Origin of the sequence: Blastococcus sp. VKM Ac-2987 (genome assembly GCF_026967805.1) — a bacterium.
Taxonomy (GTDB): Bacteria; Actinomycetota; Actinomycetes; order Mycobacteriales; family Geodermatophilaceae; genus Blastococcus.
The window spans coordinates 1-57100 of record NZ_JAPVBG010000005.1 but is presented as its reverse complement, the minus strand read 5'-3'; the positions used below and the strand labels follow the sequence as shown (position 1 = coordinate 57100).

General features: G+C 75.2%; 54 protein-coding genes (1 of these 54 cut by a window edge). 14 read left to right on the top strand and 40 right to left on the bottom strand.

From position 1 onward, the window contains the following. Window positions 1-2179, bottom strand: the 5' portion of a protein-coding gene (locus O2W17_RS21820) for an ExeM/NucH family extracellular endonuclease (RefSeq protein ID WP_269194590.1). Its footprint begins 449 nt before the window's first position; the window shows 2179 of its 2628 coding nt (coding positions 1-2179); it begins with the start codon at window positions 2177-2179; its stop codon lies beyond the left edge, outside the window. Window positions 2180-2374: 195 nt separating this feature from the next. Between O2W17_RS21820 and O2W17_RS21815 the strand changes: the two genes are divergently transcribed. From O2W17_RS21815 to O2W17_RS21795, 5 genes are all read left to right on the top strand, one after another. Then, window positions 2375-4177: a bifunctional metallophosphatase/5'-nucleotidase gene (locus tag O2W17_RS21815; RefSeq protein ID WP_269194589.1), complete on the top strand. Its 1803-nt coding sequence runs from the start codon at window positions 2375-2377 to the stop codon at window positions 4175-4177. Window positions 4178-4290: 113 nt separating this feature from the next. Next, window positions 4291-4641, top strand: coding sequence for a hypothetical protein (locus tag O2W17_RS21810; protein ID WP_269194588.1), 351 nt, complete (start codon window positions 4291-4293; stop codon window positions 4639-4641). Window positions 4642-4720: 79 nt separating this feature from the next. Beyond that, window positions 4721-4918 (top strand): hypothetical protein, encoded by a 198-nt coding sequence (locus tag O2W17_RS21805; RefSeq protein ID WP_269194587.1) that lies wholly within the window; start codon window positions 4721-4723, stop codon window positions 4916-4918. Window positions 4919-4993: 75 nt separating this feature from the next. After that, entirely contained in the window at window positions 4994-5434 is a 441-nt protein-coding gene (locus tag O2W17_RS21800) for a hypothetical protein (protein WP_269194586.1), read from the top strand. Next, window positions 5422-6243 carry a DUF998 domain-containing protein gene (locus tag O2W17_RS21795; RefSeq protein ID WP_269194585.1) on the top strand — a complete coding sequence of 274 codons (822 nt, stop codon included), beginning with the start codon at window positions 5422-5424 and terminating at the stop codon, window positions 6241-6243. The genes O2W17_RS21800 and O2W17_RS21795 overlap by 13 nt, the downstream gene beginning before the upstream one ends. 15 nt (window positions 6244-6258) lie before the next feature. Here O2W17_RS21795 and O2W17_RS21790 read toward each other — a convergent pair whose 3' ends face one another. The 3 genes from O2W17_RS21790 to O2W17_RS21780 form a co-directional block, all read right to left on the bottom strand. After that, window positions 6259-7284 (bottom strand): Acg family FMN-binding oxidoreductase, encoded by a 1026-nt coding sequence (locus tag O2W17_RS21790; protein WP_269194584.1) that lies wholly within the window; start codon window positions 7282-7284, stop codon window positions 6259-6261. Window positions 7285-7413: 129 nt separating this feature from the next. Next, complete coding sequence (locus tag O2W17_RS21785) at window positions 7414-8355, bottom strand: DMT family transporter (protein WP_269194583.1); 942 nt, start codon at window positions 8353-8355, stop codon at window positions 7414-7416. Between the two features lie 119 nt (window positions 8356-8474). Further along, window positions 8475-9221 carry an SDR family oxidoreductase gene (locus tag O2W17_RS21780; RefSeq protein ID WP_269194582.1) on the bottom strand — a complete coding sequence of 249 codons (747 nt, stop codon included), beginning with the start codon at window positions 9219-9221 and terminating at the stop codon, window positions 8475-8477. 219 nt (window positions 9222-9440) lie between these two features. Here O2W17_RS21780 and O2W17_RS21775 point away from each other — a divergent pair, with 219 nt between their 5' ends. Next, window positions 9441-9665 (top strand): YgaP family membrane protein, encoded by a 225-nt coding sequence (locus tag O2W17_RS21775; RefSeq protein WP_269194581.1) that lies wholly within the window; start codon window positions 9441-9443, stop codon window positions 9663-9665. Between the two features lie 74 nt (window positions 9666-9739). Further along, window positions 9740-11338, top strand: coding sequence for a UDP-N-acetylglucosamine 1-carboxyvinyltransferase (locus O2W17_RS21770; protein WP_269194580.1), 1599 nt, complete (start codon window positions 9740-9742; stop codon window positions 11336-11338). Window positions 11339-11439: 101 nt separating this feature from the next. Here O2W17_RS21770 and O2W17_RS21765 read toward each other — a convergent pair whose 3' ends face one another. Together O2W17_RS21765 and O2W17_RS21760 are read right to left on the bottom strand one after the other, a co-directional pair. Then, entirely contained in the window at window positions 11440-12198 is a 759-nt protein-coding gene (locus tag O2W17_RS21765; RefSeq protein WP_269194579.1) for an SDR family NAD(P)-dependent oxidoreductase, read from the bottom strand. A 100-nt stretch (window positions 12199-12298) separates the two neighbouring features. Further along, window positions 12299-14110, bottom strand: coding sequence for a PucR family transcriptional regulator (locus O2W17_RS21760; protein ID WP_269194578.1), 1812 nt, complete (start codon window positions 14108-14110; stop codon window positions 12299-12301). 394 nt (window positions 14111-14504) lie between these two features. On the opposite strand from O2W17_RS21760, the gene O2W17_RS21755 reads away from it, so the two are divergent. Further along, window positions 14505-15497, top strand: a complete 993-nt coding sequence (locus O2W17_RS21755; RefSeq protein ID WP_269194577.1) for a DUF2877 domain-containing protein — start codon at window positions 14505-14507, stop codon at window positions 15495-15497. A gap of 13 nt (window positions 15498-15510) precedes the next feature. Here the strand turns inward: O2W17_RS21755 and O2W17_RS21750 are convergent, their stop codons facing one another. The 8 genes from O2W17_RS21750 to rpe form a co-directional block, all read right to left on the bottom strand. Further along, window positions 15511-15987, bottom strand: coding sequence for an SSI family serine proteinase inhibitor (locus tag O2W17_RS21750; RefSeq protein ID WP_269194576.1), 477 nt, complete (start codon window positions 15985-15987; stop codon window positions 15511-15513). A 51-nt stretch (window positions 15988-16038) separates the two neighbouring features. Continuing rightward, complete coding sequence (gene hisG / locus O2W17_RS21745; protein WP_269194575.1) at window positions 16039-16905, bottom strand: ATP phosphoribosyltransferase; 867 nt, start codon at window positions 16903-16905, stop codon at window positions 16039-16041. Window positions 16906-16998: 93 nt separating this feature from the next. Next, window positions 16999-17262 carry a phosphoribosyl-ATP diphosphatase gene (locus tag O2W17_RS21740; protein WP_269194574.1) on the bottom strand — a complete coding sequence of 88 codons (264 nt, stop codon included), beginning with the start codon at window positions 17260-17262 and terminating at the stop codon, window positions 16999-17001. After that, window positions 17259-17786 (bottom strand): 6,7-dimethyl-8-ribityllumazine synthase, encoded by a 528-nt coding sequence (gene ribH, locus O2W17_RS21735; RefSeq protein WP_269194573.1) that lies wholly within the window; start codon window positions 17784-17786, stop codon window positions 17259-17261. The genes O2W17_RS21740 and ribH overlap by 4 nt, the downstream gene beginning before the upstream one ends. After that, a complete protein-coding gene (locus tag O2W17_RS21730) occupies window positions 17783-19099 on the bottom strand; it encodes a bifunctional 3,4-dihydroxy-2-butanone-4-phosphate synthase/GTP cyclohydrolase II (protein WP_269194572.1) in 1317 nt (438 codons plus the stop codon). The genes ribH and O2W17_RS21730 overlap by 4 nt, the downstream gene beginning before the upstream one ends. After that, a complete protein-coding gene (locus O2W17_RS21725) occupies window positions 19096-19719 on the bottom strand; it encodes a riboflavin synthase (RefSeq protein ID WP_269194571.1) in 624 nt (207 codons plus the stop codon). The genes O2W17_RS21730 and O2W17_RS21725 overlap by 4 nt, the downstream gene beginning before the upstream one ends. Then, window positions 19720-20796, bottom strand: a complete 1077-nt coding sequence (ribD, locus tag O2W17_RS21720; protein WP_269194570.1) for a bifunctional diaminohydroxyphosphoribosylaminopyrimidine deaminase/5-amino-6-(5-phosphoribosylamino)uracil reductase RibD — start codon at window positions 20794-20796, stop codon at window positions 19720-19722. It abuts the gene before it with no gap. Then, window positions 20793-21464, bottom strand: a complete 672-nt coding sequence (gene rpe, locus O2W17_RS21715) for a ribulose-phosphate 3-epimerase (RefSeq protein WP_269194569.1) — start codon at window positions 21462-21464, stop codon at window positions 20793-20795. Before rpe ends, ribD begins: the two co-directional genes overlap by 4 nt. 109 nt (window positions 21465-21573) lie before the next feature. Here rpe and O2W17_RS21710 point away from each other — a divergent pair, with 109 nt between their 5' ends. The 3 genes from O2W17_RS21710 to O2W17_RS21700 all read left to right on the top strand — a co-directional run bounded on the left by O2W17_RS21710 (window position 21574) and on the right by O2W17_RS21700 (window position 25781). After that, window positions 21574-22200: a universal stress protein gene (locus O2W17_RS21710; RefSeq protein ID WP_269194568.1), complete on the top strand. Its 627-nt coding sequence runs from the start codon at window positions 21574-21576 to the stop codon at window positions 22198-22200. A 75-nt stretch (window positions 22201-22275) separates the two neighbouring features. Continuing rightward, entirely contained in the window at window positions 22276-23754 is a 1479-nt protein-coding gene (locus O2W17_RS21705; protein ID WP_269194567.1) for an aldehyde dehydrogenase family protein, read from the top strand. Between the two features lie 203 nt (window positions 23755-23957). After that, entirely contained in the window at window positions 23958-25781 is a 1824-nt protein-coding gene (locus tag O2W17_RS21700; RefSeq protein ID WP_269194566.1) for an HNH endonuclease signature motif containing protein, read from the top strand. 130 nt (window positions 25782-25911) lie between these two features. On the opposite strand, the gene O2W17_RS21695 is transcribed toward O2W17_RS21700, so the two are convergent. The 18 genes from O2W17_RS21695 to pyrR all read right to left on the bottom strand — a co-directional run bounded on the left by O2W17_RS21695 (window position 25912) and on the right by pyrR (window position 46109). Continuing rightward, window positions 25912-26412, bottom strand: coding sequence for a hypothetical protein (locus O2W17_RS21695; RefSeq protein WP_269194565.1), 501 nt, complete (start codon window positions 26410-26412; stop codon window positions 25912-25914). 25 nt (window positions 26413-26437) lie between these two features. After that, window positions 26438-27823 (bottom strand): RsmB/NOP family class I SAM-dependent RNA methyltransferase, encoded by a 1386-nt coding sequence (locus O2W17_RS21690; RefSeq protein ID WP_269194564.1) that lies wholly within the window; start codon window positions 27821-27823, stop codon window positions 26438-26440. Continuing rightward, window positions 27820-28800: a methionyl-tRNA formyltransferase gene (gene fmt, locus O2W17_RS21685; RefSeq protein WP_269194563.1), complete on the bottom strand. Its 981-nt coding sequence runs from the start codon at window positions 28798-28800 to the stop codon at window positions 27820-27822. Before fmt ends, O2W17_RS21690 begins: the two co-directional genes overlap by 4 nt. After that, on the bottom strand, window positions 28749-29282 hold the full coding sequence (gene def / locus O2W17_RS21680) for a peptide deformylase (RefSeq protein WP_269194562.1): 534 nt from the start codon (window positions 29280-29282) through the stop codon (window positions 28749-28751). The genes fmt and def overlap by 52 nt, the downstream gene beginning before the upstream one ends. Continuing rightward, on the bottom strand, window positions 29279-30004 hold the full coding sequence (locus O2W17_RS21675; RefSeq protein WP_269194561.1) for an aspartate/glutamate racemase family protein: 726 nt from the start codon (window positions 30002-30004) through the stop codon (window positions 29279-29281). Before O2W17_RS21675 ends, def begins: the two co-directional genes overlap by 4 nt. 18 nt (window positions 30005-30022) lie before the next feature. Continuing rightward, window positions 30023-31984, bottom strand: a complete 1962-nt coding sequence (locus O2W17_RS21670) for a primosomal protein N' (RefSeq protein ID WP_269194560.1) — start codon at window positions 31982-31984, stop codon at window positions 30023-30025. Between the two features lie 89 nt (window positions 31985-32073). After that, a complete protein-coding gene (gene metK / locus O2W17_RS21665) occupies window positions 32074-33270 on the bottom strand; it encodes a methionine adenosyltransferase (RefSeq protein WP_269194559.1) in 1197 nt (398 codons plus the stop codon). Between the two features lie 111 nt (window positions 33271-33381). Next, the gene (gene coaBC, locus O2W17_RS21660) at window positions 33382-34608 is read right to left on the bottom strand and encodes a bifunctional phosphopantothenoylcysteine decarboxylase/phosphopantothenate--cysteine ligase CoaBC (protein ID WP_269194558.1); all 1227 of its coding nucleotides are present in this window, start codon (window positions 34606-34608) and stop codon (window positions 33382-33384) included. 101 nt (window positions 34609-34709) lie between these two features. Further along, entirely contained in the window at window positions 34710-34973 is a 264-nt protein-coding gene (rpoZ, locus tag O2W17_RS21655; protein ID WP_014376157.1) for a DNA-directed RNA polymerase subunit omega, read from the bottom strand. Between the two features lie 76 nt (window positions 34974-35049). After that, window positions 35050-35637 (bottom strand): guanylate kinase, encoded by a 588-nt coding sequence (gene gmk / locus O2W17_RS21650; RefSeq protein WP_269194557.1) that lies wholly within the window; start codon window positions 35635-35637, stop codon window positions 35050-35052. Window positions 35638-35679: 42 nt separating this feature from the next. Continuing rightward, window positions 35680-36036, bottom strand: a complete 357-nt coding sequence (gene mihF / locus O2W17_RS21645) for an integration host factor, actinobacterial type (RefSeq protein WP_269194556.1) — start codon at window positions 36034-36036, stop codon at window positions 35680-35682. Window positions 36037-36407: 371 nt separating this feature from the next. Then, complete coding sequence (gene pyrF / locus O2W17_RS21640; protein WP_269194555.1) at window positions 36408-37289, bottom strand: orotidine-5'-phosphate decarboxylase; 882 nt, start codon at window positions 37287-37289, stop codon at window positions 36408-36410. Then, window positions 37286-38662 carry a dihydroorotate oxidase gene (locus O2W17_RS21635; protein WP_269194554.1) on the bottom strand — a complete coding sequence of 459 codons (1377 nt, stop codon included), beginning with the start codon at window positions 38660-38662 and terminating at the stop codon, window positions 37286-37288. The genes pyrF and O2W17_RS21635 overlap by 4 nt, the downstream gene beginning before the upstream one ends. A gap of 5 nt (window positions 38663-38667) precedes the next feature. Then, the gene (gene carB, locus O2W17_RS21630; protein WP_269194553.1) at window positions 38668-42024 is read right to left on the bottom strand and encodes a carbamoyl-phosphate synthase large subunit; all 3357 of its coding nucleotides are present in this window, start codon (window positions 42022-42024) and stop codon (window positions 38668-38670) included. Next, a complete protein-coding gene (gene carA, locus O2W17_RS21625) occupies window positions 42024-43199 on the bottom strand; it encodes a glutamine-hydrolyzing carbamoyl-phosphate synthase small subunit (RefSeq protein WP_269194552.1) in 1176 nt (391 codons plus the stop codon). The genes carB and carA overlap by 1 nt, the downstream gene beginning before the upstream one ends. An 8-nt stretch (window positions 43200-43207) precedes the next feature. Beyond that, window positions 43208-44515 carry a dihydroorotase gene (locus O2W17_RS21620; protein ID WP_269194551.1) on the bottom strand — a complete coding sequence of 436 codons (1308 nt, stop codon included), beginning with the start codon at window positions 44513-44515 and terminating at the stop codon, window positions 43208-43210. A 65-nt stretch (window positions 44516-44580) separates the two neighbouring features. Next, a complete protein-coding gene (locus O2W17_RS21615; RefSeq protein ID WP_269194550.1) occupies window positions 44581-45501 on the bottom strand; it encodes an aspartate carbamoyltransferase catalytic subunit in 921 nt (306 codons plus the stop codon). Further along, window positions 45498-46109: a bifunctional pyr operon transcriptional regulator/uracil phosphoribosyltransferase PyrR gene (gene pyrR / locus O2W17_RS21610; RefSeq protein ID WP_269194549.1), complete on the bottom strand. Its 612-nt coding sequence runs from the start codon at window positions 46107-46109 to the stop codon at window positions 45498-45500. Before pyrR ends, O2W17_RS21615 begins: the two co-directional genes overlap by 4 nt. Window positions 46110-46351: 242 nt before the next feature. Between pyrR and bldD the strand changes: the two genes are divergently transcribed. From bldD to O2W17_RS21595, 3 genes are all read left to right on the top strand, one after another. Further along, the gene (gene bldD, locus O2W17_RS21605; RefSeq protein WP_269194548.1) at window positions 46352-46912 is read left to right on the top strand and encodes a transcriptional regulator BldD; all 561 of its coding nucleotides are present in this window, start codon (window positions 46352-46354) and stop codon (window positions 46910-46912) included. A 159-nt stretch (window positions 46913-47071) separates the two neighbouring features. After that, on the top strand, window positions 47072-47989 hold the full coding sequence (locus O2W17_RS21600) for an ABC transporter ATP-binding protein (protein ID WP_269194547.1): 918 nt from the start codon (window positions 47072-47074) through the stop codon (window positions 47987-47989). Beyond that, window positions 47986-49017, top strand: a complete 1032-nt coding sequence (locus tag O2W17_RS21595) for a hypothetical protein (RefSeq protein WP_269194546.1) — start codon at window positions 47986-47988, stop codon at window positions 49015-49017. Before O2W17_RS21600 ends, O2W17_RS21595 begins: the two co-directional genes overlap by 4 nt. 143 nt (window positions 49018-49160) lie before the next feature. On the opposite strand, the gene O2W17_RS21590 is transcribed toward O2W17_RS21595, so the two are convergent. From O2W17_RS21590 to aroC, 8 genes are all read right to left on the bottom strand, one after another. Next, complete coding sequence (locus O2W17_RS21590) at window positions 49161-51260, bottom strand: Ig-like domain-containing protein (protein ID WP_269194545.1); 2100 nt, start codon at window positions 51258-51260, stop codon at window positions 49161-49163. 214 nt (window positions 51261-51474) lie between these two features. Beyond that, window positions 51475-51882 carry a transcription antitermination factor NusB gene (gene nusB / locus O2W17_RS21585; protein ID WP_269194544.1) on the bottom strand — a complete coding sequence of 136 codons (408 nt, stop codon included), beginning with the start codon at window positions 51880-51882 and terminating at the stop codon, window positions 51475-51477. A 16-nt stretch (window positions 51883-51898) separates the two neighbouring features. Beyond that, complete coding sequence (efp, locus tag O2W17_RS21580; RefSeq protein WP_269194543.1) at window positions 51899-52459, bottom strand: elongation factor P; 561 nt, start codon at window positions 52457-52459, stop codon at window positions 51899-51901. Then, window positions 52460-53581, bottom strand: coding sequence for a M24 family metallopeptidase (locus O2W17_RS21575; protein WP_269194542.1), 1122 nt, complete (start codon window positions 53579-53581; stop codon window positions 52460-52462). Continuing rightward, window positions 53578-54012 carry a type II 3-dehydroquinate dehydratase gene (aroQ, locus tag O2W17_RS21570; protein ID WP_269194541.1) on the bottom strand — a complete coding sequence of 145 codons (435 nt, stop codon included), beginning with the start codon at window positions 54010-54012 and terminating at the stop codon, window positions 53578-53580. The genes O2W17_RS21575 and aroQ overlap by 4 nt, the downstream gene beginning before the upstream one ends. Continuing rightward, the gene (aroB, locus tag O2W17_RS21565) at window positions 54009-55070 is read right to left on the bottom strand and encodes a 3-dehydroquinate synthase (protein ID WP_269194540.1); all 1062 of its coding nucleotides are present in this window, start codon (window positions 55068-55070) and stop codon (window positions 54009-54011) included. Before aroB ends, aroQ begins: the two co-directional genes overlap by 4 nt. Further along, entirely contained in the window at window positions 55067-55600 is a 534-nt protein-coding gene (locus O2W17_RS21560) for a shikimate kinase (protein WP_269194539.1), read from the bottom strand. The genes aroB and O2W17_RS21560 overlap by 4 nt, the downstream gene beginning before the upstream one ends. Then, window positions 55597-56781 carry a chorismate synthase gene (gene aroC, locus O2W17_RS21555; RefSeq protein ID WP_269194538.1) on the bottom strand — a complete coding sequence of 395 codons (1185 nt, stop codon included), beginning with the start codon at window positions 56779-56781 and terminating at the stop codon, window positions 55597-55599. Before aroC ends, O2W17_RS21560 begins: the two co-directional genes overlap by 4 nt. Window positions 56782-57100: the final 319 nt, after the last annotated feature.

Genomic DNA, 57100 nt, shown 5'->3' with positions numbered 1-57100 from the left:
CCACCGAGTTGATGTTCCAGTGCACGACGTCGGTCACCTTGGCGGTCAGCTCCTGCGTGGCCAGCGCGTGGTCCAGCGAGCCGGACAGCGCGTCGAACACGTAGCTGTACCGGCCCGGGTCGAACAGCTCGCCGAGGTCGACGAAGCCCTCCTCGCGGAGGACCTCGATCGGGTCCTCCTGGGTGTAGGCGTTGAAGTCGCCCATCAGCAGGACGTCCGGGTCGCCGGTCCGCGCCTCCAGCTGCTCGGCGAAGGCCGCCAGCGACCCCGCCTGCCGCACCCGGTCGCCGTTGAACGAGCCCTGGCCGGTGTCGAGGTTGTCACCGGTGCCGGTGCCGCCCTTGGACTTGAAGTGGTTGGCCACCACGGTGAAGGCGTCGCCGTCCGCGGTGAAGGTCTGGGCGATCGGCTCCCGGGCGTTCGACCAGACCGTCTCGTCGACCAGGCCGACCGACGGACCGACCGGGGTGACGGCGGCGGGCCGGTAGATGATCGCGTTCCGGATCACGTCCCGGTCGACCGCGTACAGCTCCTCGGGGAACGGGACGAAGGCCCACGTGCCGGCACCGGCGTCGGCGTTCAGCCGGGCCACCAGGTCGGCCAGCGCCGTGTCGGCGTCGCCGGGGGTGAGCCCGGTGGAGTCGGTGTCCTCGATCTCCATCAGGGTCACCACGTCGGCGCCCAGCGCGTTGATCGCCGGCACGATCTTGCCGGCCTGCTCCGCGAACTCCGCGTCGCTGGTGGCACCACGGCCGACGCCGCCCTGGGTGAGGAAGTAGTTGAGCACGTTGAACGCGCCCACCTGGACGTCACCGCCCACCACGCCCGGCGCGGCCGGACGGGTGTTCTGCAGGCCGAAGACGCCGTCCGCGGTGCCGTCGGCCGGCTGCAGCCGCCAGGCGTCGAACCCGTAGCCGAGCACCAGCGGCTCGGTGAAGGTGAGCGTGTCGCCGACCCGGACCGGGGTCTCCGGCGACAGGTAGGGGGCGGTGGTCACGCTGACCCGGCTGCTGAGGGCGTCGTCGAGGACGATGCTGCGCAGCGCGTTCTCCGCCGCGATCGCGTCCGCCTCGGCGCCGGGACGGGCCAGCTCGGTCGGCTGGACCAGCCGGCCACGCTCGGACAGGGTCAGCTCGCCGAAGCTGGTGAGGTCGAAGACCTCGCTGACGGTGAGCGGATCGACCGGTGCGACCAGCATGCCCTCGAGCCGCTCGCGGACGTCGTCGTCGGCGGGCAGGTCCAGCGGGGTGGCCGACGGCAGGTCCGCGGCGGTGCCGTCGGCGCAGATGCCCACGTTCGCCTCGCCGCGGATCTGGGTCTGGTCGAAGTACTCCTGGGCGAGGCCGGTCACCGCGACCGTGTCGCCCAGATCCACCTCGACGGAGGAGAAGACGAAGATCCCGTCGGAGGTGGCGGCGTCGCCGTCGCCGTCGACGTCCTGCAGGTAGAAGCCGGAGAGTCCGGGGGTGTCGCCGACGACGACGCCCCGCACGGTGACCGTGGAGCCGGCCAGCGGGGTGGTCCCGCCGGCGCCCTGGACCTCGCCGATCTCGTTCGTCACCGCGGTGTCACAGACCTCGCCGGCGGCCGGCGGCGGCTCCACCGGACCGGGTGCGGCGGAGTTGACCACGCCCGGGGTGGCTGCGGCCGGCCCGGACCAGACGAGCGCGTCGGTGCCGGCGTCGTAGCTGCGCGACAGCGACTGCCCGGCGGGCTCCGTGCCGGCCTCCGAGACACCGATGTCGATGCTCGTCGTGCCGGCGGCCGTCGAATTGCTGGCGGTCATCACGCCCTCGTAGGACAGGAACTCGACCAGGCCGGCCGGGCCGACGAGCGCGATGCCGTCGGGTGAGCCGTTCTGGAGGGTGCCCGAGTAGGTGACGACCGCGATGCCGTCAGCATTCGGCTCCAGGCTGTCGGAGTCGTAGCGGGCCCCGTTGGACCCGTTGTAGAGCTCGACGGTCCACCCGGTCGTGCTGGAACCGGCCGGGAACTGCACCTCGACGAACTCGTCGACGTCCGCGCCGGCGTTGTCGTAGTGGAGCTCGGAGATGAACGGGGTGGTTGGCGGCGCCGCCTGCGCGAAGGCGGGGATGCCCACCACGGCCACGGAGGCGGCGAGGGTGCCGAGAGCAGTACGGCGCGCGAGGACGCGCGGACTGCCGATGCGTACGAGCACGGAGAAGTCCTTCCGGACGGTCGTTGAGATGCCGAGACGGTAAGCCGATCGGGTGACGAGCTGCACCACGGAAGGTGACGAACGCGTGACGGAACGGTCCTGCTATGCGATGCGTCACAGATCGACATCCGGTCATGCGCCGTTCACCTCCCGGTGTGACGCTCACCCGGCCAGTCCCACCGACCTCGGAGCGTCATGTCCCTGACCCACCTGCGCCGCGGCACCGTCGTGGCGACCGTGACCGCCGCCGCTCTCGCCGGCGGCGGCCTCGCGGGCACCGCCGCGGCCGCGCCCGCTGCGGAGCCGCAGCCCGACTTCACCCTCACCCTGCTGCACGCCAACGACCTCGAGTCCGCCCTGCTGCCGGTCACCCTCGAGGACGGCGGCACCTACGGCGGCGCGGACCGCTTCGTCGAGCTGATCCGCCAGCAGCAGATCGCGGCCCTGACCGGCCAGCGGGCCGAGGGCATGGCCAAGAAGCGCGGCGTCGTCACCATCTCGGCCGGCGACAACTTCCTGCCCGGGCCGCAGCTGGCCGCCAGCGAGGACTCGGGGCGGCCGATCTACGACGCCACCGCGTTCAACGCGGCGCGCTTCGACGTGTCGATCCCCGGCAACCACGACTTCGACCTCGGCCCGGACTTCTTCGCCGAGTGGATCGGCGACCTGCGCCCGCAGACGACGATCGTCTCGAGCAACCTCGGCTTCGAGGACGAGCCGGCCCTGCTGGCCCGGGTCGAGGACGGCACCATCGTGACCTCGCACGTCGTCCGGGAGCGCGGCGAGCAGATCGGGTTCATCGGGCTCACCACGCCGGACCTGCCCCGGCTCACCAGCTCCCGCGGCGTGACGGTGGACCCCGACCTCGCCGAGATCGCCAACGCCCAGGCCGCCGCCTACGAGGCCGCCGGCGTGGACAAGGTCGTGCTCGTCTCGCACCTGCAGGACATCGACAACGAGGTGGCGCTCGCCGCCCAGCTCAGCGGTGTCGACGTCATCGTCGGCGGTGGCGGCCACGAGCTGCTCGCCGACGAGGGCGACCCGGTGGTGCCCGACGGGACGGACGTCCACGGTTCCTACCCGCTGACCCCGACCGACGCCGACGGCGAGGTCGTCCCCGTCGTCACGACGGCCGCGCTCTACTCCTACGTCGGCCGCCTGGTCGTCACGTTCGACGCGGCCGGCGAGCTCCTGGTGGTGCACGACGAGGCGTCGCGCGTGATCCCGGTGGCCGCCCAGGGCCCCGACGCCGTCGCCCCCAACTACGCGGTCAACCGGCAGGTCGTCCGCCCGGTGGAGCAGTACGTCGCGGACCTCGCCGAGCAGGTCGTGGCCACCTCGGAGGTCGACCTCAACGGCATCCGCAACGACGTGCGCAGCCGGGAGACCAACCTCGGCAACCTCGCCACGGACGCCCTGCTCGCCGCGGGCCGGCGGGAGGCGGCCGCCCTCGGCGTGACCACCCCGGTCGTGGCTCTGCAGAACGGCGGCGGCATCCGCAACGCCGCGGTGATCCCGGCCGGTGAGATCACCGCGCTGGACACCTACACGGTGCTGCCCTTCTCGAACTTCGTCGGCGTCGCCCCGGCCATGCCGGTCGAGACCTTCGTCGCCGGCGTCGAGCACGGGCTCTCCGGCGACGTCACCGGCGGGATCCTGCAGCCCGCCGGCTCCTTCGCGCAGGCCGCCGGCTACCGGGTGAGCTACGACCCGGCACAGGAGGCCGGCTCGCGGATCGTCGACCTGGTCCTCGATGACGGCACCGTCCTGGTGGCGGACGGCGTGCCGACCGGCGCGCTGGAGACCATCTCGGTCGCCACGATCGACTTCCTGCTGCGCGGCGGTGACGGCTACCCCTTCGACGGCGTCGAGTTCACCGTCCTGCCGGTGACCTACCAGGAGGCCCTCGAGACCTACCTGGTCGAGGACCTCGGTGGCGTCGTGACCGCGGCCGACTACCCCGTCGGTGGGGAGGGGCGGATCACCCCCGTCGCCTGACCCCGCCACCCGGCACGGGCGCTCTCCGCACGCGCGGAGGGCGCCCGCTGCCGTCTCCAGGCACGACGGGGTTTCGTCGAACGCGTGTTCGACCGCCGTGCGAGACTCGGTGCATGGCAGGCGGGATGCACCGGGGGCGCGGCGGCCGGTCGCTCGGCGAGCGGGCGGCGGAGTCGGGGGTCGGTGCGCAGCTCCCCCGCCCGCCGCTGCCCGAGCCGCCGCTGCCCGAGCCCCCGCCGCTCACCGCCGCGCCGGGCCGGCCGGTGGGCGGGAGCACCGGCGCCGGCCGGCACTGCTGGGTCCACGACCCGCCGGAGGCACCGGGCACCTGGCCCGGTCTGCTCGTGGAGTGGCAGCAGCGGGACGGCGGCTGGCAGGGCCGCGTCACGTACGCGCTCCCCGGCCCGCACGGCGCGGCGCTGGTCGAGACGTGGCTGCCGGCGTCGCGGTTGGAGCCGAGGTGATCGTCGTCCCGGTTAGCCGCGGCGGGTCGCGGCTATGGCTCCTGCCGACCGCATCCCGACAGAGCCGGAGGACGCCACGATGACCGAGCCCGACCGCCCCACCCTCGACGACGTGATGCAGCCGCAGGAGTCGGCGCCCCGCGACCGGCAGGAGCACGCGAAGGACCCGCACCTCAGCGACGAGGCGCTCGAGCACCGCACCGAGCAGGAGCGCCAGGCGGTCGGGTCCGACGACGCCGATCCCGCCGGCGCCGAGCTGCACTCGGCCACCGACTGAGCACGGCGCTCCGGTGGTGCGCTCCCGGCCCGCGCGCGGCGGGAGCGCACTCCCGGCGCGCGGGGAGCTGACGGCGTGGCACGGCTGACCGCGGACGACGTCGCCTGCTGGGTGCTCAAGACCGCCGCCCCGCCCGAGGCGCTCCTCCCCGGCTGGGGTGCCGGGGAGGAGCGGCTGCTCACCCGGTGCCTCCGCCCCTCCTACCGGCTGGGCCTCCTGGCGCCGGGACGACCGTGCCTGCTGTGGCTCAGCGGCCGGCAGCGCCCGGGCGTGCACGCCGTCGGGACCCTGGCCGACCACGTCGACGACGCGCCGGGCGGGCCATCCGTCGCCGTCCGCGTGCGGCTGCTCGACGAGCCGGTCCCCCGGGCGGAGCTGCTCACCGATCCGGCGTTCGCCGGCGCCGAGGTCGTCCGCATGCCCGCCGGCAGCAACCCGTCCTGGCTGTCGGCGGGCCAGTACGCCGCGGTCCTCGCCCGGGCGGGCCGGAACCGCCTGGGATCATGGCGGGCGTGACCCCGAACCGCCTCCGCTGGGGCGCCCTGACCTGGGTGCTGACCCTGCAGTTCTTCGTCGTGGAGGCCGTCGCCCAGGCCCGCTACGCCGGCCCCTACTCGCGCGTCGACGACGTCATCAGCGCCCTGGGGGCGGGCGACTCCGCGGCCCGGCAGCTGATGAACGCGTCCTTCGTGGTGCAGGCGGCACTCATCCTGGGCGGGGCCCTGCTGCTGCGGCCGGCGCTGCGCGGGAGCGCGGGCCGGGCGGTGCCGGTGCTGCTGGGCGCGGCCGCGCTGGGGGTGCTGCTGGTCGGGGTGTTCCCCACCGACACCAACAGCACGCTGCACGCCGTCGGCGCCGTCCTGTACCTGGTGGGTGGCGGGCTGGGCCTGGTCACGCTGGCCTACGCCGTCCGGCCCCGGTCCGAGGCGGTGGGCACGATCGTCGTCCTGCTCGGCATGGTGGCCACCGCAGCGACCATCTTCTTCCTGACCGGCGTCACCGGCTTCCTCGGCGAGGGCGGCACGGAGCGCGCCGCCGCCTACCCGCTGCCGATCGGCCTCGCGCTGACCGGCGGCGTCCTCGGGTGGCTGGCCCGCCGCGGGGACGCGGCGCCCGCGGACTCGTCGATGCGGGCCGAGCGCGACCGGGAGCAGGCCCGCCGGTCCGAGGAGGTCCGCGCCCGGGACGCCGCGCTGGAGGCCGCCGCCGGCGGGGCGACGGCGTCCGGCGCTCCGGGCACCCCCGCCGACGCCGCCCGCACCGGGGAGCCCGGAGCGGGGGACGTCGACCCGGAGGACCCGTGGGCGCCCGTCCGCCGGCGGTGACCGGCGCCGCGCGGGTCAGCCGGCGGGCTCGAAGCGCAGCACATCGCCCACGGGCCGCCGGCCGCTGACCGCGGGAGGCGGCGCGTCCGGCTCCGGCTGCCGCGGGTAGCCCAGGCGCAGCAGCATCTGCGGGTGCCCGACCAGCGACAGCCGGGACTGCATCCGGGTGCGGGTGGCCGGCCAGTCGAGCGCCTGGGTGAGCGGGGAGGCGACCAGGCCGGCCGAGGTGAGCTGCAGCAGCACGCGGCCCAGCGCCCGCCCCGACCGCAGCCAGGCGGCGCGGTCGTCGCCATCGGTGCCCATCAGAACGACGGCCGGGCGCTCCACCTCCGGCGGCGGGGCGGCGGGGTCGCCGGCGGCCCGGAACGCGTGCTGCTCCCGCTGACCGGCGACGAAGTCCCGGATCAGCCAGTTCGAGGCCCGCTCGTGGGGGTCCCCGCTCGGCACCGCGCCGATCGGCACCCCGTCCACGGCGGTCGGGTCGGTGCGCAGCCACCCCTCCAGCTCGGCGAGGTAGGCGGGATCACCCTGCTCCATCTCCTCGGCCCGGGAGATGAGGAACACCGTGGCGACCTCCTCCTCCGAGCGCGTGATCGGCTTCAGCCAGGTCCCGAAGGCACGGGCCCCGGCCTGCAGCCGCTGCACCAGGTCGTCGGGCACGGTGCGCGCCTCGAACGGCGCACGCACGGTGTGCCGGTGGTCGATCGCCGCGGCCAGCGCCCGGTCATCGGCGGAGGGCTCGCCCCCCGGAGTGATCCGGACGCCCGCCAGGTGGGTGGGCTCGGCGGCGTCGGGCAGCTCCTCGACCTCGGCCTCCCACCCCCGGGCGGCGAGCGCGACCACCGCGAACTCCAGAGCGGTGCCGCAACTGATGACCTGCTGCCGCGCGCTGGGGTCCAGCACCGGCAGCGCACGGTCCGGGTCGAGGAACAGCTCGAGCCGGTCGGGCCGGGCCACGAACCGCCACGGCTGCGTGTTGTGGATCGACGGCGCCCGCGTGGCCGCCGCCACCACCTGCGCCCAGTCCTGCTCCTCCACCACGAACCTCCCGGCCGGTCGCCTCGGACGGTCATCGGCGATGACCCCGGTGCGTGCCTACCCCATCGCCCCGGCGTCCTGCACACCCGGTCGTCGATCCGCGTCCGCCCTCCCCCGGCGTCCGGTCCGCGGTCACCTCGGGTCGGCGGCCCCGGCCGGGGCCGGTGGCGCACCGGCCGCCGGGACGAGCGGCCGCCGGGGCCGCCGCCGCGACACCGCCACCCCGGCCAGGCACACCGCTCCCCCGGCCAGCGCCAGCGCCGGCGGCGTCTCCGCCAGCAGCAGCCAGCCGAGCACGATGACCAGCGGTGGCACCAGGTAGGTGGTGACGCCGAGCCGGCCGGCGTCCATCCGGGACAGCGCGTAGGCCCAGGTGCTGAACGCCAGCGCCGTCGGGACGACGCCCAGGTAGACCATGCCGACCACCGAGGCCGCCGGCGCGCGGCCCAGGTCGGCCACCAGGGCACCGGCCCACGGCAGGCAGCACAGCGCCCCGATCGCGCAGGCGGTGAAGGTCACCTGGAGCCCGGGCAGACGGCGCAGCAGCGGCTTCTGGGCGACCACGCCGACGGCGTAGGTGACCGCGGCGACGACGCACAGCACGACGCCGGCCAGGTCGGCCTCGGCGCCCCGCGTCGCGGCGCCGATCAGCAGCACGCCGCCGAACGCGACGGCTATCCCGACCACCAGCCAGCGCGGGAACCCCTCGCCGAGCCACAGCCCGGCGAAGACGGCGATGAGGATCGGCCCGATGTTGACCAGCATCGCCGTCGTCCCGGCGTCGAGGTGCTGCTCCGCGGCGTTGAGCGCCACGTTGTACACGGCGAACCAGCCGATACCGCAGATCGCCAGCAGTCGCCAGTCCTGCGCCGCGGGCCGCACCCATCCCCGGCGGGCGACCAGCAGGCCCAGCACGAGCGTGCCGACGAGCAGCCGGCCCAGCGCCAGGGCGCCGGGCGAGAGGTCCTCCCCGACGGCGCGGATGCCGACGAAGGCCGAGGCCCAGGCGAGCACGGTGACGGCGACGGCGAGGAGCGTGCGGCCGCCGGGAGCGGCCGCCTCGGGGGTGGTCACGAGCGGACCCTAGGGCGGGCCGCCGACGGGACACCGGCGGTTTCCCGACACCGCACCCGGCCTGGCGCACCTGTGCCGGGGACTGGCAGGAACGCTGCGGTCCGGCCCGTCCGGGGTCCTCAGCCGCGGAGGTGCTCGGCCCAGGTGCGCCGGCCGCGTGCACCGCGCACGGGCAGCGCCCCGCCGTCGCGCACCGCCGCGCCGAGCCGGCCCGGCACCGGGGTGGCCACCACCCGGGCGTTCGGTGCCCGGACCTGCGCCCACGCCCGCGCCAGGTCGGCGACCGTGTGCTCCTCGGGCCCGGCGAACTCCACCACGCCGCCGGACGGCGACGCGGCGGCCAGCCCGGTGAGGTGCGCGGCGGCCTCGACGACGTCGACCGGGCGCACCCGCCAGCCCATGGGCACCGGCAGCAGGGGCCCGCGGCGGGCGATGCCCAGCAGCTCGTCGACGAACCCGTGGAACTGGGTGATCCGCACCAGCGTGACCGGCAGCCCGGAGGCGAGCAGCACCTGCTCGGCGGCGTACTTGGCCCGGTAGTAGCCGAGCGGCACCCGGTCCACACCGACGATCGACACGTACAGCAGGTGCCGCAGCCGGGACCGGTCGACAGCCTCCACCAGGCGCCGGGTACCGGCGACGTCGACCTCCCAGGGGTCGCCGCGGGGATCGCTGGCCGCGTGCACGACCACCTCCGCGCCGGCGAGCGCCGGACCCAGGTCGAGCCCCGTGGCGAGGTCGCCCCGCACCCCGCCCGGTCCGGTGCCGCGGCGCGACATCTGCCGCACCTCGTGCCCGGCGTCCCGCAGTTGCGGCACCAGGTGCCGCCCGAGGCGGCCCGTGCCGCCGGTGACGACGACGTCCATGGCACTGATTCTGACCGGCGGTCCGGCCATCCGGCCATCCGGCCGGCCTGGCCGCATCCGCCGCGGCGAAGGGCCCGGACGAGGCGGGGACCTCCGTCGCGCGGAGGCCGGAGGCACCGGGACCTTCGTCGCGCTCCCCGCCGACGTCGGGCCGTGTCACGGGCGGGCGGAGGCCGGCACCCTCAGGGCACCGGGGGAACACTCGGCGAGAGGGAGATCATGAAGCGCAACATGGGAACGGTCGACCGCATCATCCGCACCCTGGTCGGCGTGGCGGCCGTCGCCGGCGCCTTGCTGGCCGGGGCCACGTCGGCCGTCGGCATCGTGCTGTGGATCCTGGCGGCGATCATGCTCGGCACCGCGGCGGTCGGGTTCTGCCCGCTCTACGCCGTGCTCCACGTCGACACGCTCGGCCGGAGGACCGACCGCGGGCTCCCGGTCTGAGCGGTCCCCGGTTCCGCCACGCCACGACGGCGTGACGGTGCTGCCGCATCTCACATGGGAGATACCCTGCCGAGGTGACGGCCACCGAGACCTCCGCCCATCCGACCGGTCCCGGACCGCTCGGGGCCGCCGACGGGCAGAGAGCGCACGAGTCCAGCCCCACGCACCGCATCGGCCTCCTCGTGCGCGACGCCCGCCGGCACCGGGGGCTGACCCAGCAGCAGCTCGCCGACCGTCTCGGCACGAGCCAGAGCGCGGTGGCCCGCATCGAGCAGGGCGGGCAGAACCTCACCCTGGAGCTGCTCGGCCGGCTCTCGGGGGCGCTCGACAGCGAGCTGATCAGCCTCGGGCCGGCCGGTCCCGCGCACCTGCGGGTGACCGGCGGGCGGCCGCTGCGGGGCAGGGTCGCGGTGAAGTCGTCGAAGAACGCCGCCGTCGCCCTGCTCTGCGCCGCCCTGCTCAACCGCGGCCGGACGACGCTGCGGAACGTCTCCCGCATCGTGGAGGTCGAGCGGATCCTCGACGTGCTGCGCTCGATCGGCGTGTCGGCCACCTGGGACGAGGCGGGCCACGACCTCGAGCTCGTGGTGCCCGACGAGCTCGACCTGGACGGCATCGACGCCGACGCGGCCCGCCGGACCCGCAGCATCATCATGTTCCTGGGCCCGCTGCTGCACCGGGCGGCCACCTTCCGGCTGCCCTACGCCGGCGGCTGCGACCTCGGCACGCGCACCGTGCAGCCGCACATGATCGCGCTGCGCCCCTTCGGGCTGGAGATCGAGGCGCACGCCGGCGAGTACCAGGCGACCGTGCAGGGCCCCGGCGCCGCCGACCGCACCATCGTCCTCACCGAGCGCGGGGACACCGTCACCGAGAACGCCCTGCTGGCCGCGGCCCGCGCCGACGGCACGACGACCATCCGCAACGCCAGCTCCAACTACATGGTCCAGGACCTCTGCCTGTACCTGCAGCTGCTCGGCGTCGGGGTCGAGGGTTTGGGCTCCACCACCCTGGTCGTGCACGGCCGCCCGGTGCTGGACGCCGACGTCGACTACACGATCAGCGAGGACCCCGTGGAGGCGATGAGCCTGCTCACCGCGGGCATCGTCACGGGGTCGGAGCTGACGGTGGCGCGGGCGCCGGTGGAGTTCCTCGAGGTCGAGCTGGCGGTGCTGGCCGAGATGGGCCTGCGCTACGAACTGTCCCCGGAGTACCTGGCCGAGAACGGGCACACCCGGCTGGCCGACGTCACCATCCACCCGTCGGAGCTGAAGGCGCCCATCGACAAGGTGCACCCGATGCCGTTCCCCGGCCTGAACATCGACAACCTGCCGTTCTTCGCGGTGATCGCCGCACAGGCCCAGGGCTCGACGCTGATCCACGACTGGGTCTACGACAACCGGGCGATCCACCTCTCCGACCTCACCCGGCTGGGCGCCGACGTCCGGCTGCTCGACCCGCACCGCGTGCTGGTCACCGGCCCCACGCGGTGGTCGAGCGCCGAGGTCGTCTGCCCGCCGGCGCTGCGACCGGCCGTCTGCATCCTGCTGGCCATGCTGGCGGCCAAGGGCACCTCGGTGCTGCGCAACGTCGACATCATCGCCCGCGGCTACGAGCAGCTCTACGAGCGGCTCGTGGAGATGGGCGCCGACATCGAGGTCTTCCGCGACTGACCAAGGGCGCCCTGCGCTGCCCCCGGCATAGGAGGCTATGCCTACGGTTCCGCAGCCGGATCCGCAGGCATAGCTTCCTATGCCCGTGGGGGTGACGGGGCTCAGCGCTCCTGGTCGGTGGGGCGGACGAGCACCTCGTTGACCGCCACGTGCGGCGGCTGGGTGACGACGTAGACCACCGCCCGGGCGATGTCCTCGGCGTGCAGCGCCCGCATGCTCGCGTGCATCTTGTCCGAGGCGGCCTTGGCCTCCGGCTGGGTGATGTGCGACGTCAGCTCGGTGGTGACGGCGCCGGGTTCGACGAGCGAGATGCGCACCCCCCGGCCGGTGACCTCCTGCCGCAGCGACTCGCTGAAGGCGTTCACCGCCCACTTGCTGGCGTTGTAGACCCCCGCGCCCTTCCGGGCCTGCCGCCCGGCCACGCTGGACATGTTCACGATGTCGCCGGACCCCTGCTCCACCATCCCGTCGAGGGCCGCGTGGGTCATGTACAGGACGCCCATGACGTTGGTCTGGATCATCCGGCGCCAGTCCTCGGTGGCCGCACCGGCGATGGTGCCCAGCAGCATCACGCCGGCGTTGTTGACCAGGACGTCGAGGCCGCCCAGCTCCGACCGCGTGCGCGCCACGGCGTCGGCGCAGGCCTGCTCGTCGGTGACGTCGAGGGCCAGCTGCAGCACCGCCGCGCCGTCCTCGCGGAGCCGGCCGGCCAGCGCGTCGAGCCGGTCGGTCCGCCGGGCCCCGATCGCGACGGCTGCACCGGCCGCGGCGAGGGCGACCGCGGTCGCCTCCCCGATCCCCGACGACGCCCCGGTCACCAGGGCCACCTTGCCGGCGAGCGGACGTTCGACCTCGGTCATGCGGCTCTCCTCCCGCGCCGCCCCGTGCGGCACCGGGCCCCACCCTGCCCGGCCCCGGGCCGCCCCGCTCCCCGGAACCGGTCGCGCGGGCGCCGGGGACTCAGACCAGCGCCTCGAACCCGTCGTCGGGCAGCGCCAGGCCGCCGTCCAGCGGCGGGCGGGCCGGCTGGTCGAGCCCGCGCATGCGGGCCGCGTGCAGGGCCAGCAGCAGGTTCAGCCGCAGCGTCGGGTCGGTGGTGAAGGGCCCGAGCATGCGCTCGAGCTTCCCGATCCGGTAGCGCATGGTGTTGTAGTGGAAGTGCAGCCGGCGGGCCGACTCCGCGACGTTGAGGTTGGTCTCCAGCAGCACCCGCAGCGTCTCGCGCAGGTCGGCGGAGTCGGCGTCCCCGGAATCGGCCAGCGTGCCGAGCACCTCGTCGACGTAGGAGCGCAGCTCGGTGCTGTCGGGGATCAGCGACAGCAGCCGGAACACCCCCAGCTGGTCGAAATGCGTGACCGCGGACCCGCCGTGGATCTCCTGGCCGACGCCGAGCGCGCGCTGCGCCTGCCGGTGCACCTCGGCGAGCTCGGACAGCGAGCCGGCGGGCCGGCCGATGCCGGTGCCCAGCAGCCGGCCCACCCGGCGCAGCCGCCCGTTGACCCGGGAGGTCACCGCCGACACCAGGGCCGACAGCTCCTCCGGCGTGCGGCCGTCCAGGGGCAGCAGCGTGACGATCTCGGTCGCCAGGCCGGCGACGGCGGCGCCCGCCACCTCCGACTCCAGCGCCGCGCGCCAGCCGTCGGCCAGCCGGTCGAGCACGTCGAGGGCGCGGGTCGGGTCGGCCGCCGCGTCGGCGACGGTCTCGGTCGCGGTGACGAGGACGGCGACCGGACCGTCCAGGCGCCAGCCGAAGGAGCGGGTGTAGGCCAGCGTCCGCTCGGTGTGCCCGACCGAGCCGCCGACCAGCCGGCGCACGAGGTCCCCCTGGAAGCGCAGCTCGACCGAGTGCACCGCCTGCAGCCGGATGACCGACAGGGCGGCGATGACGGCGGCCCGCTCCAGCACGCCGCCGGCACCGAGCATCATGGCGCCGGTCCGGTGGACCGCGACCAGCCAGCCGTGCCGCTGGTCACCGGCCATGATCGGCGCGACCGCGTACTCCCCCACCCCGCCGGGCAGCTGGTGGTGGCCGGGGACGAGCAGGATGCCGTCGGCCGGTGACAGGTCGGCGTCGGCGAGCACGTCGGCCGGGGTGACGACGGTCTGGTCGGCGCGGACGCCGGAGAGCCGGCGGGACGGCGTCAGCTCGGCGAGCGCGTCGTCGGCGGCGGCGTCGAGCAGCCACAGCCAGTCGCTGATCTCGGCGACGTCGTCCCTCGGGCCCGCGCTGGTGACCACCTCGCGGTCGGGCCCCAGGCCGAGCACCGCCGCGCCCTCGAGCATCACGGCCAGCCGCTGCGTCACCTCGGCCAACCCGCCGCCGGTGAGGGCCACCCCGATGAACTCGTGGTCCATGCGCGAGGACAGCGCGAGCGCCTCCCCCTGCTTGACGACCACCGCGCCCAGGACCGCCGAGACGATCTCGTCCAGCCGGGCGCTCGGGGGCAGGGCCAGCACCGGCAGGCCGCGGCGGTCGGCCTCGGCGAGCACCTCGGCGGGCAGCGGCGCGGGCCCGTCGGTGCGCCGGTAGGCCAGGGCCGCGGTGCCCGCGACGTCGAGCCGCTCGACGAGGGCCCGGCAGTTCGCCGGGTCGGCCGGCGGCAGCCGGGCACCGAGCACGACCAGGACGTCGGGGCCGGCGGCGGCCAGCGGGTCGGCCGGGTCGTCGACCACCATGTGCCGGATCGCCCGGCTCAGCCCGGAGGCCCCGGCGGTCACGGTGGCGGCCGCGAGGACCGGTAGCCCGAGGGCCTCCTCGACGGTGAGGCCCATGCGCTGCTGCCAGCTCGCGCGGTCGTCGCGCGGTTCGATGCGCGGCGATTCGGCGACCGCCCAGTTACGACGGAACGGGACGGTTCCATTACCCTGAGTTGCTGTTACGTCCGACACATCACTCTGGGTCACGAGGCATCCCCTTCCAGTCGTCGCCCAGGGTGCCACACCACAGGATCCTGTCAGGTGTCCCCGGACGCCGTGCCCCATTCTTGGCGACATCCGCCATAAGAGGGCGTGCGACGCGCCGCATAGGTTCGACCTCGAACCACCCGCTCGCTGGATGGTAGGCGCTCCGTCAGGCAGTGCGTGCATCGTCCCCGCGGGCGGGGTGGACCGAGGAGCGGGGGCCGATCCACCGGTCTCCGTCGTCCCGTCGGGTGGAGGGCGACCCATGCGCGCGATCGACGACACCGAAGTCCATACCGGCCCGAGCGCGGGCCAGGCACTCCGCGGCCGCGCGGCCCGCGCCGGGCTGCCGACGATCCCCCTGCCCCGGGAGTCGGCCCGTGCCGCCGCACGGACGGCGTCGCCGGCCGCGGTCCCGGCCGCGGCGAGCACGGGCGTCGCGGAGCTGCTGCGGGGCCCGGTGCGCCCGGCGCGCGTGCTGCTCAGCGGACCGGCCGCCGTCTACGTCCAGATCGTGGGCGAGCGCGGCGGCGGCGACGTCGTCGGCGTCCTCACCAGTGACGCCGCGCGCCTGCCCCTGGGCTGCGTCCTCTTCCGGCCGAGCAACGGCCGGCCGCTCGTGGCCCTGCCCACGGGTGCGCCCGCCGAGGTCGGGGCCGGGCGGGTCGTGGTGGGCGACCTGGCAGTCAGCGCGGCCGCCTGGTGGGACCCCCGGCCGCGGCTGCCCGGTGGCCGTCCGGCCCTGCTGCCCGAAGGGGTGCGGCAGCTCCGCACCACCCTCTACGGCGAGGGCGTCCCGCACAGCTCCTTCACGCTGCCGGGCCTCCCGACCGGTCCCGGTGGCCCGCTGGCGGCCCTGCGCGGCGCCGTCCGGCGCGCCGACCTGGAGGCCGCGCTGCGCACGGCGACCCGGCTGATCGGCCTCGGGCCGGGGCTCACGCCCGCCGGTGACGACGTCATGGCGGGCACCATCGCGGGGCTGGTCCTGCTGGGGCACCCGGCGGCCGACCGGTTCGCCGCCGGCGTCTGCTCGCTGGCCGCCGGTCGCACCACGGAGCTCTCCCGCGCGCTGCTCCGGCACGCGGCCGCCGGCCAGGTGAGCGGCGAGTACGCCGCGGTCCTGCGGGGCCTGGTCGGCGAGCGGCCGCTGGCACCGGCGATCGAGCGGCTGCTGGCCACCGGCGCCACGAGCGGCCGGGCCATGGCCCTCGGCCTGTGCACGGCGATCGACCTCGTGGACCGCACGACGCGGCGCTGACCGCCCGTCGCCGTCAGCCCAGCGGCTCGACCCCCACCGGCACGGGCAGGACGGGGCCGAGGGCGTCCCACTGGGCGATCCGGCAGCCGTCGACCCGGGACAGCTCCAGGTCCACCGGCTCGCCGCCCCACCGGCCGGTGATCCGGGCGGTCTGCGCGCCGCCGTACTGCTCGGTGCACATCGCGTCGGCCGGCACGGGTGCGAAGGGGGCGCTCATGCCCCTGAGGTGCGCGCAGGCCGCCTCCGCCTCCGGGTGGGTGCCCTCGACGGGGCCGACGCAGCTGAGCGTCCAGGTCTCCGGCGGCGAGCCGTCGCCCCGGTCCACCTCGATCCGCAGGTCGTCGTCGGCCTGCGAGATGCCGTCGGCAGCGCCGCCGTCGCCCGGGGTGCCCCCGCCGGCCGCACCCGCTGCGTCGTCCCCGGCGCCCGTGGCACAGCCGGCCAGCACGAACACCGTGCTCAGCAGGGTGAGCAGCAGCAGGCGTCGCATGCCCGTGAGGACGAACGACCCCACCGCCGGGTTCCGGCGGGAGGGGGCGGCTCAGATGCGGGAGGCGTGGATGCTGGTGACCAGGATGGCCCGGGCGCCGAGCTCCCAGAGCTCGTCCATCACCCGGTTGGTCTCGGTGCGGGCGATCATCGCACGCACCGCCGACCAGCCCGGCGTCTGCAGCGGGCTCACCGTGGGGCCCTCGATGCCGGGGGTGACGGCGGTGGCCTTCTCGAGCAGGTCGTTCGGGCAGTCGTAGTCGAGCATCACGTACTGCCGGGCGACCAGGACGCCGCGCAGCCGGCGGCGCAGCTGGGCGACGGCCGGGATCTCCTCGGCGCCCTCCCGGCGGACCAGCACGGCCTCGCTGCTGAGCACCGGGTCACCGATGATGTGCAGCCCCGCGGCGCGCAGCGTCGTACCGGTCTCCACGACGTCGCAGACGGCCTCGGCCACCCCGAGCCGGCAGGCGGTCTCGACCGCGCCGTCGAGCTTGACCACGCCGGCGTCGATCCCGGCCTCGTCGAGAAAGCGCTGCAGCAGCACCGGGTAGGCGGTGGCGATGCGCTTGCCGGCCAGCTGGTCCACCCGCTCGATGCCCGACTCGACCGGACTGGCGAAGCGGAAGGACGAGCGGCCGAAGCCCAGCGGCATGACCTCCACCGCGGCCGGGCCCTCGCCGTCGGCCGGTGCGGTCTCCAGCAGCATGTCCCGGCCGGTGATGCCGACGTCCAGCGTGCCGGCGGCCACGTACACCGCGATGTCGCGCGGCCGCAGGTAGAAGAACTCGGTGTCGTTGTCCGGGTCGTAGACCGCGAGGTCCTTGGTGCTGCGGCGCTGGCGGTAGCCGCTCTCGGCGAGCATCTCCGCCGCCGGCTCGCTCAGGACACCCTTGTTGGGGACGGCGACGCGCAGCACGCGGACACTCCTCGGACGTGGGTTGACAGGGCGGCCCCTCGGGCAGGGACCCACGGCGCGCGGAGCGTGTCGTGGGGGCCCGAGGGTCCTTTCTCAGAGGTGAGCGTAGACGTCGTCGAGAGTGAGGCCCCGGGCCAGCATGAGCACCTGCACCCGGTAGAGGAGCTGGCTGATCTCCTCGGCGGTGCGGTCGGCGCCCTCGTGCTCGGCGGCCATCCACGACTCGGCGGCCTCCTCGACGACCTTCTTCCCCGCGGCGTGCACGCCGTCGCGCACGGCGGTGACGGTGCCGGAGGCCGGGTCCCCGTCGGCCACCTTGGCGGCGAGCTCGGCGAACAGCGAGTCGAAGGTCTTCACGAACGGGCCTCCTGGCCGGCGGGGGTCACGGAGAAGCCGGTCTGCCGCTGCGGACCGCGCAGCTCGCGCAGGGTGAGGGCGGTGGCCAGGGCGGCGATCGCCGCCTCCCAGCCCTTGTCCTCGGCCGAGCCGGGCAGCCCGGCCCGGTCGCGGGCCTGCTCCTCGGTGTCGCAGGTGAGGACGCCGTTGCCGACGGGCTTCCCGGCGTCGAGCGAGACCCGGGTGAGCCCCGCCGTCACGGCGTCGCAGACGTACTCGAAGTGCGGGGTGCCGCCGCGGACGACGACGCCCAGCGCCACCACGGCGTCGTGCCGCTCGGCCAGCGCCTGGGCGACGACGGGCAGCTCGACCGCGCCCGGCGCGCGGACGACCGTGGGCGCCGGGACGCCGCTGGCCTCCGCGGCCGCCACGGCGCGGGCCAGCAGCGACTCGGTCAGCTCCGCGTGCCAGGTGGTGGCGACGATGCCGAGGGTCAGCCCGGCGGCGTCGACGGCACCGACCTGCGGTGCGCCGGCGCCGCTCATGCCGGCTGCTCGTCCTGGCCGAGCGGGACGTCCGTGCCGGGCACCGTGGTCGCCCCCGGGGCGTCGGCCGGGCCCGACTCGGTCTCCGGCTCGATGATGTCGAGCAGGTGCCCCATGCGGTCCCGCTTGGTGCGCAGGTAGCCGAGGTTCTCCGCGGTCACGTGGCTGGGCAGCGGCACCCGGCCGAGGACGCGCAGGCCGTAGCCCTCGAGCCCGGCGCGCTTGGCCGGGTTGTTGGTGAGCAGCCGCATGGTGTGGATGCCCAGGTCGACCAGGATCTGCGCGCCGGTGCCGTAGTCGCGGGCGTCGGCGGGCAGGCCGAGGTCGAGGTTGGCGTCGACGGTGTCGGCGCCCATGTCCTGCAGCTGGTAGGCCTGCAGCTTGTGCAGCAGGCCGATGCCCCGGCCCTCGTGCCCGCGGATGTAGAGCACGACGCCGCGGCCCTCCTGGGCGACGGCGGACAGCGCGGCCTGCAGCTGGGGGCCGCAGTCGCACCGCAGCGAGCCGAAGACGTCGCCGGTGAGGCACTCGGAGTGCACACGCACCAGCACGTCCTCGCCGTCGCCGATCTCGCCGTAGACGAAGGCGACGTGCTCGCGCTCGTCGTAGGAGCTGCGGTAGCCGACAGCGGTGAAGGTGCCCGGGGCCAGCGGCACGATCGCCTCGGCCTCGCGCTCGACCAGCTTGTCGAAGCGCTTGCGGTAGGCGATCAGGTCGGCGATCGAGATCATCACCAGGTCGTGCTCGTCGGCGAAGACGCGCAGCTCCTCGCTGCGCGCCATGCCGATCGGGTCCTTCTCGCTGACGATCTCGCAGAGCACCCCGGACGGGCGCAGGCCGGCCAGCAGCGCCAGGTCGACGGCGGCCTCGGTGTGCCCGGGGCGGCGCAGGACGCCGCCGTCGCGGGCCCGCAGCGGCACGACGTGACCGGGGCGGGCCAGGTCGGCCGACGTGGTGTCGGCGGCGGCCAGGGTGCGGATGGTGTGCGCGCGGTCGGCGGCGGAGATGCCGGTGGTGACGCCCTCGCGGGCGTCGACGGTGACCGTGTAGGCGGTGCCGAGCCGGTCCTGGTTCACCCGGTGCATGGGCGGCAGGTCCAGCCGGTCGGCGTCGGCCTCGGTGACGGCCACGCAGACGTAGCCGGAGGTGTACCGGACCATGAAGGCGACGAGCTCCGGGGTGGCGAGCTCGGCGGCGAAGATGAGGTCGCCCTCGTTCTCGCGGTCCTCGTCGTCGACGACGACGACCGGGCAGCCGTCCTTGATCGCGGCGATGGCGCTCTCGATGGAGTCCAGCCGGGTGCGCTCGGTCATCGACGTGCCTCCAGCAGGCGCTCCACGTACTTGGCGATCACGTCGACCTCCAGGTTTACGGGGTCCCCCGTGGCGCGCGCGCCGAGCGTGGTCTCGCGGAGGGTGGTGGGGATGAGGCTGACCTCGAACCAGGGCTCGGGGTCGGCCACGGCGCTGACCGCGCTCACGGTCAGCGAGACGCCGTCGACGGCGATGGAGCCCTTCTCGACGACGTAGCGGCCGAGCTCGGCCGGGATGCCGATGCGCACGACCTCCCAGTGCTCGCCGGGCGTGCGGGACACGATCCGGCCCACGCCGTCGACGTGGCCCTGCATCAGGTGGCCGCCGAGCCGGGTGTGCGGGCTGACGGCGCGCTCCAGGTTGACCGGCGCGCCGTCGGTGGCCGAGCCGAGGCTGCTGCGGCGCAGCGTCTCGGCCATGACGTCGGTGGTCCACTCGCCGGTGCCGTCGGCGTCGGGCCGGATCCCGGTGACGGTCAGGCAGACGCCGTTGACCGCGATGGAGTCGCCCAGCGAGACGTCGGTCAGGACGGTGCGGGCGCGGATCCGCAGGACGGCGGAGTCGCCCTGGTCCTCCCGGGCGGCCAGGGTGCCCACCTCTTCGACGATGCCGGTGAACACTCAGCTCCTCCCGTCCGTGCCGTCCCCGCTGGCGCGGGACACCCCACCAGTGTGCCGGGTGGGGTGCAGCCGGATCTGCACGTCCCCGCCCAGGGGGGTGATACCGGCGACCGAGTAGGACAGCGCCGAGGCGATGCCGCTGATTCCCAGGTCGCCGACCAGCGACGGGCCGGCCCCCAGCAGCTTCGGCGCGAGGTGCACGACGGCCTCGTCGACCAACCCCGCGCGCAGGAACGCCGCGGCGAGCGTCGGCCCGCCCTCGAGCAGCACCCGGCGGACGTCGCGGGCGAACAGCTCGGCCAGCAGCGCCGCCGGCTCCGCGGCCCGGCTCACCAGCGTGGGGGCGGCGTCGTCCAGGACCCGTGCACCGGCCGGCAGCCGGTTGCGGCGGTCGACGACCACCCGCAGCGGCTGCCGGTCGGCGTCCCGGCCGTCGGCGTCGCGGACGGTCAGCTGCGGGTCGTCGGTGAGCGCGGTGCCCGAGCCGACGACGACGGCGTCGCAGCCGGCCCGCAGCCGGTGCACCTCGGCGCGCGCCTCGGGTCCGGTGACCCAGCGGCTGCTCCCGTCGGCGGCGGCCACCCGACCGTCGAGGGTCGCGGCCACCTTCCAGATCACGTACGGCCGCTGCTCGCGGACCCCGGTCAGCCAGCCCGCGAGCGCCCCGAGCTCGGCCGCTTCCTGCTCCACCCCCACGACGACGTCGACGCCGGCGGCCCGCAGCCGCGCCGTTCCCCCGCCGGCCAGCTCGGTCGGCTCGGGCACGGCGACCACGACCCGGGCGATCCCGGCGGCGAGGAGGGCGTCGGCGCACGGGCCGGTGCGGCCGGTGTGCGCGCAGGGCTCCAGCGTGACGACGGCGGTGCCGCCGCGGGCCCGCTCGCCGGCCTGCGCCAGCGCGGCGACCTCGGCGTGCGGACCGCCGGGCGGGGCGGTCGCCCCTTCCCCCGCGACGCTGCCGTCGGCGGCCAGGACCACGGCGCCCACGGCGGGGTTCGGGCTGGTGCTGCCGAGCACTCCCGCCCCCATCTCCCGGGCGCGGGCCATGGCGAGGCGCTCGGCGTCGGTGACGGTCACCCGCGCATCGCCGCGGCCGCCTGCGCGCGCAGCGCGGCGATGGCCCGGGCGGGGTCGTCGGCCCCGTAGACGGCGGAGCCGGCGACGAACATGTCGACGCCGGCCTCGGCCGCCTGCTCGATGGTGTCGGCGTTGATGCCGCCGTCGATCTCGACGAGCAGGGTGAGCTCCCCGGCGTCGACGAGCTCGCGGGCCCGCCGCACCTTCGGCAGGACGTCGGCGATGAAGGACTGGCCACCGAAGCCGGGCTCGACGCTCATGACCAGCAGGGTGTCGAAGTCGGCCAGCACGTCGAGGTGGTCCTCGAGCGGCGTCCCCGGCTTGATGGCCAGCCCGGCCAGCGCTCCGGCGGCCCGGATGTCGCGGGCGACGGCGCGTGGGTCGGTGCAGGCCTCGGCGTGCACCGTCACGTTGCGCGACCCGGCCTCGGCGTAGCCGGGCGCCCAGCGCTCCGGGTTCTCGATCATGAGGTGGCAGTCCAGCGGTACCGGGCTGACCTGCTGGATCGCCTCGACGACCGGCAGGCCCAGGGTCAGGTTGGGCACGAAGTGCGCGTCCATCACGTCCACGTGCAGCCAGTCGGCGTCGGCCACGCGCGCGACCTCGTCGGCGATGCGGGCGAAGTCCGCGGACAGCAGGCTGGGCGCGATCAACGGTTGCCTGGACACGTCCGCCGAGTCTAGGTGCGCAGGTCCACGGAACCGGAGCCGACCGCCGGTCGTCAGACGACCAGGGGCCCGGCCGTCGGCGCCCCGCGCACGCACCGGAGGAGCCGCCGTGCCGACGTCCGCCCTCATCGCCCTCGTCGTCGTCCTCTGGGTGGCGATCGGCTGGAGTGCCGCCCTGTTCCTCGGCCGCCGTGGGTACCGCGATCCGCAGTGGTACTTCCTGGGCGCCGTCCTGGGGCCGCTCTTCGTGCCGATGGCGTTGGAGCGCGGGCGGCGCCAGCACCGGGTGGTCGAGCGCACGCCCCGCGCCGAGGGGAGCCCGCCACCGGCCGAAGGGGCGGTGACGGCGGTCGTGGGCGTCGACGGGTCGGCGGAGTCCGACCGCGCCGTGCGGGACGCAGCGAGGCTGTTCCCCGTCGAGGGCGCGCGGGTGGTGCTGGTGATGGCCGTCGACCCCGACGTCGTCGAGTTCTCCGACGAGACCGAGCAGGACCGTTGCCGGGCGCTGCTGGACGACCGGGCCGGCTGGTTCCCCCGGGCGTCGCCGGTCGTGGAGCTCGTCGCCGGGCAGCCCGGCTCCGCGCTGCTCGACGTCGCGCGGCAGGAGGGGGCCGACGTCGTGGTCGTGGGCCGGCGGGGCCGGGGTCTGTCGCACCGGGTGCTCGGCAGCGTCGCCGAGCACGTGACCCACCACTCCCCCGTCCCCGTGCTGCTCGCCGGCCCCGCGGCCGGCTGACCGGGCCGCACCGGCGGACGGCCGGCGACGAGGGGGCGACGTGTCCGTGGCACCCGACCGGGTAGGGCCCGATGCATGGCTTCCGACCCCTCGACCCCCGCCCGCTACGACGGCTTCGACCGGATGCCCATCGGCGGTACCTGGCGCGCCGGCCGTGCGGGGAAGACCGCCACCGACACCGACCCCTACACCGGCGAGACGCTGACCGAGATCCCGCTCGCGGACGCCGACGACCTCGACGAGGCCTACGCGGCGGCCAAGGGGGCCCAGCGCGAGTGGGCCGCCCGGCTGCCCAGCGACCGCGCCGACGTGATGCGCCGCGCCGCCCGGATCATGGAGGCCCGCAAGGACGAGATCGTCGACTGGCACATCCGGGAGAGCGGCGCCGCCGCACCCGCCGCCGAGTTCGAGTACGCGATCACCCTCCGCGACTTCCACGAGGCGTCGTCCTACCCGTACCGCATGGAGGGCCGGATCCTGCCGGCCGACATCGAGGGCAAGGAGAGCCGCGTCTACCGCCGTCCGGTCGGCGTGGTCGCGGTGATCAGCCCGTGGAACGTGCCGATGCACCTGTCCAACCGCTCGGTGGCGCCGGCACTGGCGCTCGGCAACGCCGTCGTCCTCAAGCCGGCCGGCGACACCCCGGTGACCGGCGGCCTGCTGCTGGCCAAGGTCTACGAGGAGGCCGGCCTGCCCCCGGGCGTGCTCTCGGTGGTCATCGGCGCCGGCCGCGACATCGGTGACGCGATGGTCAGCCACCCGACGCCGCGCGTCGTCTCCTTCACCGGGTCCACCCCGGTCGGCAAGGGGATCGCCGAGAAGGCCGGGCTCAAGAAGCTCTCGCTGGAGCTCGGCGGCAACGGTCCGCTGGTGGTGCTGGACGACGCCGACCTGGAGTACGCGGTGGACGCCGCCGTGTTCGGGAAGTTCTTCCACCAGGGCCAGGTCTGCATGATCACCAACCGCATCGTGGTGGACGCCGCCGTGCACGACGAGTTCGTCGACCGCTACGTGGCGCGGGTGCGGGGGCTCAAGGCCGGCGACCCGACCGAGGCCGACACCGTGATCGGCCCGATCATCAACGCCAAGCAGCTCGAGGGCATCCAGCAGAAGGTCGCTCAGTCGATATCCGACGGCGCCGAGCAGCTGCTCGGCGGCGACCCCAGCGGCCCGATCGGCTCGGTGCTGCCGCCGCACGTGCTCCTGGGCACCAACGACGTCGCCACCGCCCGGCAGGAGGTCTTCGGCCCGGTCGCGACGATCATCCGGGCCGGCGACGAGGCCGAGGCGCTGGCGATCGCCAACGACACCGAGTACGGGCTCTCCAGCGCCGTCTTCACCCGGGACACGCTGCGCGGGGTGAACTTCGCCCTGCAGGTGGAGGCGGGCATGACCCACGTCAACGACTCCCCGCTCAACGACGAGAACAACACCGCGTTCGGTGGCGAGAAGGACTCCGGGCTCGGCCGGTTCGGCGGCGAGTGGGCGATCGAGGAGTTCACCACCGACCACTGGATCAGCGTCCAGCACACCCGCCGGCAGTTCCCCTTCTGAGCGCTCCCGGGCGGGCCCACGGCGGGGGCCCGCCCGGCCCGCGGGCCAGTGGGAGCGCTGGGTGACCCGGCCGCGCACCGTGCTCCTCGCGGTGGGCGCGGTGCTCGCGCTCGCGTTCCTGATCGGCCTCGTCGCCGGGCTGACGGGCTGATCCCGGCCTGCACTGGCGAAAACTGTCGGGCCCCGTCGATAGGTTCGCTCATGTGTTCGAAGGTGGTGGGTTCGGGGTCGGCCTGACGGTCGACGTGCTGGACCTGTCGTCGTGGCCGGGGGAGCTGGTCCCGTCGGGGGTGTCGGTGCGGCCGACCCGGTTGGGTGAGGCGATGCCGGTCGCGGCCCGCACCGATGCGGAGATCGCGCTGGAGCTGCAGCGGATCGGGCGTGCGGAGTCGGCGCTGGCCGCCTACCGGGCGGAGTTGATCTGCGAGCTGGCCGGCCGCCGCCCCGACAGCGCCGACCGGCAGGTCGGCGAGCCGGGGGCGGCGTCACCGGACTGGGTGGCCGGTGCCGGCCACCCGCCGGCGGCGGGGGTGAGCGAGTTCTTCGCCGACGAGCTGGCGATGGTGCTGAACTGCTCCCGGGCGGAAGCCACCACGCACATCGAGCTGTGCACCACGCTGGTGCGGCACCTGCCGGTCACCTGGGCCGCGCTGGCCGATGACGGGCTGGGCTGGCCGCGGGCGCGGGCGGTGGCCGCCGAGCTGGCCGGGCCGGTCCGCCAGCTGGCACCGCAGGCGGTCGCGGCGGTGGAGGCCGCGGTGCTGCCCGGCGCCGGGGAGCTGGCGGTGACCCGGCTGCGGGCCGCGGTGCGCCGGGAGGTGCTGCGCCACGACGCCGCGGCCGCCGAGCGCCGCCGCGCCCAGGCCGAGCGCTGCGCCGACGTGGTGGTGCGCCCGGCACCGGACGGGATGGCCGAGCTGTCGGTGTTCGCCCCCCAGCCGCTGGCCGCCGCGATCCGGGACACCGTCGACCGCTACGCGCGACTGGCCAAGACCGATGACCCGGCCCGGCCGATCGGGTCGCTGCGGGTGGCCGCGCTGGCCGATCTGGTGCTGCGGCCCTGGGACACCAGCCGGCCGCCGGTCACCGCGCACCTGGACGTGCTCGCCCCGGTCGGTGCCCTGCTCGCCGCCGCCGCCGGCCACGACAACTGCGCGGTCGGCCACCAGCTCCCCCACCCACCCGACACCACCCCGGACACCGGACACCCGCCGGCCCCAGGAGACCCGCCGGTGCGTGGCAACTCGCCGGCGCCCGGGGACCGATCGCGGCCCGCCGCCTCGTCGGGGTCCGCCGCGCTGGACCAGGCCGCCGCCTGCCCACCGGATGCCGGGGTGGCCTGCCGCCGGATCGCGCCGGCGGAGGTGAACGGGCAGCCGATCACCGCCGGCCAGCTGCGCGAACTGCTCGAGTTCCTCGACGCGCTGTGCCCCGGCGGGCTGCAGGCACCGACCGGCGGCACCCTGGGCATCTCGCTGCAGGACCCGGCCACCGGCGCCCTCCGGGCCACCGCCACCCGCGGCGAGCTGACCCGGCTGGCCCGCCGCGGCTGCCCCGCCCACCCCGGCACCGACTGCGGCTGCCCGGTCCTGGGTCCACCGGCAGGCACCGACCGGTACCGGCCCACCGCCGCCCAGCACCGCTTCACCACCAGCCGCGACCGCGGCTGCCGCCACCCCGGCTGCGCCAACCGCGCCGGCTGGGCCGACCTGGACCACGTCCTGCCCCACGCCGACGGCGGCACCACGACCTGCCAGAACCTGTGCTGCCTGTGCCGCCGCCACCACCGGCTCAAGACCTTCGCCCCCGGCTGGCGGTTCACCATGACCCCCGACGGCGCGCTGACCGTCACCACCCCCAGCGGCGTCACCCGCACCACCCGCCCACCCGGCATGACCGCCACCGGCCCGCCACCCCCCGACACACCACCACCAGGCTGGCCACCCGACCGAGGGCCGCCCGACCGACGGCCATCAGCCCACCCACCCGAACCGGCCACGCCCAGCCACGACCCGGCTCCCTTCTGACCCGGGGACCTAGAGGAGGCAGGTCGGCCCGCGAGCACATCGCCACGCGCCACGGGCGCCGGGGCGGGGTGCCCGCGTGGGCGGGAACGGGCGACTGCGACTGGGGCGAGGAGGGTGCCGCGGCGCGCGGTCAGTCCCGAGCGGGCAGGGCGTTCCACTCGGCCCAGTAGAGGTCCCGGCCCACGAATCGGGGCGGCGCGGGCAGCGGCCAGCCCTCGGCCGGCCAGCGGGGCACGAACTCGTCCAGGGCCCGCTCGGCCGGGCTGCCGACCAGCCGGTCGACGACCCACCACGACACCTCGGCCCCGACGCCGCCGACCTTGGTGGGCGGATCGATGTAGACGCAGCCGAGCAGCTCGGCCTCGTCCTCGGGGAAGACCCCGTAGAGGAAGCTCTCGTGCGCGGCGATCTCCCGTTCGTGGTGGGCGAGGTCCTCGCGGTCCGCCTCGACGGTCATGTGCGCCGGCGGCCACCCCCACGCCTCGCCGTAGATCGACCACAGCCGCTCCCGCGACCCCATGACGGCCGGGTGGTCGATCTCGGTGTCCGCCGCACCCATCGGGCGCAGGTGCTCCCCGGTGTCCAGCTCGGCACGCACCGGGTGGGAGAAGTCGTCCGGCAACCACGCCATGGACGGCACCGTAGCGGCCGGGGCCTCAGCCGGTACGGCGGAGCAGCGCCATGAACATCGCGTCGGTGCCGTGCCGGTGCGGCCACAGCTGCCCGAAGTCGCCCCGTCCGATGCCGGGCACCTCCGGGAACAGCGGGGCCACCGGGACCACCGCCACGTCGTCACGGGCGGCTGCGGCGTCGACCACCGCGACGGTCTCCGCCGTGTGCGGCGAGCAGGTCACGTAGGCGACCACCCCGCCGACGCGCACCGAACGCAGCGCGCTGTCCAGCAGCGCCGTCTGCAGCTCGGCCAGCGGGGCGACGTCCTCGGCCGTCCGGCGCCAGCGCACCTCCGGCCGGCGGCGCAGCGCACCGAGCCCGGTGCACGGCGCGTCCAGCAGCACCCGGTCGAAGGAGCCCGGCGCCCAGGGCGGCTGCGTGCCGTCGGCGGCCATCACCTCGACGTCCTCCTCGCCGCGCAGCGCCTGGGCGACCAGCTCGGCCCGGTGCGGCGCACGATCGGCCGCGGTCAGCCGCACCCCCTCGGGCCGGGTGACGGCGAGCAGCCCCGCCTTGCCCCCGGGCCCCGCGCACATGTCGAGCCACGCGCTCTCCGGCCCCTCCACCGGCGCCCGGGCCAGCAGCAGCGCGGCGAGCTGGCTGCCCTCGTCCTGCACCGCCGCGCGCCCGGAGCGCACCGACGCCAGCCGGCCGGGATCGCCCCCACCCAGGCGCACCGCGAACGGCGACCACGGACCGGGCTGCCCGCCGGACTCCTCGGCGAGCACGTCGCGCCCCACGCGACGGGCGACCAGGTGCACCTCGGGCGCGACGTCGTCGGCCAGCAGGGCGGGCTCCAGCTCGCCCTCGTCGCCCAGCGCATCCCGCCAGGCGTCGACGATCCACCGGGGGTGGTCGGTGGCCAGCCCTAGCCGCTCGTCGCCCTCGGCGCCGAGCGCGGCCAGCCACGCGGCCCGGTCGCCACCGGCGGCGACCTTGCGCAGCACCGCGTTGACCAGGCCGGAGGCGCCGGTGCCGACGATGCCGCGGGTCAGGTCCACGGTGGTGTCCACGGCCGCGTGCGAGGGCACCCGGAGGTCGACGATCTGGTACGCCCCCAGCCGCAGCAGGTCGAGCACGCGCGGGTCCAGCTCGGCCAGCGGCCGGGACACCAGCCCGGTCAGGACGGCGTCGAGCGTGCCCTGCGCCCGCAGCGTGCCGTAGGCCAGCTGGGTGGCGAAGGCGGCGTCCCGCTCGTCCAGCTGCCGCTCCCGGAGCAGCTGCGGCAGCAGCAGGTTGGCGAACGCCTCGCGCGAGGAGACGGCGTCCAGCACGTCGTAGGCGGTCAGCCGGGCGCCGTCCAGCACCGGCCGCCGGGTGGCGGGGTGCCGGCGCCGGCCGGAGCCCCCCTTGCGCGGTGGGCGGGTCACTCGCCGCCCAGCCGCTCGTCCGGGGCGGGGCGCGCCCCGCGGGCCCAGTCCGCGGCCGGCAGCATTCGCTTGCCCGCGGGCTGCACCTGGTCCAGCCGCACCGGGCCGTTGCCGGTGCCCACGAGGACGCTCCCGGCCTCGACCAGCAGCTCCCCCGGCTCCAGCGACGGGCCGTCCGGCACCGGGCCGACGGGACCCAGCCGCATCCGCTCGCCCCGCCACGTCGTCCAGGCGCCGGGCGCCGGCGTGACGCCGCGGACCCGCCGGTCGACGACGTGCGCGGGCAGCGCCCAGTCCACCCGGGCGTCGGCGGTCTCCACCTTGGGCGCCAGGCTGATCCCGTCGGGGGGCTGCGGCTGCGGCTCCAGCGCGCCGGCGGCGATGCCGTCCAGGGTGGCCACGAGCAGCGCGGCGCCGCTGACCGCCAGCCGGTCGAGCAGTTCACCGGCGGTGTCCCGGGGACCGATGGCCTCGGTGAGGGTGCCGTAGACCGGCCCGGTGTCTAGGCCGGCCTCCAGGAGGAACGTCGAGGCGCCGGTCACCTCGTCGCCGGCCATGATCGCGTGCTGCACCGGCGCGGCACCGCGCCAGGCCGGCAGCAGCGAGAAGTGCAGGTTCACCCAACCGTGCCGCGGGAGGTCCAGCGCCGCCCGGGGCACCAGGGCGCCGTAGGCGACGACCGGCGCGCAGTCGACCTCGAGCCCGGCCAGCTGCTCCAGGAAATCCGGTTCCCGGGGCGAGCGCGGCTGCAGCACCGGGAGGCCGGCGGCGTCGGCGCGCTCGGCCACCGGGGCGCGGCTCACCTTCCGGCCGCGGCCGGAGCGGGCGTCGGGGCGGGTGAGCACGGCGACGACCTCGTGGTCGGAGGCGAGCAGCGCCTCCAGCGAGGGGACGGCGGGCGCCGGGGTGCCGGCGAACAGGAGCTTCAGTGGGGGCTCACCTTCACGACGGGGAGGTAGCTGCCGTAGCCGGCCCACTCGGCGGCCTGGATCTCGGCGAGCGCGGCGACCCGGTCGGCGTCGGCGAGCCGGTCGACGAACAGGACGCCGTCGAGGTGGTCGGTCTCGTGCTGGATGGCGCGGGCCAGCAGCTCGGAGCCCTCGACCCGCACCGGGTCGCCGTGCACGTTCCAGCCGGAGGCGACCACGTGCAGGTGCCGGCGGCAGTCGTAGCGCAGGTCGGGGATGGACAGGCAGCCCTCCGGGCCGTCCTGCACCTCTTCGCCCACCGGGACGACGTCCGGGTTGACCAGGTGGCCCACCTCGCCGTCGACGTACCAGGTGAACACCCGCAGCCCGACACCGATCTGCGGAGCTGCGAGCCCGGCGCCCCCGGCCGCCTGCATGGTCTCGGTCAGGTCGGTGACGAGCTGCCGCAGCTCCTGGTCGAAGTCGACGACCGGTGCCGCGGGCTGGTGCAGCACCGGGTCGTGGTACAGCCGGATGGGGGTGACGCTCACCCGGTGATCGTAGGTGGCGGCGCCGCGCCGTCCGACGCCAGCGCGGCCTCGACGGCCGCGGCCACGTGCAGCGCCGTCGTGGGGAACGTCGGGACGTCGACGTCGTCCGGACCGATGAGCAGCTCGATCTCGGTGCACCCGAGCACCACGCCCCGCGCTCCGCGCGCGACCAGCCGGTCGACCACGTCGCGGTAGGCCTGCCGCGACTCGTCCCGGACGATGCCGAGCACCAGCTCCTCGTAGATGACCCGGTGCACCCGGTCCCGGTCGGCCTTCTCGGGCACCAGCACCTCCAGGCCGGCGGCCGCGAGCCGGTCGGCCATGAACGGCTGCTCCATCGTGTACCGGGTACCGAGCAGGCCGATGCACGACAGACCCGCCGCCGTGACGGCTCCGGCGGTGCTGTCGCCGATGTGCAGCAGCGGCACGTCGATCGCGTCGGCGACCACGTCGGCGACCGTGTGCATGGTGTTGGTGCACAGGACCACCACGTCGGCCCCGGCGGCCTGCAGCGCCCGGGCGTCGGTAGCGAGCAGCGCACCCGCGGCGGCCCAGTCCCCGGCCGCCTGCAGCCGCTCGATGCCGGCGAAGTCGACCGACAGCAGCAGGCACCTGGCGGAGTGCAGCCCCCCGAGCCGGTCCCGCACCGTCTCGTTGAGCAGCCGGTAGTAGAGGGCGCTGCTCTCCCAGCTCATCCCGCCCAGCAGCCCGATCGTCCGCACGGGGCCATGCTGGCAGCCTCAGACCAGGGTGAGCGGGTCCAGCTGCACGCGGACGTGCTCGGGCACCTTGCGCGCGCTGCGCACGCCCTGCACCGCAGCCAGCGCATGCGCCAGCGCGGCACCCTCGCTGCGCGGCACCCGCACCAGGTAGCGCTCCCGCTCGCCCTCCTGACCGGGCCGGGGCGGCTCCGGTACCGGCCCCAGGAGGTCGGCGCCGGCGGGCAGCCGCGCGGCGGCCAGGAAGTCGCCGAGCGCGGCCGGCGAGCCCACCAGCGACGCCATGCGGGTCACCGGCGGGAAGCCGAGCTCGCGGCGGTCGGCCAGCTCCCGCTCGGCGAGCCAGCCGGGATCCCAGCGCACCAGTGCCTGGACGACGGGATGACCGGCGTCGGCGGCGACGACCACCTGGCCCCCGGCCGAGGCCGGGCGCACCAGCGACGCGGCGTTGGTCCAGCGGCGCAGCGTCTCCTCGCCGGCGCGCAGGTCCGCCCGCCCGAGGAGCGCCCACGAGTCCAGCAGCAGCGCGGCGCCGTACCCGCCGTCGGCCACCGGCTCGGCCCCGGGGGTGGCCACGACCAGCGCGGGGCCCGCCGGCACCGTGGCGAGGACGCCGGAGGTGCTGCCCGAGGTGCGCACGGTCGTGCCGGCGAAGGCCCGCGCGAGCTCCTCGGCGGTGCGCGACTCCCCCACCACCGAGGCCCGGAGCTTCGTCCCGTGGCAGTGCGGGCAGTCGAACGTGGCGGCGGGACGGGCGCACCAGCGGCAGGCCGGGATCCGGCTGCCGCCCGGGCCCGGCCGCGGCGAGATGCCCAGCGGGCCGGCGCAGGCGGCGCACCGGGCCGGCGCCCGGCAGCGGGCGCAGGCCAGGGACGGGACGTAGCCGCGCCGGGGCACCTGCACCAGCACCGGCGCCCCGGCGGCCAGCGCCTTGCGCGCCGCGTCGTAGGCCAGCGAGGGCAGCCGGGCGGTGCGGGCCGCGGCGTCGCGGGCCAGCTCGAAGTCGTCCCCCAGCGCCTGCACCCGGGGAGCGGCGGCGCGCAGCACCGCACGGTCGGCGACCAGCTCGTGCGCCCACCCGGACTCCACCAGCAGCGCGGCCTCGGCGGTGCGCGACGTCCCGGCGACGACGGCGGCGCAGGAGTCCAGCCAGGCCCGCTGGACCAGCACGTCCCGGGCGTGCGGGTAGGGGGCGTGCTCGTCGGCGTGCAGGTCGTCGCCGTCGTCCCAGACGACGACCAGCCCGAGGTCCCGGACGGGCGCGAACATCGCCGCCCGGGTGCCCAGCACCACCTGCGCGGCGCCCCGCGAGGCGGCGAGGAAGCGGCGGTAGCGCTTCTCCGGTGAGTCGTCGGCCCGCAGCACGGTGAAGGAGTGCTCCGGCAGCAGTCGCTCCGCCGCCGCGGTCAGCCGGTCCAGGTCCTTGCCGTCGGGCACGACGACCAGGGCGCCGCGCCGGCCCGACAGCGCGGCGCGGCACAGCTCGACCAGCCGGGCCGGCCAGTCCTCCCCGGGCAGCGCCGTCCAGACGGCGCGCGCCGGCCGCCCCTCGGCGAGCGCCCCGAGCAGGGCGGGGCCGGCCGGGTAGCGGGCGAAACCGGCCGGGTCCGGCGGCCCCGGCAGCTCCTCGGGGGTGGGGGCGGGCCGCTTCTCGGCGGCGGCCCGGCGCGGCGGCAGCGCCAGGCGCAGCACGTCGCTCGCGGTGCCGGCGTACCGATCGGCGACCGCGCGGACCAGGCGGGCGACCTGCGGGGTGAGCACCGGTTCCCCGGAGGGCACGTGCGACAGCGGCTGCAGCGTGCCCGCGAACTCGGTGGTGTCCGCCAGCTCCCACACCACGCCGTCGACCAGCCGGCCGTGGAAGCGGACCCGCACCCGGCAGCCCGGCTGCACCGTGTCGGCGAACTTCTCCGGGACGGCGTAGTCGAATGGCCGGTCCAGGTGGGCCAGCGGGACATCGACGACGACCCGGGCGACCTGCACCGGACCAGTCTCCCCGCTCCCACCGACAGCACCGCGCTCCTCCCCCGGCCCCGCGACGGGCGCGCGGAGCCGGGGGACGGCGTCCGTCCTCAGGCCCCCACGGCCGAGCGCAGCGCCTCGACGCGGTCCAGCCGCTCCCACGGCAGGTCCAGGTCGGTGCGGCCGAAGTGGCCGTAGGCGGCGGTGGGCCCGTAGATGGGGCGCAGTAGGTCCAGGTCGCGCACGATGGCGCCGGGGCGCAGGTCGAAGACCGAGGTGACCGCCTTCTCCAGCACCTCGTCGGCCACCGTGCCGGTGCCGTGCGTGTCGACGAACAGGCCGACCGGGTGCGCGGCGCCGATCGCGTAGGCGACCTGCACCTCGCACCGGCGGGCGAGCCCCGCGGCGACGACGTTCTTCGCCACCCAGCGCATCGCGTACGCCCCCGAGCGGTCCACCTTCGACGGGTCCTTGCCGGAGAAGGCGCCACCACCGTGCCGGGCCATGCCGCCGTAGGTGTCGACGATGATCTTGCGGCCGGTCAGCCCGGCGTCGCCCATGGGACCGCCGATGACGAACTTGCCGGTCGGGTTGACCAGGAGCCGGTGACCGGTGGTGGGCAGGCCGAGTGCGGCCAGCTCCGGCTCGACGACGAGCTCCTCGATGTCGGGGGTCAGCAGCGTCTCGATCGAGATGTCCTCGGCGTGCTGCGAGGAGACGACCACGGTGTCGACCGCGACCGGCCGGTCGTCCTCGTAGACGACCGTGACCTGGGTCTTGCCGTCGGGGCGCAGGTAGGGGACCGAGCCGTCCTTGCGCACCGCGGACAGCCGGCGCGACAGCCGGTGCGCCAGCGCGATCGGCAGCGGCATCAGCTCGGGGGTCTCGTCGGTGGCGTAGCCGAACATCAGGCCCTGGTCGCCGGCGCCCTGGCGCTCGATCTCGTCGTCGGCGGTGCCGCCGGTGCGCGCCTCGTAGCCGGTGTCCACGCCCTGGGCGATGTCGGGCGACTGCGCGCCGATGGAGACGCTGACCCCGCAGGAGGCGCCGTCGAACCCCTTGCGCGAGGAGTCGTAGCCGATGCGCAGGACGGTCTCGCGGACGATCGCCGGGATGTCGACGTAGCCGGCGGTGGTGACCTCGCCGGCGATGTGGACCTGACCGGTGGTGATCAGGGTCTCGACCGCGACCCGGCTGCGCGGGTCCTCGGTCAGCATCGCGTCCAGGATCGAGTCGCTGATCTGGTCGGCGATCTTGTCCGGGTGGCCCTCGGTCACCGACTCGGACGTGAAGAGGCGGCGTGGCACTCGGGTCTCCTTGGGACGGTGGGTGGCGGACGGTGCCGAGCCCGGCTGCCGAGCAGAGCACCAGGGACGCACGCTACCGGCGTGGCGCAGGAGGGGCAGCGACGGTGTGCGTCATCGCCCGCCGGCGGGGTCCAGCCGGGCGCCGACCGCGGTCCAGATCCCGGCGGCGACGGCGTCCTTGCTGCCCCGTGGAACCTCGGTCGCCGACCCGTCCGCGCCGAGCACCACGACGGCGTTCTCGGAGCGGCCGAAGACCTGTCCGGCCGACACGTCGTTGACCACGAGCAGGTCGCAGCCCTTGCGGGCGAGCTTCGCCCGGGCGTGGGTGAGCACGTCGCCGTCGTCGTCACCGGTCTCGGCGGCGAAGCCGACCACGAGCCGGCCCGGCGGGCGCCCGGCGACCAGCTCGGCCAGGACGTCGGGGTTGCGGACGAGCTCGACGGCGGTCGGCTCGCCGGCCGATCCCTTCTTCAGCTTGGTGGCGGCGACGCCGGCCGGCCGGAAGTCGGCGACCGCGGCGCTCATCACGACCACGTCGGCCCCCGCTGCCTCGGCGTGCATCGCCGTCCGCAGCTCTTCCGCCGTCCCCACGGGGACCACCCGGACGCCGAAGGGCGCCGGTGCGTCGACGTTGGCGGCCACGAGCACGACGTCGGCGCCGCGGGCGGCCGCGACCCGGGCGAGGGCCCAGCCCTGCTTGCCCGACGAGCGGTTGCCCAGGTAGCGCACGGGGTCCAGCGGCTCCCGGGTGCCGCCGGCGCTGATGACGACCCGGCGGCCGGTGAGGTCCTGCGGCAGCGCGCCGGCGCCCCCGTCGAGCACCACCGCGGCCAGCGCGGCGATGTCGGCGGGCTCGGGCAGCCGGCCGGGACCGGAGTCGGGCCCGGTGAGCCGGCCGACGGCGGGCGGCAGGACGACCGCGCCGCGACGGCGGAGCGTGGCGACGTTGTCCTGGGTGGCGGGGTGCAGCCACATCTCGGTGTGCATGGCCGGGACGAACACCACCGGGCAGTGCGCGGTGAGCAGCGTGGCGGTCAGCAGGTCGTCCGCCCGCCCCGCCGCGGCGCGGGCCAGCAGGTCGGCGGTGGCCGGGGCGACGACGACGAGGTCGGCGGTCTGGCCGATCCGCACGTGCGCCACCTCGGGGACGTCGGACCAGACGTCGGTGGTGACCGGGTTGCCCGAGAGCGCCTCGAAGGTGGCCGCACCGACGAAGTGCAGCGCGCCGGGGGTGGGGACCACGCGCACGTCGTGCCCCGCCTCGGTGAAGGCCCGCAGCAGCAGCGCGGCCTTGTAGGCGGCGACGCCACCGCTGACGCCCAGCACGATCCGACTCACGCGGTCATCCTCCCGACATGAGAACGCACCCGGCAGCACGTGCCGGGTGCGTTCTCATCAGTTCTGGGGTGCCCGCCCAGGCGGGCGGACGAGGTCCTGCCTCAGTTCTCGCCGGCGGTGTGCGCCAGGAGCCCCTCGTTGATCTCGCGGAGGGCGATCGACAGCGGCTTCTCCTGCGGCGCGGTGTCGACCAGCGGGCCGACGTACTCCAGCAGACCCTCGGAGAGCTGGCTGTAGTAGGCGTTGATCTGGCGCGCGCGCTTGGCGGCGAAGATCACCAGGCCGTACTTGCTGCTGGTGCGCTCGAGCAGCTCGTCGATCGGCGGGTTGGTGATGCCCTCGGGGGCGGGTGCGACTCCGGACACGGGCGGGCGTGCTCCTCATTCGATAGCGGGAGGAAGGCGCCGGCGGGTCCACCGGCGGGGCTCTTCCTCGTGGGCGCTACTCCCCCGGCACGAGTCCGGGTGAGGGCGCAGTCAGCAAGCCTACCAACTCGTCCGCGGCGCGGGCCACGTCGTCGTTGACGACCACCACGTCGAACTCCCCGGACGAGTCCAGCTCCGCCTGCGCGATGGCCAACCGGCGCTCCTGCACGGCGGCCGGCTCCGACCCGCGGCCGGCCAGCCGGCTCTTCAGCTCGGCCCACGACGGCGGCGCGAGGAAGACCAGCTGGGCCTCCGGCGCCCGCGCCCGCACCTGCCGCGCGCCCTGCAGCTCGATCTCCAGCAGCGCCGGCCGGCCGGTGGCCAGCCGGGCGCGGACCGGCGCGACGGGGGTGCCGTACCGGTTACCGGCGTACTCGGCCCACTCCAGCAGGCCGTCGGTGGCGATCAGCCGGTCGAACTCGGCGGCGTCCACGAAGTGGTAGTGCACGCCGTCGACCTCGCCGGGGCGGGGACGACGAGTGGTGGCCGACACCGACACCCACACGTCGGGGTGCCGCCGCCGGACCTCGGCGACCACGGTGCCCTTCCCGACCCCGGAGGGCCCGGAGAGCACGGTCAGCCGTGCCGGTGTCGCTGCAGCCACTCGTCGTCCTCGCCCGCGTTCGTCGGCGGCGCCGGCGACCCCTCAGACGGAGCCGTCGGCAGGAACCTGCTCGGCGACGACCTGGTCACCGCCGAACTCCGATTCCAGCGCCCGCCGCTGGTTGGCGCCCAGCCCCCGCACGCGACGCGTCGGGGAGATCTCCAGGCGTTCCATGATCTTCGCAGCCCGGGCCTTGCCGACACCCGGCAGGGATTCCAGGACGGCGGAGACCCGCATCTTGCCGATGACTTCGTCGGTCTCGCCCTGCTTGAGGACGTCGCCGACCGTGGCGCCCTTGCTCTTGAGTCGCTCGCGCAGTTCGGCACGTGCCTTGCGAGCTGCGGCCGCCTTCTCCAGGGCGGCCGCCCGCTGTTCCGGGGACAGGTCAGGCAGGGGCATGGTGCAACCCAATCGTGTCGTCGCCGGCCGTGCGCCGGCCGGCCGTCGTTCGGTTCGTCGAGACGTGGTGCGCCTCCGTTCCGAGCCTCACGGTCCGTGTGGTTCCCGGCAAATCCGCTGGTCACGCACGAACTGGGAGATCGCCCGGCACACCCGCAGGGCCCGGGTTGCCACCGTAGCCACGCATCCGGTGACCTTCCGTGATCAGCGCAGGTCAGCGCGCCTGGGCGGACGGTCTCGTTCCGTGTACCGGGGTCGTGCCCCTGGTGGGGGCTACGCCCCCGCCACGCCCCCGACACGCCGCCGACACGACACGCCGGGCGGCGCCCGGCGTCTCCACCGTGGGCGCCGGTGGCCGGCCGGCCGCCGCGTCAGGCCGCGAGCGCCTCCGCCCAGCGCTCCGCGGCGGCCCGCAGCGCGACCGGGTCCGGGCCGGCGCCGAGGACGTCCCGGGAGACGGTGGGCACCACGGCAGCTCCGGCGCCGAAGAGCCGGCGCAGGTCGCTCACCGCGCCGCCCTGGGCGCCCAGGCCCGGGGCGAGGACCGGGCCGCCGAGCAGCTCCAGGTCGACGTCCAGCTCGGACAGCGTGGCACCCACGACCACGCCGAACGAGCCGGTCGTGCCGCCGAACGCACCCTGCCCGCGCAGCTGCTCCTCGACGTCGGGCACCTCGTCGCCGCCGGGCGACGGGTCGGGGGTGTTCCAGCCGCGCACGGTGTCGACCACGACCTGCGCGACCGACCGGCCGCCCACGGCGGCGTGCTGCAGCGTGCCGGCGTCCGGGTTCGACGTCCGGGCGAGCGCGAACAGCCCGCCGCCGTGCGCCTTGGCGGTGCGCACCGCCGGCGCGAGGGACCCCGGGCCGAGGTAGGGGCTCACGGTCATCGCGTCCACCGCCAGCGGGTGGTCGGGGCGCAGGTAGTCGGCGTAGGCGGCCATGGTGGAGCCGATGTCCCCGCGCTTGGCGTCCAGCAGGACGAGGGCGCCCGCCGCCCGGGCCCGGGCCACGCCGTCCTCCAGCACGGCGAGCCCGCGGGAGCCGTGCCGCTCGTAGAAGGCGATCTGCGGCTTGAGGAGGGCGACCGATCCGGCCAGCGCGTCGACGACCGCGTCGGTGAAGCGGCGGAGCCCGTCCGGCGAGTCGCCGACCCCCCAGTCGAGGAGCAGCTCCGCGTGCGGGTCGAGGCCGACGCAGAGCGGGCCGCGGGCGGCGACGGACTGGGCCAGGCGCTGCCCGAAGGGCACGGTCACGGGGCCTCCACGGCGCGGGGCAGGGTCTCGCCCAGCGCGGCGATGCACCGCCGGGCGAGGAACGGGTCGGCGAAGGCGCCGGCGGCCGACTGCACCGCGTCGGCGCCCAGGGCGAAGAGGGCGGCGAACGAGCCGGGGTCGGTGACCCCGCCCATCGCCAGGACGTCGAAGTGCACGCCGCCGGCCTCCCGGAGCGCCACCAGCCGCCGGGTGAAGTCCAGCGCCGGGTCGCGCACCGCGATGCCCGACAGACCGGCCAGCTCGCGGCCCGGGAAGGTCGCGGCGCCGTCGCTGCGCCGCACCCGGCTCTGCACGGTGTTGATGCCCGCGATGCCGTCGACCAGCGGCGCCAGCCGGGGCACCAGCCCGGCCAGCGCGGGCTCGTCCAGCCAGGCGAGCTTCGCCACCAGGCCGGTGCGGTCGTCCAGGGCCCGGCGCACCGCGGCCACGACGGCCACGGTCGCGTCGGCATCCAGGCAGAGCGGGGGCCGCACGCCGCCCGCCGAGCGGTCGAGGGTGTTCGGGCAGGAGAGGTTGAGCTCGACGACCGGTGCGCCGGCCTCCTCGGCCAGCCGCGCGGTGCGGGCGAAGTCACCGGCGAGCGCGTCGACCCGGCCGGTGCCGTCGGGGTCCTCCCCCATCACGCTGACCAGCAGCAGCTGCTCGTCGCCCACGGCGGCCACCGCCCGCGACAGGTCGGCCATCCACTCCCCGGGGTCCGGGGAGGGGACGCCGAAGGAGTTCACCGAGCTGACCGTCGCCGAGCCGGGCGGCACCCAGTCCCACGGGTCGGAGACGACGTCGGCGGCGGCGCCAGGGGCCAGGCTCGCCGTCTGGCGCGCGGCGAAGGTCCAGTTCGGCTGCTCGTTGGGCGGGTGCGCCCGGCCGCGGACGGTCTTGTAGGTGAGCACGTTCCAGCCGTTGGCCACGTTGTGCCGCACCCATGCCTCGCTGCCGTTGAGCACGCAGGCGGGGACGCCGATCGGGAAGCCGATCGTCCGGCCCAGCAGCGGCCACCGCCGTCCGCCGGCCGCGGGTCGCTCGGCCGCCCGCGGGCCCAGCGGCCGGGCGAGGTTGTCCCGGAACGAGCCGAGCACGTCGTAGGCCGGGGTGGGCAGCCCGTGCGCCGACAGCAGGTCCGCCTGGCCGGCGAAGAAGAGCACGCGGGTGAGCAGCGGCACGTCCGCCTCGCCGACGGCGCCGGCCGCGAGCCGGGCCTCGAGGTCGGTGGCCGCACCGGTCAGCGCGTCGAGCTCCGCCTGCGGGGGCCGCCCGAAGCGGGTGACCCCCGCGGTGAAGGCCGCGGGCAGCCCCTCGGCCAGACGGCGGGCGACGAGGTCGTCCCGCAGCCGGGCCACGGCGCCGGGTGGCACCGAGGTCACTCCCCCGTCCCGGCGGACGTGCTGGGGCCGCCGTGCGTGCCTCCGGCCAGGGCCGCGTGCACCTCCTGCAGGCTCCGGACGCCGATGCCGCCCTGGCGCAGCGCCTCGATGCCCTGCACCGCCGCCGCCATGCCCTGCACGGTGGTGATGCACGGGATGCCGGCGCTCACCGCGGCGGTCCGGATCTCGTAGCCGTCCAGGCGCGGGCCGCTGTTGCCCGGGGCGCCGAAGGGGGTGTTGAACACCAGGTCGACGTCGCCGGCCTGGATGCGCTCCACGACGTTGCCCGGGCCCTCGCTGAACTTGCCGACGACCTCGGCGGCGACGCCGTGGCGCCGCAGCACCTGCGCGGTGCCGGTCGTGGCCAGCAGGCGGAACCCGAGGTCGGCCAGCCGCTTGATCGGGAAGACCGCCGAGCGCTTGTCCCGGTTGGCCAGCGAGACGAACACGGTGCCCCCGGTCGGCAGCGAGCCGTAGGCGGCGGCCTGCGACTTGGCGAACGCGGTGCCGAACTCGGCGTCCAGGCCCATCACCTCGCCGGTGGACTTCATCTCCGGCGACAGCACGGTGTCGACGCCGTGCCCCTCGACGGTGCGGAAGCGGTGGAAGGGCAGCACCGCCTCCTTCACCGCGATCGGCGCGTCGTCGGGCAGGTCGGTGCCGTCGCCCGTGGCGGGCAGCACCCCGGCGGCGCGCAGGTCGGCGATCGTCTCCCCGACCGCGATCCGCGCCGCGGCCTTGGCCAGCTGGACCGCCGTGGCCTTGGAGACGAACGGGACCGTCCGGCTGGCCCGCGGGTTCGCCTCGATCACGTAGAGGATGTCGTCCTTGATCGCGTACTGGACGTTCATCAGCCCGCGGACGCCGATGCGGGCGGCGAGCTTCTCGGTCGCCGCGCGGATCTTCAGCAGGTCCGCCGACCCCAGGGTGATCGGCGGCAGCGCGCACGCCGAGTCGCCGGAGTGGATGCCGGCCTCCTCGATGTGCTCCATGACGCCGCCCAGGTAGAGGTCGGTGCCGTCGTAGAGCGCGTCGACGTCGATCTCGACCGCGTCCTCCAGGAACCGGTCCACCAGCACCGGGTGGGCGGCGCTGACGTCGGTGGCCTTGGCGATGTAGGCCTCGAGCGTGGCGTCGTCGTAGACGATCTCCATGCCCCGGCCGCCGAGCACGTAGGACGGCCGGACCAGCACCGGGTAGCCGATCCCCGCGGCGATCGCGTGCGCCTCGGCGAACGTCGTCGCCGTGCCGTGCTTGGGGGCGAGCAGGCCGGTGTCGGCCAGCACCCGGGAGAACGCCCCGCGGTGCTCGGCGTCGTCGATCGCCTCCGGCGAGGTGCCCAGCACCGGCACCCCGGCGTCCTTGAGCCGCTGCGCCAGGCCCAGCGGGGTCTGGCCGCCGAGCGTGCAGATGACCCCGGCCACCGGCCCGGCCGCGCGCTCGGCCTCGACCACCTCGAGGACGTCCTCGAAGGTCAGCGGTTCGAAGTACAGCCGGTCGGCGGTGTCGTAGTCGGTGGAGACGGTCTCGGGGTTGCAGTTGACCATCACCGCCTCGTAGCCGGCGTCCCGCAGCGCCATGACGGCGTGCACGCAGGAGTAGTCGAACTCGATGCCCTGGCCGATCCGGTTGGGCCCGGACCCGAGGATCAGCACCGCCGGCTTCTCGCGGGGCTGCACCTCGGTCTCCTCGTCGTAGGAGGAGTAGTGGTACGGCGTGCGGGCGGCGAACTCCGCGGCGCAGGTGTCGACGGTCTTGTAGACCGGCCGGACGCCCAGCCGCCAGCGCAGCACGCGGACGCCGTCCTCACCGGCGAGCTCCGGCCGCAGCGCGGCGATCTGCCGGTCGCTCAGGCCGTGCCGCTTGGCCCGGCGGAGCAGCTCCGGGGTGAGCGACGGCGCCTCCTCGACGGCCGTCCCCACCTCGCGGACGAGGGCGATCTGGTCGACGAACCACGGGTCGAACCCGCTGGCCTCGGCCACCTGCTCGACGGTCGCGCCGGCGGCGAGCGCCGCCTCGGCGGTGTAGAGCCGGCCGTCCACCGGCGTGCGCAGCGCCTCGAGCAGCTCGTCGGCGGAGCGGGTCCCGGGCGCTGCGGCTCCACCCGCCCCGCCGCCCCCGCCGGTCCAGAAACCGGCGACCTTCGTCTCGGTGGAGCGCATGGCCTTGCCCAGCGCCTCGGCGAAGTTGCGGCCCATGGCCATGATCTCGCCGACGCTCTTCATCGTCGTGGTCAGCCGCGGGTCGGCGCCGGGGAACTTCTCGAAGGCGAACCGCGGGATCTTCACGACGACGTAGTCCAGCGTCGGCTCGAAGGCCGCCGGGGTGACGCCGGTGATGTCGTTGGTGATCTCGTCGAGGGTGTAGCCGATGGCGAGCTTGGCGGCGATCTTCGCGATCGGGAAGCCGGTCGCCTTGGACGCCAGCGCCGACGACCGCGACACCCGCGGGTTCATCTCGATGACGACCAGCCGGCCGGTGCCCGGGTGGACGGCGAACTGGATGTTGCAGCCACCGGTGTCGACGCCCACCTCGCGCAGCACCGCGATGCCGACGTCGCGCATCTGCTGGTACTCGCGGTCGGTCAGCGTCATCGCCGGCGCGACGGTCACCGAGTCGCCGGTGTGCACGCCCATCGCGTCGATGTTCTCGATCGAGCAGATGACGACCACGTTGTCGCTGCGGTCGCGCATCAGCTCCAGCTCGTACTCCTTCCAGCCCAGCACCGACTCCTCGATGAGGACGGTGTGCACCGGGGAGTCGGCCAGCCCGTGGGCGGCCATCCGGCGGAGCATCGGCTCGTCGGTCGCGATGCCCGAGCCCAGCCCGCCCATGGTGAAGCTGGGCCGGATGACCACCGGGTAGCCGACGTCGGCGGCGGTGGCCAGCGCCTCCTCGACGGTCCCGCAGACCGTGGACCGCGGGGCGTCGGCGCCGATCGACCGCACGATGTCCTTGAACAGCTGCCGGTCCTCGCCGCGGTTGATCGCGTCGACGTCGGCGCCGATCAGCTGGACGCCGTACTTCTCCAGGACGCCGTTCTCGTACAGCCCGATCGCGATGTTCAGCGCGGTCTGCCCGCCCAGCGTGGCCAGCAGCGCGTCGGGACGCTCCTTGGCGATGACCTTCTCCACGAACTCCGGCGTCAGCGGCTCGATGTACGTGGCGTCGGCGACCTCGGGGTCGGTCATGATCGTCGCCGGGTTGCTGTTGACCAGGCTCACCCGCAGGCCCTCGGCGCGCAGCACGCGGCAGGCCTGGGTGCCGGAGTAGTCGAACTCCGCCGCCTGCCCGATCAGGATCGGCCCGGAGCCGATGACCAGGACGTGCTTCAGGTCGGTGCGCTTGGGCATCAGTTCTTCTCCCCGGTGCTGGACTGGACCTGCGGGGCCGGCCCGCCCGCATGCGCGTCCCCGGCCCGCGCGGACTCCATGAGGTCGACGAAGCGCTGGAACAGCGGGGCGGCGTCGTGCGGACCGGCCGCGGACTCCGGGTGGAACTGCACGCTGAACGCGGGCACCGCCAGGCAGCGCAGCCCCTCGACGACGTCGTCGTTGAGCCCGACGTGGCTGACCTCGACCTGCCCGTACGGGGTGTCGGTGGGCCGGTCCAGCGGGGCGTCGACGGCGAAGCCGTGGTTGTGGCTGGTCACGCGGACGGTGCCGCTGACCCGGTCGAGCACCGGCTGGTTGAGCCCGCGGTGACCGAAGCGCAGCTTGTAGGTGCCCAGACCCAGGGCCCGGCCCAGGATCTGGTTGCCGAAGCAGATGCCGAACAGCGGGCGCTTCGCGTCCAGCACCCCGCGCACCGCCTCGACGGCGTAGTCGGCGGCCGCCGGGTCGCCCGGGCCGTTGGACAGGAAGACACCGTCCGGGCCGGCCGCCAGCAGCTCCTCCGCGGTGGCGGTGGAGGGCAGCACGTGGGTCTCGACGCCGAGCTCGGCCAGGTGCCGGGGCGTCGCGGTCTTGATGCCGAGGTCGAGGGCGGCGATGGTGAACCGCTTCTCCCCCACCGCCGGGACGACGTAGGCCTCGCCGGTGCTCACCTGCGGGGCGAGGTCGGCGCCGGTCATGCTCTCCGCCGCGGTGACCTGCGCGAGCAGCTCGTCGCGCACCTGGTCCGCGCCCCGCGCGCCCCACTCGCTGCTGATGCCGACGCGCATCGCGCCGCGGTCCCGCAGGTGGCGGGTCAGGGCGCGGGTGTCGACGCCGCTGATCCCGACGACCCCCTGCTCGACCAGCTCGTCGTCCAGGCTCCGGGTGGCGCGCCAGTTGGCCGGGCGGCGGGCCGGATCGCGCACGACGAAGCCGGCGACCCACATCCGGCGGCTCTCGTCGTCCTCGTCGTTGACCCCGGTGTTGCCGATGTGCGGGGCGGTCATGACGACGACCTGCCGGTGGTAGCTGGGGTCGGTCAGCGTCTCCTGGTAGCCGGTCATGCCGGTGGAGAACACCGCCTCGCCGACCGTCGTCCCGATCGCGCCGTAGGCCTCGCCCCGGAACGTGCGCCCGTCCTCGAGCACGAGCATCGCGTCTGTCAACGAACTGCCTTTCCGTCCAGGACGGTCGGGACGCCCCGCAGGAACGTCGCGACCACGCGGCCGGGGAGCTCCCGGCCGGCGTAGGGGCTGTTGCGGCTGCGGCTGGCCAGCGCCGCCGGGTCGACCACGGCCCGGCTCGCCGGGTCCACGAGCACCAGGTTGGCCGGCTCCCCGGGGGCCAGCGGGCGGCCGTGCGCCCGGTCGCCCAGCCCGGTCAGGCGGCCGATGGCCGCGGGGCGCACCGACATCCGGTCCGCGACACCGGCCCAGTCGAGCCGGCCGGGCTCCACCATCGTCTCGATGACCACCGAGAGCGCCTGCTCCAGCCCGAGCATCCCGGGCCGGGCCTGCGCCCACTCGCTCTCCTTGTCCTCCACCGCGTGGGGGGCGTGGTCGGTGCCGACGGCGTCGATCGTGCCGTCGGCCAGCCCGGCCCGGAGGGCCTCCACGTCGGCGTCGGTGCGCAGCGGCGGGTTCACCTTGAACACCGGGTCGTAGGACTCCGCGCACGCGTCGGTGAGCAGCAGGTGGTGCGGCGTCACCTCGGCGGTCACCTGGACCCCGCGGGACTTCGCCCAGCGCAGGATCTCCACCGAGCCCGCGGTCGAGACGTGGCAGACGTGCAGGCGGGCGCCGACGTGCTCCGCGAGCAGCACGTCGCGGGCGATGATCGCCTCCTCCGCGGCGGCCGGCCAGCCGGTCAGGCCGAGGCGCGCGGACCGGTCGCCCTCGTGCATCTGCGCGCCGGCCGTGAGCCGTGGCTCCTCCGCGTGCTGGGCGACGACGCCGTCGAAGGCCTTCACGTACTCCAGCGCGCGGCGCATCAGCGCCGGGTCGCTCACGCAGGAGCCGTCGTCGGAGAAGACCCGCACCCGGGCGGCGGAGTCGGCCATCGCGCCGAGCTCGGCGAGCCGCTCGCCCGTCAGCCCCACCGTGACGGCGCCGACCGGGACGACGTCGACCAGCCCGGCCTCCTGGCCCAGCCGCCACACCTGCTCGACGACGCCGGCGGTGTCGGCGACCGGGTCGGTGTTGGCCATCGCGTGCACCGCGGTGAACCCGCCGAGCGCCGCCGCGCGGCTGCCGGTCTCGACCGTCTCGGCGTCCTCCCGGCCCGGTTCGCGCAGGTGGGTGTGCAGGTCGACCAGGCCGGGCAGCGCCACCAGGCCGCCGGCCTCGACGACCGCGGCGCCGGTCGCCGACAGCGACTCGCCGATCGCCGCGATCCGGCCGTCCTTCACCAGGATGTCGGCGGGGTCGCCGCCGAGGGGCCGCGCCCCCTTGATGAGGTAGCTGGTCGCCATGTCGTCTCCTCGCTCCGCTCGGGCGCTCGCTCCGCTCCTCGCTCGTTCCTCGCTGCGATGCTCACTCACTGGGGCGCGCCTCCGAGCAGCAGGTAGAGCACGGCCATCCGCACGGAGACCCCGTTGGCGACCTGCTCGACGATCGTGGAGCGGACGGAGTCGGCGACGTCGGCCGCGATCTCCATGCCGCGGTTCATCGGCCCCGGGTGCATGACGATGGCGTCGTCGGGCAGCGCGCCCATGCGCCGGCCGTCGAGGCCGTAGCGGCGGCTGTACTCCCGGGCGCTGGGGAAGAACGAGGCGTTCATCCGCTCGGCCTGGACCCGCAGCATCATCACCACGTCGCTCTTGGGCAGCACGGCATCGAGGTCGTAGGTCACCGCGGCCGGCCAGCTGCCCACGCCGACCGGCAGCAGGGTCGGCGGTGCGACGAGCGTGACCTCCGCGCCGAGCGTGTGCAGCAGCCCGACGTTGGACCGGGCGACCCGGCTGTGCAGGACGTCGCCGACGATCGTCACGCGGACGCCGTCGAGCCGGCCCAGCCGCTGCCGGATCGTGTAGGCGTCCAGCAGCGCCTGGGTGGGGTGCTCGTGGGTGCCGTCGCCGGCGTTGACGACGCTGCCGCGCACCCAGTTCGCCAGCCGGTGGGGGGCACCCGACGAGCCGTGCCGGACGACGACGGCGTCGCTGCCCATCGCCTCGAGGGTGAGCGCGGTGTCCTTGAGGCTCTCACCCTTGGAGACGCTGCTGCCCTTGGCGGAGAAGTTGATGACGTCCGCGGAGAGCCGCTTGGCGGCCAGCTCGAAGCTGATCCGGGTGCGCGTGGAGTCCTCGTAGAAGAGGTTCACCACCGTCCGCCCGCGCAGCGTCGGGAGCTTCTTCACCTCGCGGCCGGCCAGCGCCTGCTCGATCTGCGCCGCGGTGTCGAGGACCAGCGTCGCGTCCGCCCGGTCGAGGTCGGCCGCCTCCAGCAGGTGCCGCTTCACTGCGTCCCCCTTCCCGTCCCGCCGTCGGTCACCAAGACCTCGTCGGCGCCGTCGACCTCCGTGAGGTGCACCTTCACCTGCTGGCTGCGCGACGTCGGCACGTTCTTGCCGACGAAGTCCGCCTTGATGGGCAGCTCGCGGTGCCCGCGGTCGACCAGCACCGCCAGCTGGACGGCGCGGGGGCGGCCGAGGTCGCGCAGCGCGTCGAGCGCCGCCCGGACCGACCGGCCGGAGAAGAGGACGTCGTCGACGAGCACCACCAGCCGGCCGTCGATGCCGGCGTCGGGCAGCACCGTGGGCTCGAGCGCGCGGACGCCGCGGAGCCGGAGGTCGTCGCGGTACAGCGTGATGTCGGCGGTCCCGACGTCGACCGGGGTGCCGGTGAACGCCTCGATGCGGGCCGCCAGCCGGCGGGCCAGCGGGGCGCCGCGGGTGGGGATGCCGACCAGGACCAGGTCGGGGAGCCCGCCGTCGGCCGATCCGGGATCGCTCGCGGCGGCCCGTTCGATGAGCTGGTGCGCCATGCGGTCCACGACGCGGGCGACGTCGGCGGAGGAGAGCAGCGTGCCGGGAGACGGACTCCGGGCAGGCTCGGGAGCGCGGGCCAATGAGGCCTCCTTCCCCGCCTCACTGGACGGGTCGTTAAAGGAGTGGTCGGACCGCCGACGACGTTACTGCACCGCCCCGGTCGGCCGTCGGGCCCCCGCCCGGCCCGATCCCCCGGCCGGTACCCCCATCGACGCCCTCACCTGCCCGATCGTGTCGGCCCGCCTGTTGTGAAGCCCGCGTTCCACGTACGCTGCGTGACGACCAGCACCGATCCACGACGACGGACAGTGAGCAGACAGCGATGAGCACCGACTACTCACGGGCCCTCGGCGCCCGGCTCCGCGCCATCCGCAACCAGCAGGGCCTCTCCCTGCAGGGTGTGGAGGACAAGTCGCACGGCCGCTGGAAGGCGGTCGTGGTCGGCTCCTACGAGCGGGGCGACCGCGCGGTCACCGTGCAGCGCCTCTCCGAGCTGGCCGTGTTCTACGGCGTCCCGGTGTCCGAGCTGCTGCCGGACCCGCGGCCGAGTTCCGCGGTCACCTCCACGAACAAGATCGTCCTGAACCTGGAGTCGCTGGGCTCGCTGCCCGCCGACGAGGCCGGCCCGCTGGCGCGGTACGCCTCGACCATCCAGGCGCAGCGGCACGACTACAACGGCAAGGTCCTGTCGATCCGCGCCGAGGACCTGAAGTCGCTGGCGATCATCTACGACATGAGCCCCGACGAGCTCACCTCCCGGCTCATCGAGTGGGGGGTGCTCTCCCCCGGCATGGAGGGCATCGTCAGCAACGGCGGCGACGAGGAGCTCGAGGACGACGTCGACGAGTCCGCCTGGGGCGACCGCCGGCGCGCCCCGCGCTGAGCTGAGCCGACGACCAGGGCCCCCACCGATCGGCGGGGGCCCTCGTCCGTTCCGGGCCTGACCGGTCTCGACACGCGCGCAGCGACGCTGTCCCGGCAGCACCGCATGTGCCACTGTGCTGCCAGCCGGGCGCCCGGCCCGGGCGAGCAGGGAGGCCGCATGCCGGCGGTGCAGATGGCGGGGGTCACCAAGACCTACCGCGGCAAGGGCGGCACGCCGCACAAGGCGCTCGACGGGCTGGACATGACCGTCGACACCGGCGGCGTCCACGGCCTGCTCGGCCCGAACGGCTCGGGCAAGACGACGTCCATCCGGGCGCTGCTCGGGCTCGTGCGCATCGACGCCGGCGAGATGCAGCTGCTCGACCGACCGGTGCCCGCCGGCCTGACGGGCGTGATCGGCGACGTCGGCGCCCTGGTCGAGACGCCGCTGTTCTTCCCCGGCTTCTCCGGCCGGCGCAACCTCCGCCTGCTGGCCGAGACCGCCGGCGTCCCGCGGGACCGCGTCGAGGAGTGCCTCGAGCTGGTGGACCTGCGTGAGCGGGCCGACGACCGGTTCACGGGCTACTCCCTCGGCATGAAGCAGCGCCTCGGCATCGCCGCCGCGCTGCTCAAGGCACCCCGGCTGCTGATCCTCGACGAGCCCAGCAACGGGCTGGACCCGGCCGGCATCCGCGACGTCCGCGAGCTGATCCGCCGCCTGGGGTCCGACGGCCGGACGACCGTGCTCGTCTCCTCCCACCTGCTCGCGGAGATCCAGCAGGTGTGCGACTCCGTGACGATCCTGGCCCGCGGCCGGCGCGTGGCCTCCGGTCCGGTCGCCTCGGTGCTCTCCCGGGCCGGCACCGGCGACGTCCGCGTGGGTGTCCCCGACCCGGCCGCCGCCGCGGCGGTGCTCGGCGCCGCCGGCTTCACCGTCTCCCCCGCCCCCGACGGCCAGGTGCTGGTGCACGGCGCCCCCGCGCCGGGCGAGATCACCCGCGTGCTCGCCGAGCACGGCCACTACGTCGAGGAGCTGGTCCGCGTGACCCCCGACCTGGAGAGCGCGTTCCTCGCCATCACCGGGGGGCAGGCGTGAGCGCGGTGACCGAGCAGCCGACCAGTGCTCCCGGCCCGACGTCGGCCCGGCGGGGCGGCAGCCTGTTCCGCGCCGAGCTGCACCGGTTCACCGCCCGCCGGTTCATCCAGGCGCTGCTGGGGCTGGCCGTGCTCGGCTGGCTGGCGGCCGTCGTCATCGGGCTGCTCCAGTTCGGCGAGCCGACCGACGCCGACTACGCCACCGCCCGCGAGCGCATGGCGGAGGTCATCGCCGGCGAGGAGGCGTGGCGCGCGGACTGCGCCGTCGAGGCCGAGGCCGTCGGCCGGCCGGTCGACGAGTTCTGCGGGCCGCCGCTGGACGCCTCCACCTGGCGCGTCGAGGACTTCCTCGACACGGCGCCCTTCGACCTCGCCTCGGCCGCCGGGCCCGGCGCCATCGGCTTCGCGGCCGCCGCCGCGGTGCTCGCCTTCCTCGTGGGCGCCACCTGGATCGGCGCGGAGTGGTCCACCCGGAACATCGTCGCCCTGCTGTTCTGGGTGCCGGACCGGCTGCGCGTCATCGGCACGAAGATCGGCGTCCTGGTGCTGGCCGCGCTCGGGATCGGGGTGGCCGCGCAGGTCGCCTGGCTGGCCATGGGGTGGCTCCTGCGGACCCTGGTGGGCACCGACTCGGCATTGCCCGCGGGGTTCTGGGGCGAGCTGCTGGCCGCCCAGGCGCGCGGGGTCCTGCTCGCCGTGCTCGTGGCGCTGATCGGCTTCGGGCTGGCCAACCTGGTGCGCAACACCGGGGCGGCGCTCGGCATCGGCTTCGTCTACTTCGCCGTCGTCGAGACCGCGCTGCGGATCTACGACCCGGTGCTCGAGCGCTGGCTGCTGTCGATCAACGCCGTCGCCCTCGTCCTCCCGGGCGGGGTCCCGGTCATCGACTACAGCGTCCTGACCACCGGGCCGGAGGGACCGCCGACCTACCTGGTCACCAACCTGCAGGGCGGGCTGGTCGTCGGCGCGTTCGCCGCGGTGATCCTCGGCGCCGGCGTCTGGCTCTTCGTCCGCCGCGACCTGCAGTGACATCGTCGTCCTCCGGACGACGACCGCGGCCGGGTGCCGTTCCCGACCTGCGCTGAGCCGGATCAGCCGCCGTCTCGGGAACCCTTCGGGCCCCGCCCGCGGTCGCGGACGGGTCCTCTCGCCTCTCGGGTTCGGGTTCGGGTTCAGCGGGTGGTGAAGGACCACTCCTCGGCGACGACGGGCACGCCCGCGAGGTCTTCGACCCCGGCCGTCAGGACCACCGTGTACGTCGTGCCCGCAGCGAGGTCCGCCTCCGGATTGAGGACCACGGTGTTGCTGGTGGTGTTGTAGTTCACCGCCGTCGGGACCTTCGCACCGTCCGGCGCCTGCAGCCACACGATGGAGGCGTCAGGCCTGGTGATCGGCTCGCTGAAGGTGATGAACACGTTGGCGGCGAGGCCGACGCGAGTGCCGTCACGGTCGGGCGTGCGGCTGGTGACCGTCGGCGCGGCGGTGTCCAGCGGGGCTGCGCCGACGGTGAAGGTCCAGCTGGTCGGTGCGAGCGCGTTGCCGGCCAGGTCCTTCACGCCGTCGGTCAGCACGACCGTGTACGTACCGGGCACCAGATCGCTCCCCGGGTTCACGATCACCGTGTTGCTCGTCGCGTTGTAGCCGACCGCTGCGGACACCCGCGATCCGTCCGCAGCCGCCAACCACACCGCCGACGGGTCGGGCTTGCCGACCGGCTCGCTCATGCGGGCCAGCACGTTGGCACCCTTCGCCACGCCGGTCGTGCCCGGTGCGGGCGACTGGCTGGTGACCGTCGGCGGCACGGTGTCCCCGGACGCCGTCCCGCTCGTGGTGAACGTCCACGTCGTGGGCGCCAGCGCGTTGCCGGCCAGGTCCCGCACGCCGTCGGTCAGCACGACCGTGTGGGTGGTGCCGGCAGCGAGGTCGGCGTCCGGATTGATGATCACCGTGTTGGTCGTCGCGTTGACGTTGACCACCGCCGGCACCTTCGTCCCGTCCGGCGCCTCGAGCCAGACCGATGTCGAGTCGGGTCTGGCCACCGCCTCGCTCATGCCGATCAGCACGTTCGCGCCCCGCGCCACGCCGGTCGCACCGGCCTCCGGTGCCCGGCTGGCGACGGCGGGCGCGGTGCGGTCGTTGTCGGGGCCCTCACCGCTGGTGACGAAGGACCAGCTGGTCTTCGGCAGCGGGTTCCCCGCGGCGTCCGTGACCGTCTGGCTGACCGTGGCGGTGTAGCGGGTGCCGGCGGCCAAGGGGTCGGTGGTCCCCGGGAAGGGATTGAGGGCGGCCACGCCGGTGGTCCGGTTGTAGGAGACCGCCGCGCTCACGGCGGTCCCGTCGGAGGCGGACAGCGTGAAGGTCGAGTCGCTCAGACCGGTGACCGGCTCGTCGAAGCCGACGGTGACGTTCGTCAGCCGACCCACGTCGCGCGTGTCGGGGGCCGGGGTCCGGCTGACCGCCCGGGGCGGCAGCAGGTCCTGGCCGAAGTTCTCGCAGCCGACCGCCGGGCCGGTCACGTCCGACAGGCCGTCGACGAGCATGGACTCCCGCGGCAGCGGCTCGGTGTGGCCGATCCCGATCGCGTGACCGTCCTCGGAGAGCAGCGCCTGCTTCCGCTGGCCCTCGGTCAGGCCGTCGCTGTTGCGGAAGCCGAGATAGGGCGCCCGGTACCGGACGACGAAGCCGCCGTCCACCCCCGGGTCGGCCTCGATGGCATCCGGAGTGGCGCGGTACTTGCCGGCCTCGTCGCGGAACTCGCCGGAGTCGAGGACCGACGGTGGGATGACGGTGCCGTCGAAGCGCTTGGCGACACCACGGACGATGACGGAGTCGGACGTCCCGTCCCCGTTCTCGTCCGCCGACTCGGGGGCGCCGGTCCAGCGGATGTCGTCGACGGTGACCTCGTTGCGGGTCGTCCCCGCGTACACCACGACCCGGTCGCCGGGCCGGATGTCAGGCGTGCCGCCGGCCCAGCAGTCGCCCGGGTACACCGCCCCCGTCTCGACGCCGTGGTTGACCTCCAGGCCGACGCCTTCGTCGGTGGTCCAGGCCGGGCCCTGGGCGACGCCGATCACGGCACCGTCGCGGATGACCTCCACCCGCACCGTCTGGCCGACCGTGCCGTAACCGAAGACCCCGACGAAGTCGAGGTTGTGGAAGACCGTGATGTTCTTGTTCGGCCCGACCCCCGGACCGGTGAGGGACGCCGACGCCGGCGCCGTGCCGACCAGGGCCGGCGCGACGAGGGCCATCGCCGTCCCGGCGGCTGCCACGGTCCATCGACGACGGCGGACCCGGGGTTGCTGCAACTGGCGCGACAACGGGCGCTCCTCGCACTCCGGTGGTCAGGGCCCCTGCCCTTCCGGACACCTGACGGCGCACGTCCGCCAGAACCGGTCGACCACCAGCGAGCTTGCTGCACCCCGGCGTCGGGGGGATCCCCCCGGGAGGGGGTGACCCCACCCCCAGACCTGGCGACGCCGCCGGTCAGGCGGTGGGCACCTCGGCGGCGAGGATGGCGCCCAGGACGCCGTTGACGTAGCGCGGCGACTCGTCGGTGGACAGCGCCTTCGCCAGCTCCACCGCCTCGTCGATGACCACCGCGTCGGGCACGTCGTCGGCCCAGAGCAGCTCGTAGGTGGCCATGCGCAGGATCGCCCGGTCCACGTCGGGCAGGCGGTCCAGCGACCAGCCGGCGGTGTGCGTCTCGATCAGCTCGTCGATCCGCGCGCCGAACTCGTCCACGCCCTCGACCAGGCGGATCGTGTGGTCCGGGACCGGCGGGTTGCCGTCGGCGACCCGCTCCCCGAGCAGCTCCAGCCGGCCCCGGCCGCGGACATCGGCCTCGTACAGCACGTCGACGGCACGCTTGCGCGCCTTGGAGCGGGCAGCCACGCCGATCAGCCGGCGCTCAGTTGACGCGGCCGAGGTACCGGCCGTCGCGGGTGTCGACCTTGAGCTTCTCGCCGGTGGAGATGAACAGCGGCACCTGGATCTGCGCGCCGGTCTCCAGCGTCGCGGGCTTGGTGCCGCCGGTGGAGCGGTCGCCCTGCAGGCCCGGGTCGGTGTGCTCGACGACGAGCTCCAGGGTGACCGGGAGCTCGACGTACAGCGGGGTGCCGTCGTGCACGGCGACGACGACCTCGGTGTTCTCCAGCAGGTAGTCCGCGCCCCCGCCGACGGTCTCGGTCGGCACGTAGATCTGGTCGAACGTGTCGCCGTCCATGAAGACGAAGTCGGTGCCGTCCTTGTACAGGTACGTCATCGACCGCTTGTCCACGTTGGCCGTCTCGACCTTGGTGCCGGCGTTGAAGGTCTTGTCCACGACCTTGCCCGACAGCACGTTCTTCAGCGTCGTGCGCACGAAGGCGCCACCCTTGCCGGGCTTGACGTGCTGGAAGTCGGTGACGGTCCAGAGCTGGCCGTCCAGGTTGAGGACGATGCCGTTCTTCAGGTCGTTGGTGGTAGCCATCTAGAGAACCAGCAGTTCCTTGCTCGTGAGGGTCAACAACTCGGGCGCGTCATCGGTGACGATCAGCGTGTCCTCGATCCGGACACCGCCGTGGCCGGGCAGGTACACGCCCGGCTCCACGGTGACGGCCATGCCGGCGGCCAGCCTACCCGCGCCCTGCTGGCCGATGCCCGGCGCCTCGTGGATCTCCAGGCCGACGCCGTGCCCGAGGCCGTGCGGAAAGTGGTCCCCGTGGCCGGCCGCGACGATGACGTCGCGCGCCGCGGCGTCCACCGCGACGACGTCGGCACCCACCGCCAGCGCGGCCCGTCCCGCCGCCTGGGAGGCCGCCACCAGCGAGTAGATCTCCCGCTGCCAGTCCGCGGCGTGCCCGAGCACCAGGGTGCGGGTCATGTCGGAGTGGTAGCCGTCGACCGTCGCCCCGAAGTCCAGCTTGAGGAAGTCGCCGGCGCGCAGCTCGGTGCGGTCGGGCCGGTGGTGCGGGATCGCGGAGTTCGCCCCGGCGGCGACGATCGTCTCGAACGACGGCGCCTCGGCACCCAGCGCCAGCATGCGGGCGTCGAGCTCGCGGCCGACCTCCAGCTCGGTGCGTCCCGGCCGCAGCGCGCCCTCGGCGGCCAGCTCGGCCAGCGCCTGGTCGGCGACGGCGCAGGCGCGGCGCAGCGCCTCGATCTCGTCGTCGTCCTTGACGGCGCGCTGGGCCTCCACCGCGCGGCGCACCGACGCCAGCTCGGGCGCCGTCCCGCCGGCGGCGGCGTCGGCGAGCACGCGCTCCAGGCCGTGCAGCCCGTCGACGGTGAGGTCGTGCGACTCGTAGCCGATCCGCCCCGCGCCGCGCCGCACCGCCGCGCGGGCCAGCGCGGGCACCGTGGCCCGGTCGACCACCAGCTCGACGTCGGGCACCTGCACCCCGGCCTGCGTGGTGTAGCGGCCGTCGGTGCCGAAGAGGTCACCTGGGTGGGCGGGGGACGACTCGACCCGCACCAGCAGCGCACCGTTCGAGCCGGTGAAACCGGTCAGGTAGCGGACGTTGAGCAGGTTGGTGACCAGGACGGCGTCCAGCCCGCGCTCGGCGGCCGTGGTGCGCAGGACGTCGCGTCGGGCGGCGGTCCGCCCGCTCACCGGTGCCCCCGCAGCGACATCCACTGGAGCGCGAGCACGTAGCCCTCCACCCCCAGGCCGGCGATGACGCCGTCGGCGACGCGGGAGACGTACGAGTGCCGCCGGAACTCCTCGCGGCGGTGGATGTTGCTGATGTGCACCTCGAGCACCGGCGCGGTCACGGCGGCCAGCGCGTCGTGCAGCACCACCGAGGTGTGCGTCCAGCCGCCGGGGTTGACCACGATCGGGTCGCCGGCGTCGGTGGCCTCGTGGATCCAGCGCAGCAGCTGCCCCTCGTCGTCGGTCTGGCGCACCTGCACCTCCATCCCGAGCTCGCGGGCTGCGGTCCCGACGAGGTCCACGAGCTGGGCGTGGGTCGTCGTCCCGTAGACCTCGGGCTCGCGGGTGCCGAGCCGGCCGAGGTTGGCCCCGTTGAGCACCTGGATCGTCATGCTCTCTCCTCGCTCACGGCGGCCCAGGCGGCGTCGAGCCAGGCCTGGTCCGGGTCGGGAAGGATCGTCGGCGCGCCCAGCCCGTCGAGGACGACGAACCGCAGCGACGCCCCGCGGGCCTTCTTGTCCACCCGCATGACCTGCTGCAGCTGCGCCCAGTCCCCGGCGTACCGGGTGGGCAGGCCCATGGCGGCGACCAGGTCGCGGTGCCGGGCCACCTCCGCGGGGGTGAGCAGGCCGGCCTGCCCGGCCAGCTCGGCGGCGAAGACCAGCCCGACGGCGACCGCCTCGCCGTGCCGCCAGCCGAAGTCCTCCACCCGCTCGATGGCGTGCGCGAGGGTGTGGCCGTAGTTCAGGAACTCGCGGACCCCCGTGTCGTGCAGGTCCTCGCCCACCGCCGCCGCCTTGACCCGCACCGCGCGCTCGATGAGCTCCTCGGTGTCCCGCCGCCCGCTGGGGTCGGCGTCGAGCAGCTCGAGGATCCGGGCGTCGGCGATGAAGCCGCACTTGACGACCTCGGCCAGCCCCGACCGGAACTCCGCCTCCGGCAGCCCGGCCAGCAGGTCGGTGTCGGCGAGCACCGCCGCGGGCGGGTGGAAGGCGCCGACGAGGTTCTTGCCGGCCGCGGTGTTGATCCCGGTCTTGCCGCCCACGGCGGCGTCCACCATGCCGAGCAGGCTGGTGGGCACCTGCACGACGCGGACGCCGCGGGTCCAGGTGGCGGCCAGGAAGCCGGCCAGGTCGGTCACCGCTCCCCCGCCCACGCCGACGACGGCGTCCGAGCGGGTCAGCCCCAGCCGGCCGAACTCCTCCCACACCTCGGCGGCTACCTGAGCGGTCTTCGCCGCCTCGCCGTCGGGGACGACGACGGCCTCCGCGGCCACCCCGGCGGTCTGCAGGATCTCGACGGCCGCACCGGCGGCGGCGGCCAGCGGCGGCGCGTGGACGACCGCGGCCTTCGGGGTGCCGGCCAGGACCAGCCCGAGCTCGGCCTGGACCCCGGCCCCGATCCGCACGTCGTAGGGCTGCTCCCCCGCGACGGGGACGCGGCGGCTCACCGGGCTCCCTCCGGCGTCAGGACCTCGAGCACCTCGGCGACGACCTCCTCCGTCGAGCGCCCCGCGGTGGCCACCGGGTGCGTGGCGACCTCCGCGTAGAGCGGGGCGCGCTGTTCGAGCATGGTGCGCAGCATGGCGCGCGGGTTGACGGCCAGCAGCGGGCGGTCGCGGGACAGGCCCACCCGCCGGGCGGCTGAGGCGACGTCGACGTCGAGCCAGACGACCGTGCCGCCCGCCCGCCCGTAGGCGACGAGCAGCTCGCGCGTCGCCGCGCTGGTCACCGCGCCGCCGCCGAGCGCCAGGACGCCGTCGTGCTCGGCGAGGGCGCGGGCGACGGCCCGCTCCTCCAGCGCGCGGAAGTGCGGCTCGCCGTGCTGCACGAACAGGTCGGCGATGCTGCTGCCGGTCTCCACCTCGACGTCCCGGTCGGTGTCCCGGAAGGGCAGGTCGCGGGCGGTGGCGACGGCGGTGCCGACCGTGGTCTTGCCGGACGCCGGCGGGCCGACCAGGACGAGCGCGGGGGAGGTCATCGGTAGGGCAGCGCGTCGAGGTAGGCCTGGACGTTGCGCCGGGTCTCGGCGACCGAGTCGCCGCCGAACTTCTCCAGCACGACGTCGGCCAGCACCAGCGCCACCATCGCCTCCATCACCACGCTGCCGCGCGGCACGGCGCAGGCGTCGCTGCGCTGGTTGATCGCGACCGCGGCCTCACCGGTGGCGACGTCGACGGTCTGCAGCGCCCGGGGCACCGTGCTGATCGGCTTCATCGCGGCGCGGACGCGCAGCACCTCGCCGTTGGTCATCCCGCCCTCGATGCCGCCGGCCCGGTCGGTGAGCCGCTGCACCCGGGTCCCGCCGTCGGAAGGCACGATCTCGTCGTGGGCCACCGAGCCCCGGCGGCGGGCGGTCTCCAGCCCGTCCCCGACCTCCACGGCCTTCACCGACTGCACGCCCATGAGGGCGGCGGCCAGCCGGGCGTCGAGCCGGCGGTCCCAGTGCACGTGCGTCCCCAGGCCCGGGGGCAGCCCGTGCACGACGACCTCGATGACGCCGCCGAGGGTGTCGCCGGTCCTCCGGGCGTCGTCGATCTCGGCGACCATGCGCTCGCTGGTGGCCGGGTCGGCGCAGCGCACCGGGTCCTCGTCCAGCCGCGGGTTGTCGTCCGGCCCGGGCACCAGTCCGTCGGGCGCCACGACGGGGCCGATGCCGACCACGTGGCTGACCACGGAGACGCCGACCGTCTGCCGCAGGAACGCCTGCGCGATCGCGCCCAGTGCCACCCGCGCCGCGGTCTCCCGCGCGCTGGCCCGCTCGAGCACCGGCCGCGCGTCGTCGAAGCCGTACTTCTGCATGCCGGCGAGGTCGGCGTGCCCGGGGCGCGGCCGGGTGAGCGGCGCGTTGCGCGCCTGGCCGGCGAGCACGTCGGCGTCCACCGGGTCGGCGGACATGACGGTCTGCCACTTGGGCCACTCGGTGTTGCCCACCTGGACGGCGATCGGGCCGCCCTGGGTGCGGCCGTGCCGCACCCCACCGGTGAGCGAGACGAGGTCCTGCTCGAAGGACATGCGGGCGCCCCGGCCGTGCCCCAGCCGGCGGCGCGCCAGCTGCAGGTCGAGGTCGGAGGTCTGCACCTCGACCCCGGCCGGGAGTCCTTCGAGGATGGCGGTGAGCTGCTGGCCGTGCGACTCACCGGCGGTCAGCCAGCGCAACATGACGGGGATTCTGCCAGGCGCCTCCGGGCGGCCGGCGCCTGGCAAACGGACATGACCCCCGCTGGTACGTGGTGCGCCGTACACCACGCGCTACGCTGTCGCTGGCACCGTCCCGCATGCGGCACCCGCTCCGTCGGCTCGGTGCTACCGAGGCGGTCGAGACACCGGTGGACCGGCCGGTCGGCGGGAGGACGCCCGACGCACACGATCGGAGAACCATGTCCGTCCAGCGTTTCGCCGTGGTCGGTGGCGGCATCATCGGGACGGCGGTCGCCCGCCGACTCCTCGAGCTGCGCCCCGACGCCCAGGTGACCCTGCT

Coding starts and splice junctions, on each gene's coding strand:
- carA (WP_269194552.1), bottom strand. CDS start 43,199: ATGCTCGTGCTCGAGGACGGGCGCACGTTCCGGGGCGAGGCCTACGGC.
- O2W17_RS21815 (WP_269194589.1), top strand. CDS start 2,375: ATGTCCCTGACCCACCTGCGCCGCGGCACCGTCGTGGCGACCGTGACC.
- carB (WP_269194553.1), bottom strand. CDS start 42,024: ATGCCCAAGCGCACCGACCTGAAGCACGTCCTGGTCATCGGCTCCGGG.
- O2W17_RS21560 (WP_269194539.1), bottom strand. CDS start 55,600: ATGACCTCCCCCGCGCTCGTCCTGGTCGGCCCGCCGGCGTCCGGCAAG.
- mihF (WP_269194556.1), bottom strand. CDS start 36,036: ATGCCCCTGCCTGACCTGTCCCCGGAACAGCGGGCGGCCGCCCTGGAG.
- ribH (WP_269194573.1), bottom strand. CDS start 17,786: ATGAGCGGCGCCGGCGCACCGCAGGTCGGTGCCGTCGACGCCGCCGGG.
- bldD (WP_269194548.1), top strand. CDS start 46,352: ATGAGCACCGACTACTCACGGGCCCTCGGCGCCCGGCTCCGCGCCATC.
- efp (WP_269194543.1), bottom strand. CDS start 52,459: ATGGCTACCACCAACGACCTGAAGAACGGCATCGTCCTCAACCTGGAC.
- O2W17_RS21775 (WP_269194581.1), top strand. CDS start 9,441: ATGAAGCGCAACATGGGAACGGTCGACCGCATCATCCGCACCCTGGTC.
- O2W17_RS21805 (WP_269194587.1), top strand. CDS start 4,721: ATGACCGAGCCCGACCGCCCCACCCTCGACGACGTGATGCAGCCGCAG.
- O2W17_RS21760 (WP_269194578.1), bottom strand. CDS start 14,110: ATGGGCCTCACCGTCGAGGAGGCCCTCGGGCTACCGGTCCTCGCGGCC.
- O2W17_RS21810 (WP_269194588.1), top strand. CDS start 4,291: ATGGCAGGCGGGATGCACCGGGGGCGCGGCGGCCGGTCGCTCGGCGAG.
- O2W17_RS21620 (WP_269194551.1), bottom strand. CDS start 44,515: ATGGCGACCAGCTACCTCATCAAGGGGGCGCGGCCCCTCGGCGGCGAC.
- O2W17_RS21695 (WP_269194565.1), bottom strand. CDS start 26,412: ATGGCGTGGTTGCCGGACGACTTCTCCCACCCGGTGCGTGCCGAGCTG.
- aroC (WP_269194538.1), bottom strand. CDS start 56,781: ATGTTGCGCTGGCTGACCGCCGGTGAGTCGCACGGCCAGCAGCTCACC.
- O2W17_RS21755 (WP_269194577.1), top strand. CDS start 14,505: ATGCGCGCGATCGACGACACCGAAGTCCATACCGGCCCGAGCGCGGGC.
- O2W17_RS21600 (WP_269194547.1), top strand. CDS start 47,072: ATGCCGGCGGTGCAGATGGCGGGGGTCACCAAGACCTACCGCGGCAAG.
- aroQ (WP_269194541.1), bottom strand. CDS start 54,012: ATGACGATCCAGGTGCTCAACGGGGCCAACCTCGGCCGGCTCGGCACC.
- O2W17_RS21730 (WP_269194572.1), bottom strand. CDS start 19,099: ATGACCGAGCGCACCCGGCTGGACTCCATCGAGAGCGCCATCGCCGCG.
- O2W17_RS21765 (WP_269194579.1), bottom strand. CDS start 12,198: ATGACCGAGGTCGAACGTCCGCTCGCCGGCAAGGTGGCCCTGGTGACC.
- O2W17_RS21795 (WP_269194585.1), top strand. CDS start 5,422: ATGGCGGGCGTGACCCCGAACCGCCTCCGCTGGGGCGCCCTGACCTGG.
- O2W17_RS21705 (WP_269194567.1), top strand. CDS start 22,276: ATGGCTTCCGACCCCTCGACCCCCGCCCGCTACGACGGCTTCGACCGG.
- O2W17_RS21780 (WP_269194582.1), bottom strand. CDS start 9,221: ATGGACGTCGTCGTCACCGGCGGCACGGGCCGCCTCGGGCGGCACCTG.
- O2W17_RS21750 (WP_269194576.1), bottom strand. CDS start 15,987: ATGCGACGCCTGCTGCTGCTCACCCTGCTGAGCACGGTGTTCGTGCTG.